The 40,670-nt window shown below is 39.1% G+C and carries 51 protein-coding genes, 1 pseudogene and 2 riboswitches (1 of these 54 only partly in view); of the genes and pseudogenes, 37 read left to right on the forward strand and 15 right to left on the reverse strand.

Going from position 1 to position 40,670, the window contains the following annotated elements; translation table 11 throughout:
* On the forward strand, positions 1–184 hold the 3' end of the coding sequence (locus ACRPLY_RS10335) for a sigma-70 family RNA polymerase sigma factor (protein ID WP_325078128.1). 329 nt of this gene lie to the left of the window's left edge; only the last 184 of its 513 coding nucleotides appear in the window; its start codon lies off the left edge, out of view; it ends in the stop codon at positions 182–184.
* A gap of 19 nt (positions 185–203) precedes the next feature.
* The gene (locus tag ACRPLY_RS10340; protein WP_325078129.1) at positions 204–1,367 is read left to right on the forward strand and encodes a DUF4179 domain-containing protein; all 1,164 of its coding nucleotides are present in this window, start codon (positions 204–206) and stop codon (positions 1,365–1,367) included.
* Between the two features lie 46 nt (positions 1,368–1,413).
* Here the strand turns inward: ACRPLY_RS10340 and ACRPLY_RS10345 are convergent, their stop codons facing one another.
* The gene (locus ACRPLY_RS10345) at positions 1,414–1,833 is read right to left on the reverse strand and encodes a MarR family winged helix-turn-helix transcriptional regulator (protein ID WP_016765035.1); all 420 of its coding nucleotides are present in this window, start codon (positions 1,831–1,833) and stop codon (positions 1,414–1,416) included.
* Between the two features lie 143 nt (positions 1,834–1,976).
* On the opposite strand from ACRPLY_RS10345, the gene ACRPLY_RS10350 reads away from it, so the two are divergent.
* The 3 genes from ACRPLY_RS10350 (at position 1,977) to ACRPLY_RS10360 (ending at position 4,401) form a co-directional block, all read left to right on the forward strand.
* On the forward strand, positions 1,977–2,324 hold the full coding sequence (locus ACRPLY_RS10350; protein WP_394508717.1) for a DUF6054 family protein: 348 nt from the start codon (positions 1,977–1,979) through the stop codon (positions 2,322–2,324).
* Positions 2,325–2,530: 206 nt separating this feature from the next.
* Positions 2,531–2,914, forward strand: coding sequence for a FixH family protein (locus ACRPLY_RS10355; protein WP_153254163.1), 384 nt, complete (start codon positions 2,531–2,533; stop codon positions 2,912–2,914).
* 281 nt (positions 2,915–3,195) lie between these two features.
* Positions 3,196–4,401, forward strand: coding sequence for a hypothetical protein (locus ACRPLY_RS10360; RefSeq protein WP_325076478.1), 1,206 nt, complete (start codon positions 3,196–3,198; stop codon positions 4,399–4,401).
* A gap of 140 nt (positions 4,402–4,541) precedes the next feature.
* On the opposite strand, the gene ACRPLY_RS10365 is transcribed toward ACRPLY_RS10360, so the two are convergent.
* A complete protein-coding gene (locus ACRPLY_RS10365) occupies positions 4,542–4,922 on the reverse strand; it encodes a VOC family protein (protein ID WP_325076477.1) in 381 nt (126 codons plus the stop codon).
* A gap of 336 nt (positions 4,923–5,258) precedes the next feature.
* Between ACRPLY_RS10365 and ACRPLY_RS10370 the strand changes: the two genes are divergently transcribed.
* Positions 5,259–5,426, forward strand: a complete 168-nt coding sequence (locus tag ACRPLY_RS10370) for a hypothetical protein (protein ID WP_196246103.1) — start codon at positions 5,259–5,261, stop codon at positions 5,424–5,426.
* Between the two features lie 347 nt (positions 5,427–5,773).
* Here ACRPLY_RS10370 and ACRPLY_RS10375 read toward each other — a convergent pair whose 3' ends face one another.
* The 3 genes from ACRPLY_RS10375 to ACRPLY_RS10385 form a co-directional block, all read right to left on the reverse strand.
* A complete protein-coding gene (locus ACRPLY_RS10375) occupies positions 5,774–6,175 on the reverse strand; it encodes an RsiV family protein (RefSeq protein WP_325076475.1) in 402 nt (133 codons plus the stop codon).
* Entirely contained in the window at positions 6,099–6,446 is a 348-nt protein-coding gene (locus ACRPLY_RS10380; RefSeq protein WP_432231826.1) for a hypothetical protein, read from the reverse strand. Before ACRPLY_RS10380 ends, ACRPLY_RS10375 begins: the two co-directional genes overlap by 77 nt.
* Before the next feature lie 77 nt (positions 6,447–6,523).
* Complete coding sequence (locus ACRPLY_RS10385; RefSeq protein ID WP_208757084.1) at positions 6,524–7,210, reverse strand: helix-turn-helix domain-containing protein; 687 nt, start codon at positions 7,208–7,210, stop codon at positions 6,524–6,526.
* A gap of 336 nt (positions 7,211–7,546) precedes the next feature.
* Here ACRPLY_RS10385 and ACRPLY_RS10390 point away from each other — a divergent pair, with 336 nt between their 5' ends.
* The 4 genes from ACRPLY_RS10390 to ACRPLY_RS10405 all read left to right on the forward strand — a co-directional run bounded on the left by ACRPLY_RS10390 (position 7,547) and on the right by ACRPLY_RS10405 (position 10,483).
* Positions 7,547–7,804, forward strand: coding sequence for a FeoA family protein (locus tag ACRPLY_RS10390; protein ID WP_013058246.1), 258 nt, complete (start codon positions 7,547–7,549; stop codon positions 7,802–7,804).
* On the forward strand, positions 7,797–8,528 hold the full coding sequence (locus ACRPLY_RS10395) for a FeoB small GTPase domain-containing protein (protein ID WP_432231827.1): 732 nt from the start codon (positions 7,797–7,799) through the stop codon (positions 8,526–8,528). Before ACRPLY_RS10390 ends, ACRPLY_RS10395 begins: the two co-directional genes overlap by 8 nt.
* A 13-nt stretch (positions 8,529–8,541) precedes the next feature.
* Positions 8,542–9,909: a nucleoside recognition domain-containing protein gene (locus ACRPLY_RS10400; RefSeq protein WP_411736772.1), complete on the forward strand. Its 1,368-nt coding sequence runs from the start codon at positions 8,542–8,544 to the stop codon at positions 9,907–9,909.
* Between the two features lie 196 nt (positions 9,910–10,105).
* Positions 10,106–10,483 carry a hypothetical protein gene (locus ACRPLY_RS10405; protein ID WP_048019402.1) on the forward strand — a complete coding sequence of 126 codons (378 nt, stop codon included), beginning with the start codon at positions 10,106–10,108 and terminating at the stop codon, positions 10,481–10,483.
* 141 nt (positions 10,484–10,624) lie between these two features.
* Here ACRPLY_RS10405 and ACRPLY_RS10410 read toward each other — a convergent pair whose 3' ends face one another.
* The 3 genes and pseudogenes from ACRPLY_RS10410 to ACRPLY_RS10420 all read right to left on the reverse strand — a co-directional run bounded on the left by ACRPLY_RS10410 (position 10,625) and on the right by ACRPLY_RS10420 (position 13,151).
* Complete coding sequence (locus ACRPLY_RS10410) at positions 10,625–11,068, reverse strand: hypothetical protein (protein WP_325076469.1); 444 nt, start codon at positions 11,066–11,068, stop codon at positions 10,625–10,627.
* 291 nt (positions 11,069–11,359) lie between these two features.
* Positions 11,360–11,740 carry a FixH family protein gene (locus ACRPLY_RS10415; protein WP_165636335.1) on the reverse strand — a complete coding sequence of 127 codons (381 nt, stop codon included), beginning with the start codon at positions 11,738–11,740 and terminating at the stop codon, positions 11,360–11,362.
* 47 nt (positions 11,741–11,787) lie between these two features.
* Positions 11,788–13,151: pseudogene (locus ACRPLY_RS10420) on the reverse strand (PepSY-associated TM helix domain-containing protein).
* 427 nt (positions 13,152–13,578) lie between these two features.
* Between ACRPLY_RS10420 and ACRPLY_RS10425 the strand changes: the two are divergent.
* The 7 genes from ACRPLY_RS10425 (at position 13,579) to ACRPLY_RS10455 (ending at position 19,352) form a co-directional block, all read left to right on the forward strand.
* Positions 13,579–14,859: a right-handed parallel beta-helix repeat-containing protein gene (locus ACRPLY_RS10425; RefSeq protein ID WP_165636337.1), complete on the forward strand. Its 1,281-nt coding sequence runs from the start codon at positions 13,579–13,581 to the stop codon at positions 14,857–14,859.
* On the forward strand, positions 14,856–15,392 hold the full coding sequence (locus ACRPLY_RS10430) for a nitrous oxide reductase accessory protein NosL (RefSeq protein ID WP_165636338.1): 537 nt from the start codon (positions 14,856–14,858) through the stop codon (positions 15,390–15,392). The genes ACRPLY_RS10425 and ACRPLY_RS10430 overlap by 4 nt, the downstream gene beginning before the upstream one ends.
* Positions 15,393–15,470: 78 nt before the next feature.
* Positions 15,471–16,289 carry an ABC transporter permease gene (locus tag ACRPLY_RS10435; RefSeq protein WP_165636339.1) on the forward strand — a complete coding sequence of 273 codons (819 nt, stop codon included), beginning with the start codon at positions 15,471–15,473 and terminating at the stop codon, positions 16,287–16,289.
* Positions 16,289–16,996 carry an ABC transporter ATP-binding protein gene (locus ACRPLY_RS10440; protein ID WP_165636340.1) on the forward strand — a complete coding sequence of 236 codons (708 nt, stop codon included), beginning with the start codon at positions 16,289–16,291 and terminating at the stop codon, positions 16,994–16,996. The genes ACRPLY_RS10435 and ACRPLY_RS10440 overlap by 1 nt, the downstream gene beginning before the upstream one ends.
* A gap of 76 nt (positions 16,997–17,072) precedes the next feature.
* Positions 17,073–17,345: a hypothetical protein gene (locus ACRPLY_RS10445; RefSeq protein WP_165636341.1), complete on the forward strand. Its 273-nt coding sequence runs from the start codon at positions 17,073–17,075 to the stop codon at positions 17,343–17,345.
* A gap of 232 nt (positions 17,346–17,577) precedes the next feature.
* On the forward strand, positions 17,578–18,159 hold the full coding sequence (locus ACRPLY_RS10450; protein WP_165636342.1) for an SCO family protein: 582 nt from the start codon (positions 17,578–17,580) through the stop codon (positions 18,157–18,159).
* Positions 18,160–18,368: 209 nt separating this feature from the next.
* Positions 18,369–19,352: an HD domain-containing protein gene (locus tag ACRPLY_RS10455; RefSeq protein ID WP_325076461.1), complete on the forward strand. Its 984-nt coding sequence runs from the start codon at positions 18,369–18,371 to the stop codon at positions 19,350–19,352.
* 88 nt (positions 19,353–19,440) lie between these two features.
* Here the strand turns inward: ACRPLY_RS10455 and ACRPLY_RS10460 are convergent, their stop codons facing one another.
* Positions 19,441–20,547: a GntR family transcriptional regulator gene (locus ACRPLY_RS10460; protein ID WP_325076460.1), complete on the reverse strand. Its 1,107-nt coding sequence runs from the start codon at positions 20,545–20,547 to the stop codon at positions 19,441–19,443.
* 338 nt (positions 20,548–20,885) lie between these two features.
* Here ACRPLY_RS10460 and ACRPLY_RS10465 point away from each other — a divergent pair, with 338 nt between their 5' ends.
* The 16 genes from ACRPLY_RS10465 (at position 20,886) to ACRPLY_RS10540 (ending at position 34,584) form a co-directional block, all read left to right on the forward strand.
* A complete protein-coding gene (locus ACRPLY_RS10465; protein ID WP_432231828.1) occupies positions 20,886–22,517 on the forward strand; it encodes a xylulokinase in 1,632 nt (543 codons plus the stop codon).
* Positions 22,511–23,209 carry an L-ribulose-5-phosphate 4-epimerase gene (locus ACRPLY_RS10470; protein WP_014458965.1) on the forward strand — a complete coding sequence of 233 codons (699 nt, stop codon included), beginning with the start codon at positions 22,511–22,513 and terminating at the stop codon, positions 23,207–23,209. The genes ACRPLY_RS10465 and ACRPLY_RS10470 overlap by 7 nt, the downstream gene beginning before the upstream one ends.
* A 29-nt stretch (positions 23,210–23,238) precedes the next feature.
* A complete protein-coding gene (gene araA / locus ACRPLY_RS10475) occupies positions 23,239–24,663 on the forward strand; it encodes an L-arabinose isomerase (RefSeq protein ID WP_432231829.1) in 1,425 nt (474 codons plus the stop codon).
* Between the two features lie 145 nt (positions 24,664–24,808).
* Entirely contained in the window at positions 24,809–26,188 is a 1,380-nt protein-coding gene (locus tag ACRPLY_RS10480; RefSeq protein ID WP_033580154.1) for a sugar porter family MFS transporter, read from the forward strand.
* Positions 26,189–26,325: 137 nt separating this feature from the next.
* A complete protein-coding gene (locus ACRPLY_RS10485) occupies positions 26,326–26,514 on the forward strand; it encodes a hypothetical protein (RefSeq protein WP_432231830.1) in 189 nt (62 codons plus the stop codon).
* Between the two features lie 242 nt (positions 26,515–26,756).
* Positions 26,757–27,632, forward strand: a complete 876-nt coding sequence (locus tag ACRPLY_RS10490) for a metallophosphoesterase family protein (protein WP_432231842.1) — start codon at positions 26,757–26,759, stop codon at positions 27,630–27,632.
* 157 nt (positions 27,633–27,789) lie between these two features.
* Positions 27,790–27,960 (forward strand): hypothetical protein, encoded by a 171-nt coding sequence (locus tag ACRPLY_RS10495; protein ID WP_167387328.1) that lies wholly within the window; start codon positions 27,790–27,792, stop codon positions 27,958–27,960.
* A gap of 258 nt (positions 27,961–28,218) precedes the next feature.
* Positions 28,219–28,470, forward strand: a complete 252-nt coding sequence (locus ACRPLY_RS10500) for a hypothetical protein (RefSeq protein WP_028414722.1) — start codon at positions 28,219–28,221, stop codon at positions 28,468–28,470.
* A gap of 80 nt (positions 28,471–28,550) precedes the next feature.
* Positions 28,551–28,661, forward strand: a riboswitch (SAM riboswitch).
* Positions 28,662–28,740: 79 nt separating this feature from the next.
* Positions 28,741–28,929: riboswitch (cobalamin riboswitch) on the forward strand.
* A gap of 150 nt (positions 28,930–29,079) precedes the next feature.
* Entirely contained in the window at positions 29,080–31,374 is a 2,295-nt protein-coding gene (gene metE, locus ACRPLY_RS10505; protein ID WP_165636347.1) for a 5-methyltetrahydropteroyltriglutamate--homocysteine S-methyltransferase, read from the forward strand.
* Between the two features lie 142 nt (positions 31,375–31,516).
* Positions 31,517–32,134 (forward strand): acetate uptake transporter, encoded by a 618-nt coding sequence (locus ACRPLY_RS10510; protein ID WP_048019411.1) that lies wholly within the window; start codon positions 31,517–31,519, stop codon positions 32,132–32,134.
* A gap of 119 nt (positions 32,135–32,253) precedes the next feature.
* The gene (locus tag ACRPLY_RS10515) at positions 32,254–32,754 is read left to right on the forward strand and encodes a GNAT family N-acetyltransferase (RefSeq protein ID WP_430055998.1); all 501 of its coding nucleotides are present in this window, start codon (positions 32,254–32,256) and stop codon (positions 32,752–32,754) included.
* A 118-nt stretch (positions 32,755–32,872) separates the two neighbouring features.
* Entirely contained in the window at positions 32,873–33,118 is a 246-nt protein-coding gene (locus ACRPLY_RS10520; RefSeq protein ID WP_028414718.1) for a hypothetical protein, read from the forward strand.
* A gap of 189 nt (positions 33,119–33,307) precedes the next feature.
* A complete protein-coding gene (locus ACRPLY_RS10525; protein WP_432231831.1) occupies positions 33,308–33,487 on the forward strand; it encodes a hypothetical protein in 180 nt (59 codons plus the stop codon).
* Positions 33,488–33,619: 132 nt separating this feature from the next.
* Positions 33,620–33,820, forward strand: a complete 201-nt coding sequence (locus ACRPLY_RS10530) for a helix-turn-helix transcriptional regulator (protein ID WP_432231832.1) — start codon at positions 33,620–33,622, stop codon at positions 33,818–33,820.
* 154 nt (positions 33,821–33,974) lie between these two features.
* Entirely contained in the window at positions 33,975–34,139 is a 165-nt protein-coding gene (locus ACRPLY_RS10535; RefSeq protein ID WP_432231833.1) for a hypothetical protein, read from the forward strand.
* A 31-nt stretch (positions 34,140–34,170) separates the two neighbouring features.
* Positions 34,171–34,584, forward strand: a complete 414-nt coding sequence (locus ACRPLY_RS10540) for a DUF5301 domain-containing protein (protein WP_432231834.1) — start codon at positions 34,171–34,173, stop codon at positions 34,582–34,584.
* A gap of 81 nt (positions 34,585–34,665) precedes the next feature.
* Here the strand turns inward: ACRPLY_RS10540 and ACRPLY_RS10545 are convergent, their stop codons facing one another.
* From ACRPLY_RS10545 to ACRPLY_RS10565, 5 genes are all read right to left on the reverse strand, one after another.
* Positions 34,666–34,806: a hypothetical protein gene (locus ACRPLY_RS10545; protein ID WP_013058226.1), complete on the reverse strand. Its 141-nt coding sequence runs from the start codon at positions 34,804–34,806 to the stop codon at positions 34,666–34,668.
* Positions 34,807–34,972: 166 nt separating this feature from the next.
* Positions 34,973–35,605, reverse strand: a complete 633-nt coding sequence (locus ACRPLY_RS10550) for a LysE family transporter (protein ID WP_047751809.1) — start codon at positions 35,603–35,605, stop codon at positions 34,973–34,975.
* Positions 35,606–35,801: 196 nt separating this feature from the next.
* Positions 35,802–36,242, reverse strand: coding sequence for a DUF5391 family protein (locus tag ACRPLY_RS10555; RefSeq protein WP_416225649.1), 441 nt, complete (start codon positions 36,240–36,242; stop codon positions 35,802–35,804).
* A 77-nt stretch (positions 36,243–36,319) separates the two neighbouring features.
* Complete coding sequence (locus tag ACRPLY_RS10560; protein WP_165636353.1) at positions 36,320–36,517, reverse strand: hypothetical protein; 198 nt, start codon at positions 36,515–36,517, stop codon at positions 36,320–36,322.
* Between the two features lie 153 nt (positions 36,518–36,670).
* Positions 36,671–37,153 (reverse strand): DUF2500 domain-containing protein, encoded by a 483-nt coding sequence (locus ACRPLY_RS10565; RefSeq protein ID WP_432231835.1) that lies wholly within the window; start codon positions 37,151–37,153, stop codon positions 36,671–36,673.
* A 126-nt stretch (positions 37,154–37,279) separates the two neighbouring features.
* Between ACRPLY_RS10565 and ACRPLY_RS10570 the strand changes: the two genes are divergently transcribed.
* On the forward strand, positions 37,280–38,245 hold the full coding sequence (locus tag ACRPLY_RS10570) for a 2-hydroxyacid dehydrogenase (protein ID WP_028414711.1): 966 nt from the start codon (positions 37,280–37,282) through the stop codon (positions 38,243–38,245).
* A gap of 11 nt (positions 38,246–38,256) precedes the next feature.
* Positions 38,257–38,487, forward strand: a complete 231-nt coding sequence (locus ACRPLY_RS10575; protein WP_028414710.1) for a DUF3953 domain-containing protein — start codon at positions 38,257–38,259, stop codon at positions 38,485–38,487.
* A gap of 28 nt (positions 38,488–38,515) precedes the next feature.
* On the opposite strand, the gene ACRPLY_RS10580 is transcribed toward ACRPLY_RS10575, so the two are convergent.
* Positions 38,516–39,391, reverse strand: coding sequence for a Cof-type HAD-IIB family hydrolase (locus tag ACRPLY_RS10580; RefSeq protein WP_165636356.1), 876 nt, complete (start codon positions 39,389–39,391; stop codon positions 38,516–38,518).
* Between the two features lie 164 nt (positions 39,392–39,555).
* On the opposite strand from ACRPLY_RS10580, the gene ACRPLY_RS10585 reads away from it, so the two are divergent.
* On the forward strand, positions 39,556–40,314 hold the full coding sequence (locus tag ACRPLY_RS10585; RefSeq protein WP_432231836.1) for a DeoR/GlpR family DNA-binding transcription regulator: 759 nt from the start codon (positions 39,556–39,558) through the stop codon (positions 40,312–40,314).
* 52 nt (positions 40,315–40,366) lie between these two features.
* Positions 40,367–40,576: a hypothetical protein gene (locus tag ACRPLY_RS10590; RefSeq protein WP_176343665.1), complete on the forward strand. Its 210-nt coding sequence runs from the start codon at positions 40,367–40,369 to the stop codon at positions 40,574–40,576.
* Positions 40,577–40,670 lie beyond the last annotated feature (94 nt).

A 40,670-nucleotide genomic window follows, 5' to 3' on the forward strand; every position in this document is an offset into this window, starting at 1 on the left:
TCAAAGGGACGACGTGGAAGAACTTTTAGGTCACTTAAGTGAAGGAGACCGCGAGCTGTTTAAAGCGTATTACTTACAGGAAATTGAGCTGAAGCAAATTGCGAAAAAACAAGAGACCACCATCAGCAATTTATACAACCGGCTGTCGCGCGGACGAAAAAAGTTAAAAGCTATTTTTAAATAAGAAATAAGGAGGGACAAAGATGAAAAATGAGTACGACTTTTTAAATGGATCTTCTATAGACTTTGATGAATATGAAGAAATCGAGCTAACGGCAAGCGAGAAAAAACGAATGAAAAAGCGCTTAAAACGTGAAATAAAGCCGGCGCGGAAAAAAGCGCGTCCGCTGATTGCCGCTGCGGTGCTGCTGCTTGCTGTAACGCCTGTGATGATGCAAAACGAAACGGTATGGGCATCGGCTGTGCGAATCAGTCAGCAGCTTGGTCAGCAAATCGAGCTGCTTATGAACAAGTCTGAAGGCAGTTTGAGCAGCTATAAAAAAGCGGTAAATGAAACGGCAACGGACCAAGGTATTGAAGTAAAAGTAAATGAACTAATGCTTGATGACGGACAGGTGCTGCTTGGGCTGACGATTAGCGCAGATGAATTTAGAAGAACCGCACTAGGACTTAACCGAGACGCGCCAATTCGACCGGGAGAGCTGCGCGTGAAAATTGGCAATATGTCGTTTTTTGATTCCGCTTCAAGCATTAGAGAGGAACCAATCAAAAACAAAGACGGAAGCTGGGACTATCTGTACGCTTTAAAACTAACGCAAGCGGACACGGACGGAGACGGGGAAATTGATGTTGAAGGCTACAGCGTGCTAGATCACATTGATCCAAGCAAAAACTATCAAATCAGCGCGCAGTTCACAAGCCTTGAATTTGAAAAGAATCCTGGTCAGACGAAAAGCGGGAACTACCGGGATTCGTACGGAGAAATTAAAGGGAATTGGACCGTACACACTAGCGTAAATGGCTCGAAAATCATCGCTGATACTAAAGTGTATCCGTTAAACAAGGAAATTCCGATTAACGAAAAGGGAATAGAAGGCGTATTGTCTATTAAAGAAGTTCGCGTATCGCCTGTTTCGATTAAAATGCACTATACGTTTACATCATCAAACGGAAGCATCCGAGGCGGAACGGATGTTGGTGTAGACATAAAAGATCAAAATGGAAGAAATCTTTCTGAAAGCGGCAGTGGAGGAGGAACAGACACAGTGATAGAGATGGACGGAGAGTACCGAAATGATAAGGACGTCACTATGCTTCGATTTATTCCGTATGTAAGTGATCACGAAAAAGACTGGTCAAAAGACTTAACTTCAGACGCATTTAATTTGAAGGTAAACAACAACTAACCAAAATAAAAACCAGAGACCTGCTTAGCGGGCATCTGGTTTTTTATTAAATATCCATTTTATTTAACAAGCGAAGAAACGTTTGTAATTCTTCATCCGTAAAATGACTAAGCTTTTCACCGTATTCTTTAGTGAGCACTTTTTCCATTTCTTCTGCAAACGCTTTTCCTTTATCCGTAATCGATAAGTAGACAACGCGGCGGTCTTTTTGACTGCGTACGCGCGTGACAAATTCTCTTTCCATGAGACGGTCGCTGACGCACGTCATGCTGCTGTTTGAGATGTGCATATGCTCGGCAATCTCAGAAACGATATGATTGCCTTCTTTATACAGCAGGCGAAGCGCTAAAAATTCATTTAAAGGAATATATGATTTTAAAGTGGGGATAACCGACAGCTGCATTTTTTTCGTTTGGTTTCGCATCGTGGAAACCACATTTTGGATAAGTTGATCTCGTGTATTCATAGAGGTTGTATGCTCCTTTTTCCGTTCAAACAATTCTTTTTCTTTTCTATTGTACCATATTGTACATAAAGAGAAGCGGCAGGTTTTTTAGAGGGAAAAAGAGAAGTAGTAGGTATCTGTTGCGATAGAAAGGGGCTTGAGTGATGGGAAAGGTAATTGAATTTAAAACGACGCTGCTTCCTTTTGATGGAGCAAAAAAGCTTGTGAACGCAAATAATTCGGAAAGTGACTTACTATACAAAGAATATTATGACCTTGGAGACGGCAAGCAGCTGTGTACGCTTGTGTTTGAACGCTATTTTTTCCGCACCGGCGGCAGAGGATCACTAACCATTATTCTAGAAAATGTGTCGGGTCCAAACAAAGTTAAGTGTATTCCTTCAGGAAGCGCAGAAGGGATATTAAATATTGATTGGGGAGCAAGCAAAGATTTTGTACGATGGGTAGAAAACGCACTGTCTGCTTATACGCTAGAAGAACCACAGAGATAAAGGGGCAAAGCTGGAGAAGGCAATACGCTTCTTCAGCTTTTTTGTGAAGGAAATGACGATTAGAGAAATGAAAAGATGTAAAAGCTACTGTAGAAATAAGAACTTTATGTGGACAATAAGCGATTTTTCTCTTTTTACCGGATAAATGAGTATAATATGAAATTGCAGGAAGACTTCACATTTACATAACAAAGGAGAACAACATAATGAAAAAACTCAGCATCGTATTATTCGTTTTAATGATAGCTATAGTAGGCTGTTCAAAGGCAAATGATTCACGTTCAAAAGAAGTAAAAGGAACGATTGAAGTACCGGAATCCATTCAAGCAAATGAACAAGTCAAGCTTAAAGTCCTTGTGACGCAAGGAGATAAAAAAGTAGAAAACGCGGACGACGTACAGTTCCAAGTTGAAAAAGAAGGCTACATCAATCAAGAAATGACAAAAGCACCGCACGAAGGAAAAGGCGTCTACAGCACGGACTATACGTTTAAAGAAGACGGCGAATATATGATTACCGCTCATGTTACGGTAGATGGTGACATGAAAATGTTTACGAAAAAAGTAGAGATAGGTAAGTCTAAAGAGTAGTACCTTATATAGCCATTTAAAAAGAGAATGCCTTGTGCATTCTCTTTTTTTTCATAAGGTCGCTTCTTCAATGTCTTTTACCGCCAGCACAAAATGGTTTAATTTTTTAATCATTTCGTTTCTTCCTAGACAGTAAACCAAACGTTAGGAAACTTATGTTAAAATTAGGATAATAATAGTGATCTTGTTTAACTAACGAGGAGGTAAAGTTGAACAAGCCCTTTTTTTCTAAAAAAGAATATTCTCTTTCCTTAGGGAATTAACAATTGGGGATGAAAAGAATGAACCATTTTCTGAATCAAATTGCCAAGGACTTAACTAGTACGAACGTAGAAAGGTATTGGCCAAATTTTGAACTTGTTGCCTATGCATTGTACGACCAAAACAGTGTATTCCTGTTCAATCATCCTAGGTATAATGACATTCCTCCTAAATCATATGAAATTTTAAAACGGGACGAGCAGTTTGTGGGAAATACGCTTATTCTATTTGATGGCTATCCTACGGCTATTGCTGATATGGAACTGTACGATGACTATGAAGGACTTTTTTCGATATTGGTTCACGAATTATTCCACGGAAATCAATATGTAAAAGGGGAAAAACGCTTTCCTGATGAAATGCTGGGAATAACCTATCCCTTAACAAAAGAGAATGTAGAAATTCGAAATCGCGAAAGGAAAAGTCTTTATAATGCATTGATAGAAACTAGTATCAGTAACAAGAAGCAGTATTTGAACGAATTTATCAGCCTAAGGGAAAAAAGGACAGAAGGAATAAAAGAGCATTTAACATATGAAAACTTAATTGAATCTGTTGAAGGACCAGCCTGGTACGTTGAACTAAAGGCTTTTTCAGAAAAATCTTCGCTTCCTAATGATTTGGTTTTAAAAAAATATGGAAAAAATCTAATAGACGTGGTTGAATCCACTTCTAATATAAGGCGCAGCTGTTATAGTTCAGGCTTATTTATGTGTTTGCTGCTGGATGAATTGTTACCTGATTGGAAGGAAAGTTTTTTTGAGGCTAAAACAACACTATTTGAGTTAATTAAACTTCTTGATATTACCCCTCGAAAACAGGCAATTGAAGAGGTTCAAATAAGCCCAGAAACAGAAGCAGCAGTAAATGTTGCGGTTGAATCAAGGAAGAAAGAACTTGATGAGTTTAAAGCACAGATAGGAACCCATCTTTTTATTGAAGGAGAAATCATTGCTGTATCCTTTGATCCAATGAATATCATCCCTTTGGAAGGCAGGTTATTACATAGAAATTATATAAAAGTAAGGATAAATAACCAAGAATATCTTATTCAACAACCATCCCTTGCCTATTGTGCGGTTGGATTGAAAAATATAAATAAATTACTTATCGTATTACAGGATAAACCATTGGAAACGGGTGATTCACTTTTTATCACTGGTATTGGAGAAATAAAGGGTCAGTATGAAATAAAAAAAGATACGATCAAGTTGGTTGTTAAATAGATTGTAAGGACGCATTTTATAGGAAGCAAGGTCTCTTACACAATAAAGAAAACTCGCAAATTGCTATTGTGAGTTTTCTTTTGAGCCTCTATAACATAGCAATAATATTTATGAAAACAGCCTTTTTTAAGAAGGTCGCCTTAATCTACGTAGTTCGACAGCTCAATCAAATTGTAATCAGGATCTCTTATGTAGACAGAAACGATCGGACCTAAAGCACCTGTTCGTTTGACCGGTCCTTCTTCAATTTCTACATTATGTTTTTGTAAATGATGGATTATGCTTTCGATCTTTTCTTCTGTAATAAAACATAAATCAGCGGAACCCGGAAGAGGGTGATTTGCTTTAGGCTCAAATTCATGCCCTGCTTGATGTAAGTTTATTTTTTGTTCATCAAAACGAAGCGCTACTCTTCCTTCTCCGAACGTTTCTTTTTGCATGCCTAAGATAACCGTATAAAAGTGAATGGTTTTTTCAATGTCTTTTACTGTTAACACAAAATGGTCTAATTTTTTAATCATTTCGTTTCCTCCTAACAATGTACACTTTCTTCCTCTGAGGGTAGGGTAAGTACTGGGTGAGATCTGAGAGGTTTTTCTATAAATAAGTATATCATTTGTAAAGTGGAGAATAGTCAGCGACAGCTTTATATTCATTTTTAGTTCAAATGAGCGTTTTATAAATAGCTTATTTTCTAAAATGCTGCGGTTTTTACATCACACATTAAAAAATTATGGAATTTTATGTTAATATTAAGTGGAGAGTAACATTTATTTTCGCAACTCGGTCGGGAAAGTTTGTTGATTAGATATGTTAAAAAATTTAAATACATATAATATAAGAATGGAGAGGCTCGTATGTCTATGGGGATACTTTCTTTCATCACTTTTGTTATCTGGTTTGTAGCCATTCAAGAGTTTTTGAAGCCTGAAAAGAATCAGAGTAACCGAAAAATAATGATGTTAACATCCGCAGGCTCCTTGCTGACGTTAGCTCTGACCATTTCACTTTTTCAAACGCTATAAAAATACCTTGAAAAGCGGTTTTTCGTCGGCTGCAAGAAGCGTAATGCATGCGGCCCTGAGTTCTTTCGTGGTTGTATTGTATGATTTGGTTTTCGGAAAATGATGGGGAAGGGGAGAGTAGAGATTGTGAAGAGGAACTACACATTACTGTTTTATTTTCTGTTTGTATTGTCAATGATAGGCGGCCTAGCGTTAAGAGATACGTTTTCCTATTCAATGATAGTTGGAGGCGGAATAGGGCTCACCTTTCTTTTTTACTCCGCTTATTCTGCAGATAAAAAGAAAAAGAAGCATGTGAACTGATGGTTCGCATGCTTCTTTTTTTTATGTTTTTTTGTACGACTATCTTATTTATAAATGGTGGACGGAACTTTAAACGTATGAATGCCGTTAGAATACGGGCCGTACTCATACTCACCAAATATAATGGCAATGCCGCTACTTGTATAGTAAAACTGATCGTCTTTTAAATTTACAGACTTAAATTCATTAACCCAGAACTGAGCACCTTTTTTATTACGCGCAATCATTTCATTCCGGATATAGTTATTAACCTTGTTTAACTTAGTGTTGGTGTTAATAATATCTTTTAAGCTAATTTGTCGAGCTTTTAACAAATCGTAATTGTAAGTATCAATCCAAGCGTTGCCGTGAACGCCGCCAGCGTACGCATCATTTACTCTTCGTGTGAGCTTTTTCCATTTCTCTTTGCTTCTCGTGCCACTTCTTATAACCGGTAAGGTGTTCATCCAGAAGTTGGTCATAGTGAAACCAAGTGTGTGATTCAACCTTTGATGTGAAGTCAGTTAAGTTTTCCCAGTTATTTATTAATTCAACGGCAGGTTCTACATATTTGTCATTTTTCGCTGCTATTTTTATTAAATTTGTACAAACATCCCTTGTCCAATTTTTTCTATCATATTTATCAGGAGATTCCTCATCAGGAATTCCCATTAAATCAAAAGCGTGATCAATCATCTCTAACATTTCATTATCAAACACTTCAATAGCTTTTGACATTACCGGTTCATTTAAGAAAATACGTATAAACGATTTTTGTTTTTTATAGTAATTTGACAGCGTTCTAATTATATTTTTCAATATCCTCGTATGTTCCATAATGCACTCCCTTCCTGTTCTTTGTTTATTAACCGATAAAAGTCAGAGTCTGAAGGTTGCTTTTCTGTTTCTCCTCGCTCATAGGCAAATGTCGATTTGCAAAACTCTTTCTGCTCTTCTGATAATTTACGCCAAATATAATTTTCATAAATGTGGTGCATATATGTGCTATCTACACCTCTACCTGAAAGCAACGTATCGACTATTCTGTTACAAATATCTTGCTTAACTCTTGACGAGAAAAATTCCATACACAATCCCGCTTCCACTAAATTACGAATATTAGCACGCCCCTTTGAATGTGGATTAAATAGTTTACTTTCTTTTTGAGATTTGTTGATAGCGTCAGAAATTGTATTACACTCTTCATTACACTCAAGGTTATAATGTTGAATCCTTTGATAACCCTCTATATCGCCCCTGAACACCAATATTTCGTCATAACGTACTCCTAAAATCCTAGCGAGCACTATTAAATCTTTTTTATCAGGAAGTGACTTTCCACAGTAATAATTAGAAATAGTTTTCGCATCTCTTCCTAATATTTTTGCTAATTGTGATTGAGAAAGACCTTGGCTCTGTACCAAAAATTTTATTCTTCGACCAGTTTCCTCAACAACTATCTCATCAAGTTCTGAAAAATCTTTAACGTGTTCTGCTGACATTCTAAATCCCTCCAAAACGACTAAGTTACTTGTATTATAGGTTTATTAAGCGAATATATGAAGTGGAAAGATTCTTTCTATAATGACTATAAATCCCGCCTTTGCTATTAAAAAACACAGTATTTTACCCTAGACTAAAAAAGTTTCCTGTGGTAAACTTTCGGTATCATGACACGTACAAACTGAAAATTTCAAATAAATGATGCTGACATGTTCATTTTTCTGCACCAGCAGAATACCCTATTAAAAATCAACGAGCATATTTTTTTACTCTAAAAGTTGGTCTAACGAAAAAAATATAACCATAGGTAAAAAAAAAGAAGGGATGAAAAATAGATGGCTAGTGTAAATAATTATCCATTGTCTACATTTACGACAGGTGAAACAGTACAGTTAGAGCGAATTGAAATCGAAGGTGCCTTAAAGCGCCGCTTGTTAGATTTAGGATTTATTCCAGGAGCCATCATTAAAGTGCTTCAAAAAAGCCCGTTGGGAGATCCTGTTGCTTATCAAGTCAGTCATACAACGATTGGTCTGAGAAAAGAAGAAAGCTCAAAAATTTATGTGAAAAAAGTAGGTGACGACGGTGAGTAAATATCGCATTGCACTAGCAGGAAATCCGAACACAGGAAAAAGTACGTTATTTAACGGATTAACCGGTCTTAAGCAGCACACGGGAAACTGGACGGGAAAAACCGTGGCCAAAGCAGAAGGGATGTTTGAACATCACGAGCAGCTCTACACAATCGTCGATCTGCCTGGAACGTATTCACTTTATTCAAACTCGGCGGACGAAGAAGTAGCGCGCGATTATATTTTATTTGAAAGACCTGACGTGACGGTTGTTGTGGTCGATGCAACGGCGATGGAACGAAATCTTAATTTAGCGCTGCAGGTAATGGAAATGACGGAAAACGTCGTGATTTGCGTGAACTTAATGGACGAAGCAAAGAAAAAAGGAATTGTGATTAACGAAAAAAAGCTCGCTGAATCGTTAGGCGTACCGGTTGTGCCTATATCAGCTCGCAATAAAAAAGGCATTACGAATTTGCTGGATGCGATTGAAGGAGTCGTGCGCGGGGAAGTAAAGCTTACTCCTTATCAGGTGCAGTACACAAAAGAAATTGAAGCTTCGCTAAAGGAGCTAGAGCCTCAAGTTGCTTCTATTGTGGGAAATCAATTTCCTCTCCGCTGGATTGCTTTACGAGTTCTTGATGGAGACACGTCGTTTTTAGAAACGATTCAGCAGCATCAGCAGCAAGATATCAGCCACACAGAAAGGAGGAACAGCGCATATGGGAAATCCGTTAACTCCTGAAAACTCATTAGCGATGGAACAGCTAACGCGCTATGCGCAGCAGGCAAAAGAAAAAGATCATCGTTCAAATATGGTCGCAAGCATTTATCAGTCGTCACAGCAAATATGTAAAAAAGCCGTGGTATACGAAGACCGCTCAAAGCTTCAGCGCACGGAGAAATTGGATAAAGTCTTCACTTCGCCAATCTGGGGCTTTCCGATTATGCTTGGTATTTTATCGGTCATCTTTTATATCACTATAGCAGGGGCAAACGTTCCTTCCGGATTAATCGCACAAGGTTTTGGCTGGGCGGAAGGATATTTAACAGCTTTCTTTCAAGCGATGCATGCACCAGAATGGCTGCACGGAATTCTTGTACTAGGACTGTTTCGCGGCACGGGATGGGTCATTAGCGTCATGCTGCCTCCGATGGCTATCTTTTTTCCGGTGTTTGCCCTTTTAGAAAACTATGGCTACTTGCCTCGCGTCGCGTTTAATATGGATCGTTTGTTCAAACGAGCAGGCGCACACGGCAAGCAGTCACTGACGATGGCGATGGGATTTGGATGTAACGCCGCAGCGATTATGTCGACTCGTATTATTGAATCGCCGCGTGAACGTATGATGGCGATTTTAACAAATAACTTTGTTCCGTGTAACGGCAGATGGCCTACGCTGATTTTGTTAGCTTCTTTATTTATGGCAACAGGCTTTACAGGAAGCGCTAAAACATTCGTAACGGCACTTGTGGTAGTGGGAACCGTGTTATTTGGAATTGTGGTGACGCTGTTTGTATCGTGGGCACTGTCTAAAACAGCTCTGCGCGGAGTACCAACCCACTATACGCTAGAGCTCCCGCCTTACCGCAAGCCAAAATTTGTAGATACAATTGTGCGTGCGACGCTGGATAAATCGCTGTTCGTGTTAAAACGCGCGATTATTGTTGCAGCACCCGCAGCGGTGTTAACGTGGGTATTGGCTAATATCTATATTGGCGATACGAGTATTTTAATGCACTTCGTTCAGTTTCTTGATCCGTTTGCCAAGACGCTAGGGCTAGACGGGTATATACTAGCTGCATTTATTATTGGCTTGCCGGCTAATGAAATTGTTGTACCGGTTTTACTGATGGCGTATTTATCAACGGGATCATTAATTGAAATTGAAGATGCAACAAGACTGAAACAAATTTTCCTTGATCACCACTGGACGTGGCTAACGGCTCTTAATATGATGCTGTTTTCGCTTCTGCATTTTCCGTGCGGAACAACGCTTGTGAACATTTATAAAGAAACCAAAAATGTTAAGTGGACGTTTCTTGCTTTTGCGATTCCAACAGTGATTGCGATTGGTGTTACGTTTGCGGTTGCTCAAGTGGTAAAAGCGTTTAACCTTATTTAAATATGAAATAAACGTGCAGGGCTTTGCGAAAAGTCCTGTATTTTTTATGAGTAGTCAATGAGATAAAGAGTATGATAGGGTGAACTTGATTGCTATTTGTTAGGTTAAATGGTAATTTGTATGATATAGATTTGCTTAATGCACAAAAGAGATTAATAGAAAAAAGCGCCAATAAAATGTTAAAAGGAGGCTGACATTGGGGATATTTTTTAATAAAATAGATTCAAACAAGAGAAGTAAGTATCAAACAAGGCTGTATTCTTGCTTCACTGTTCTCATCATAATCAATGTGATTAACAGCTGGTTTCTCGAGTGGCTGTGGCTTTATATCACCACAAGTAGCGTTCTTGTTATACTAGTGGTATTCCTGCTCAAAACACCTAAACGTGATTTAGAGAAAGAGTGGAAGCAGCTAGAAATAGAGAAAGACGAGGCTTTTGAAAACAGAGTCAATTTGATGATGATGAATGGCCGAAGTGACGTTCAGGCTATTAAATACATACGAAAAGAAAAAAATCTCGGTTTGCTTCATGCGAAGCAGTATCTTGACCGTATTAAAGAATCCAAGGAATAATAAAAACGACTTCTAGAAAGGATAGAGGGCTCGGTTTTGAAGTGAAAAGTAACAAATAGCATATCACAAAAACAGATTTTTTCGCAGGCTTTTCGGTATTAAAATAACCAAAAAGGACTATCAAATGATGGTCCTTTTCGCTTAAATGCCTAATATCGAAATGTACTCGTTATTTTTACACTTTTCAGTTATCCAAGTTTGGAATTCGCTGATAACTTGAACTAAATCACTAACATTTTGGTTGAGGTTTTCTTTGAATTTTTTCTCCGTGCTGTCCAGATAGAAAAAACCGATATGCTTTTTTAATTCATCAGCTTTTGGATTATCCATTAAAAATAATTTAAGGTTTTCTAGTTCCTCTACAATCAACTTCCAAGTCACTCGGCTTATCTCACTCATTCCCCAAAGAGAATATATTTTGTAGTGTTTTTCAATCGCACTGGAAAAGTAAGTGAATGTTTTATCTGTGAAAAATATTGATTCTTTAGTCCGGTGTTCACCTGTGTATTTTCCAGGTTTTATTTCCACATAACAAGTCCCCTGTAAGAAGTCTAAATCACGAATAATTTTAATAGGTTCTGTCAAATTCGTTCCTCCCAATAGTAATTATCTAAGTTAAATAATATTTTTATCACATCAATAGTAGTAACAATTCAGAAGCTTATTCTAGCATGATTTTCAAGTGCATGACATTAGTCCTTTCCAACTTATTAGTATGCTGATTTATAGACTAATTACCGATATATCCTGCAAAATCAGCAAAACTAAAAGGTTCAAACCACATGTAGTTTGAACCTGAAATTATGACGATATTTAAGTTTTTTACTCTTAATCCAATCCTTTATAAGAAGCAGAGGTCGTTTTTTAATAGGCGGTTTACTTTTTCTCGCCAACCGTCACTTTTTTCGTAAACATCTTCATGTCGCCGTCTACCGTCACGTGAGCAGTAATCGTATAGTCACCGTCTTCTTTAAACGTATAGTCCGTGCTGTAGGCGCCGTTACCTTCGTGTTTTGCATCAATCATTTCTTGATTAATATAGCCTTCTTTTTCAACTTGGATTTGTACAGCGTCTGCGTTTTCTATCTTTTGGTCTCCTTGTGTAACGAGCACTTCGATAGAAACTGGTTTATTGGAGTGAATGGTTTGGAGCACTTGAATTTCCCCTTTAACTTCCTTTGACCTTTGATCATTTCCTTTTGAACAGCCGACCACGGCAATGACTAAAATGATCAGCAGCATGCTAAGCTTTTTCATAACTGTCTCCTTTTATATAGCCTAAACAATAGGGTGGATAACCAGCCTCAACTGTTAATAGTACCTTTTTTTGGTTTCTGAATCATGTATAAAATCATTTCAATGATAGCGACTATCACTAAAGAAATACCGAATAGAGGCATCATTATACCTAAAACGACCATAAGCACAATAAATCCAATTGAAACCTGATGGGATGTTTTAGGCGGTGGTGAAAAACTCTTTTTTCTCTGACGCGATAGCCACGTTTTTATTCCCCAAAAAATAACGAATAAAAGGCTAGACATACGGTTAAATTGATTACTTTATTTGGCCAGCCGAATAAATGTCCTTCGTGCAAAGGGATTCCCCATGTGAACCATTTTGCTAGAATTCCATAATCATCGTAGCTTACTTTTGAAAGCAGCTTTCCGCTATATTGATCAAAATAGGTTGTCATTTCATCATAAGGGCTTACATCTAAACCTGTTACGCCCGTATTGCTTCCTTTTGAAACTGTATAAACACCATCTTGACTCGTTGGGTAGACAATCGAATAAGGTTTTGAAATATGTGCTTTCTCCACTTTGCTCATTAATTGATCAACGCTTAGCATATGTTCATGATCTAGCATTCCCGCCATATTTCCCATATTTTCATGGTGGGCATGAGAATGCTCGGATGCAGGGGCTTCGTTTTTTCGTGTCGCCCAAGGAATTTCACTCATATCAGAAGTTGGTGGCTGCTGCTTTAGAGTCGGAATTCCAATAGAAGGATGATTTTGTGCAGCCGAATAAATAAAGTTCCCCATAAATGCTGACCAAGGCAAGCCTGTAAAGATGATAATAATCATTGGAATAGTGATGATAGTGCCAACTAGTGCATGCAACTTTCTATTTTTCTGCCGCTTACTATCTGCTTTGTTCTTCTTTAATAATTTTCCTTTAAATGTCATATAAATCCCTGAAACCATCAAGAAAATAGCCCAGCATGCAGCTAGTTCTACTAAATAGTTTACAACGGTTCCTCCGACAAACAGGGAGCTGTGTACATTTCGCATAACATTTGAAAAGGTATAGGATGCATTTTGGCTGCCGACGATTTCGTTGTGCTTGTCCAAGAATACATACTTTTGGTCGCCTTCTTTATTGGTCATAGTCAGGCGTTTATTGTAGGGATCATCTAGTACAATGACTTTGGAAACTGAGTAATCCGGGAATTTTTCAGCTGCTTTTTGAATTCCTTCATCGATAGTCAGCTGCACTGCTTTTTCGCCATTTCCAAAGAATAAATGATCGTACGCTTTGTTTTCGACGTTTGTATAAAACAAATAACCAATTCCGCTTAGTGTTAACGTAATCAATAATGGCATAATAAAAAGCGATGCATAGAAGTGCCATCGCCAGAAGCGATTATAGTTGTTCTTCTTCAAAGTATACCCTCCAGTAAACGTATAAATATAGAAAAGGCTGTTCCACATGCTGGTCAATCAGCTTTTCTATAAAACTCTATCACTGAAATACTAAAATAAAATCATCCGAATGAGTGATTTTTCAGCAGTGCCCGCTAAGAAGAATTGAACATTTTGTTACAAAGCGGTTTTTTTATAAAAATGCAGCGATTATTTCTATAAATTGTAAAATTAGGGGCGCGAGTATTTCAGGTGTTTTATTTGCTTTTTGATAAAGCGGATGGAAGACGGTGTTCACAAAATATCCCTTTTATTGACAAAAATCACTCGAAGGGGTGATGTAATCAAACGAAAACTATTTCTATACTAAAATTAACTAGACAAAGAAGGTAGCTGAACAATGAATTCTTTGTAGAAGAAAATACTAGATTGCAAAGGAGAAGGAGGAATGAAAAAGCTATACGCAGGTGTTCTTTTTTTTACAGCAGTGCTGTTTTTTAATTCACATCATATTTTCGCACAGGAAAATTTACAGTCTCTTATTGACGAAGCTAAACCGGGTGAAACTATTCATTTAAAGAATAAGGTTTATGAAGGGCCTATTACTCTCACAAAGCCCATCACTCTTACGGGAAGTGAAAAAACGGTGCTTCAATCTAAAGGGAAGAGCCCTGTGGTGACTGTAAAAGGGAAGGAAATTCACCTTAAGGGATTTAACATTAAGCAGCTTACCTCACAAAAAAAAGTTCCGGCTCTTGAAGTGAAAGGCAGAAAAAATTCAGCTACAAAATTAAAAATACAAACTACTTCACTAGGAATAAACTTAGATAATGTACATGATTCGATGTTCTCTCATTTGATTGTTAAAGGAAATCAGCAAGAAAACGGTGTGAATGTTTTAAACTCCACTAAAAACAAAATTGGTAATTTGCGTGTGTCTGAGGTGCTAGACGGTATTTACATTGAAAATAGCGATAGCAATACTTTTGTACAAAACACTGTTCAACATTCTAGATATGGCTTTCATTTGATGTTCTCAAATCATTTGTTTCTGTATCAAAATAGCTCAAAGCAAAATTATATTGGAGCTATGGTTATGGAAACAAGTAGAAGTATTATTAAAGAAAACGCTTTTACTCAAAATGCTCAAAACGTCAATTCATACGGTCTTCTGCTTTTTGATACAACGGATACAAAGGTCGTCAAAAACGATTTATCCAGTAACCGAATTGGAATAAAACTGCAGAGTTCAGCACGCAACAGCCTTACACAAAACAGCATAAAGACGAACTTCATTGGGATTCAGTTTGATGACGCATCTTCTAATATTGCCTCGACTAATATGTTTTTAGGCAATGTAAATGATGTACAGGCTATTGCAAGTAAAAATAATAACATGGATAAGAACTACTGGGACAGCTCTTGGAAGGTAGATGCTAAAAATAATGGTACCAGCATTATTCCATATAAAGCAGATCCTTTCTTTCTTAGCTTAACGAAAGAAACGCCAGAATATCAGATTTTCTTTCAATCTCCTGGAATGGTTCTTTTACAAAAGATGTTAAAAAGCCCGGACCAATTGATTTTATCCGATCGCTTACCGCTAGTGAACATTCCACACAAGCAATTAACACAAAATTTAAATTCAGCTAGAGGACTTCTGCTAATGGGGATTGGCATGATTTTATTGAGTGCTCTATGTATCCAAATGGGGAGGAAAACGAAATGAAAAAAATAAGCTTACTTATGGTATTAGCAACAATCTTTCTAATAAGTGCCTGCGGACAAAAAATAGAGCCGCGAGCAATTAACGAAAAAACAGACACGTGTGCGGTATGTAACATGGCTGTAATGGATAATCAGTTTGCGACTCAGGTTGTGTTAGATAGCGGAAAGTCAATGATGTTTGATGATATTGGCTGCATGTACACGTGGATGAAAGAAAATAAAGATCAAAAAATTAAAGCGCAGTTTGTACGAGACTACCGTACGAAGGAATGGGTACCGTCTGAGGAAGCCAACTATGTATATGATAAATCTATTAAAACGCCAATGGCTTATAACGTTGTCTCGTTCGAAAGTGAAAAAGAAGCGGATAAATTTGCTGAAAAGTACGACACAAGTACCCTAACTTATGAGAAGTTAAAATCTCATAAGTGGGAAATGAACAAGAAGCAGATGAGCGATATGGATGGGGAAATGAAGCATTCTCACGATGAAAGCGGAGAAATGACAGAGATGGATGGCCACAGTCATCAATAAACAGTAGCTAGATAAAAGACAACTACCGAAGTTGTCTTTTATCAATTAGACAGCCGGGATTAAAAGGAGTGAGAAGTAGTGTGGAATATTTGGCGTTCTGAGCTGGCAGTATCTTTTCGGCAACGAACATATTTTTCTTTCGTGGTTTTATGGGTGGTTGTGCTCTCATTTTTGTTTTTACTTCAAAGCACTTCACCCGCATTTAGTGGTTATACGAATATCACTGGAACAATTATGAATTTACTGCTCTACATCATTCCGTTATTTATGCTTATTAATGGATCATTTTCGATTGCCAGCGAAATGGAAAACGGGCAGTTCAGGCTGCTTTCTACATACCCGTTATCAACCGTTTCTTATGTAATAGGGAAAATACTAGGGCAGATTACGTCTCAGTGCTTAATGTTTACCTTAAGCTACGGAATTAGTTTGCTCATTGGACTGTTGTTTGGCGTTTCATTTTCAGCCAAATGGGCAATTGCTCTCTACTTTTTTGCGATCAGCCTGCTATTCTTCTTTTTAATAATGGGGGTTGTCATTGGCTCGTTTAGTTCGACTCGGTGGCAAGCACTGTCTATTTCGGTATTTATCTGGTTTTTTTTAATTATGCTATGGCCAACGGCTTTAATTAGCACGTTGAATTTACTGCCTTATCCTATGGTTGGGGCTGCTTTAAAGACGTTGCTTTATATAAACCCAGCAGAACTACTCAGGATTGTATTTGTCATCAAATTAAACGGTGGAGCCGTTTTTGGACAAGCCTATGACGGACTCACCTCTTATTATAATTACGATCAATGGATATCGTGGCTTGGACTATGTTATTACACGCTAGTTGTGATGGTAATAAGCATATTAATCTCTGACAAAAACCTGACTCGAAAAAGGAGGAAATAATGTACGTTTTAAAGGATATTTCAAAACGCTATAAGCAGCATGTGGCATTGGCTCCTTTAAGCTTTCAGGTAAGTAAAGGGGAGTGCCTGGTTTTGTGCGGTGGTAACGGCGCGGGCAAGAGTACCCTTATTGATATACTGGCGGGCATCTCTATGCCTTCAAGCGGTGCTGTCACTCTTGAAGAAGACTCTTTAATAGATCATCGAAAGCAGTATTTAACAAACATTTCTTATATGCCCGATGACTTTCACGCTCAGCGCTATTTAACTGTTAGAGAATTTCTTTTATTCTATGGATCACTAAGAAGCGTTTCAAAGGATAAAGTAAATAAAGTGCTGGACACGATAGGTCTTCAAGAAAAACAGTATGCAAAGGTTAAAGAGCTATCTAAAGGAATGAGGCAGCGTCTTTTGCTTGGTCAAGCACTGCTGCCAGAGGCAAAGGTTATTTTATTAGATGAACCAACTAACGGACTCGATCCCTATTGGATCAATCAGTTTATTCAAATCATAAAAGAAGCAAAAAAAAATGGAACGATCATTATCTTTTCTACTCACATGATGGACGTAGCAGCTGAGTTAGGGGATGAAATCATGTTTTTAGACAATGGCCATGTTGTAAAACAGCTAAAAAATTATTATTTAAATATTCCTGAATTTACGCTGAAGCTTCTGTCTTTACACAGACAATTAAAAAGAAGTGACTAAGGTCAGCTGGTCTACCATCTCTTAAATTTTGATGATTCAGTACGCAAAACAACTTAGATAAAAAGGGGTTATTTGCATGTCTTTAACCAAAATTATCACCTATGACCTTTTACATTCGGACGAGCAGGATTCACCTTTTTTGGAGGTCATTCAAAGGTATAATAATGTCAAAATTACATCGTCCTGTTATGTAGTGGAAACGGCTGACTCACCCCAGGAAATACGGAATAAGCTGTTTCAATATATGAACATAAACGATAGGATATTTGTTAGTAATTTAAAAACGGGAAGTGTAGGGACGAACATTATTGGTAATCCGCAAAAATTTATTGATATGAAAAAAGAATAGACAGAAGTTCACTGTTAAAAACGTGCTGCTATAGAAAAAAGCTTTTCTTTTGTTAAAGGAAAAGCTTTTTTCTATAGCAGCGTCCTTTACATCTATAAAATATGCTATAAATACCTCCTTTGAGTGATTTACCATATTTTTATAAATGATAGGATAAGGAAGAAAGGGTTTTTCATTAGGTTTGTTGTTAGTTATTATAAAAGCGTTTTCAATTAAGGGGAGAGATACATATATGAAGCAGAAAAAATGGCTGGTCTTTATTGGTACGATCCTTCTTTTGGCTTTATCCGCCTGTGATAAGGATGTCAAAGATCCACTCAATTACAAGATGAATACTTTTTCGTATCAAGATCAAAATCAGCAAGAATATGGGCTGAATGAGTTAAAAGGAAAAGTATGGGTAGCAGATTTTATCTTCACTAGTTGTACAACCGTTTGTCCTCCTATGACAGCTCACATGACTAAGCTTCAAGAAGAGGTGAAGAAGAGCGGAATAAAAAATATAGAATTCGTTTCCTTCAGCGTTGATCCGCAAAATGACAGTCCGCAGGCTCTTAAACAATATGTAAAGAAGTTTAATGGTAATCTAGAAAACTGGCATTTGTTAACAGGTTATTCTCAAAAACAAATTAAATCCTTCGCCATGAACAATTTTAAAGTTTTTGTTCAAAAGCCTAAAGATACGGACCAAATTATACATGGAACAAGCTTTTATTTAATTAATCAAGAGGGGATTGTAAAGAAAGACTATAACGGAGTAAGCGATGTGCCGTATGCACAAATCATTGAAGATATTAAAATTTTGCAGCACTGAGAAAGAATTACTATAGGAATATGGATAAAATGAATATATTGTCAGTCTTCGTAAAAAGCTGCTTGTTTTTCAGGCAGCTTTTTTATACGAAAACACCTAATAAACTATACTGAGAGTTTACGATTGATAAGAAGGTGAGAGCTGCTTTACAACATTGTGCCATACGTTTAGGATTAAACATAATAAGTTAGTAAAAGGGGAGAAGGATATTGCCTATACTTAATGATAAGCTGTACGGAAACTTTGAAATAGACGGTGTTCTTTTAAAACTGATTCAAAGTGACCCCGTACAGCGTTTAAAAGGAATTTACCAAGGCGGAGCGAGCCGGTTTGTAAATGAAAAATGGAATACTACTCGATACGATCACTCCGTTGGTGCGATGATGCTTGTACATAGGCTAGGAGGCTCTTTGGAAGAGCAAATAGCAGCTTTATTACATGACGTTTCACATACGGCATTTTCTCATGTGATTGACTATGTTTTGGAACAAAAAGAAGAAAATTATCATGAAATGATTTACGAACAAATTGTGACCGGGTCGTCTATTCCTTCTATTTTAACGAGCGCCGGTTTAAACTGGCGAGATATCTTACTTGATGAAAGCCAGTGGACGCTGCTCGAACAGAACGCTCCGCGCTTATGCGCTGACCGCGTGGATTATACGCTGCGGGATTTGTACGTATGCGGCGAGATTACTTTACAAGAAGTGCATGCGTTTTTGGATCAGCTTGTCGGATTTAAGGGACAAATGGCGTGCTGTAATTTATCAGCGGCAGAGTGGTTTGTGGATGCTTACTACAAAGAAGTCATTGGCTTTTTTATGAATCCGCTTAATATGTTTGGGAATTATCAGCTGACGGAAATTATCAAGCTTGCTTTGCAGAAAGATATAGTGTCTATGGAAGATTTTTTAAAGCAGGATGACGATGTGGTTCGGTTGCTGAAAAACGCTGGAGATAGTAGCATTGAAGGGATGCTATCTGCTCTTTTTAACAGCAAAGCAGAAACAGGAACGGCGTCTTGTTATGATGTTTACCAAACGACAAAAATGCGCTGGGTTGATCCTCTCGTCATTGGTTCAGATGGGGCGGCTCCTGTATCTCAGTTATCACTTACCGCTAAAAGAGCAATAGAGCAAGCGAAACAAAGGATAGAAAAAGGAGTATATATCATCGTTCAGGCTCCGTTATAAAATGAATCGTTACATAAAAAAGGGGATGCAATAATGTGCATCCCCTTATCTTATAAGAAGTTTTATAGACCTCTAAAGAAGCCTTCTCTTAACGAACTTCATCACGCTTTGCAGTTAGTTCTTTAATCGTTTCGCCTTCAACTAACACCGGCTGATAGTAAGTTTCGTTTGGTAACTCTTTTTTGCCCTGCAGCTTTTTAATGATCCAATCAGCCGCGTCGTGTCCCATTTGTTCCTGCGGATGGGTTAACGTTGTTAAATTAATCGTCGCATTTTTAGCGATGTACGAATTATCTTGACCAATAATTGACAACTTGTCCGGAATGGAAATGCCAAGCTGTCTGCATACATTTACAACTTCTAATCCGACTTCGTCGTTATAGCAGACAAGAGCGGTCATTTCGTCTTGATTTTCAGTGAGAAACTCTTTTAAATTAGCGTACAAATCGAGCTTTGTTTCGGTGTTAAAAGACAAAATATGCTCAGGCTGAAAGCGTAGTTTTGCATCACCGAGCGCTTTTATGTAGCCTTTCATTCGGTATTTTCCTTGCAGGTCATCCATTTTGGCAATAAGTCCAATTTGTGTATGTCCTTTTGAAATTAATTCATTTGTGGCAAGGTAGCTTGACTGAACGTCATCTAAACAAAAAAACGGAACCTCTAATTCTTCGTAGTAGGCGTTAATCATCGTAAACGGAACGTCTTGTTCTTTGAATGATAAATAATAAGAGATGTTTGGATTGTACAAATTACTTTTTGTAGGTTCAACAATTAAGCCGTCTACTCCGTAGGAAAGCATCATTTCCAGGGCTTTTTTTTCTTGTTCTACATCATTATTCGTGCTCGCCAGCAGCAGGGAATAATTATCTTTATTTAACCTGCTTTCAATTCCGCGAATGATCGAAGGGAAAATATAGTCGGAAATATAGGTAGTAATTACGCCGATCGTTTTGTTGGAAGAAGCCCCGCTCGCTTTGGATTGATACTGGTTGCTTACATAGGTGCCAGACCCTTTTTCGCTTCTTAAAAATCCTTCATTCGACAGCTCTAAAATCGCTTTTCGAACCGTATGTCTGCTGACACCATACGTTTCTTGCATGACCGATTCAGTCGGGATTTGCTCGCCAATGCTGTAATCGCCTGAAAGAATTTTGCTTTTTATATCTTCAATAATCACCTGATATTTTGGCTTCATGTTTTCACTTCTTTCGTAGTTGTATACATTCAACTTTTTTTATGTATAAAATTTGTATGGACATATTTTATCATGAACGTGAATAAATGAAAAGATTTCCGTAATTTTTAATCAAAAGGAAAATGATTTAAGGGTTGAATACCGATTTTTTAAAAGTTTAAGAAGAGAATAGTAGGGTGTTTTGAGTATTTGTGTGCATATATAATTTTATTGTTGACAAATGTACGTACAAATAAATATACTTAAGTTGTTAACAAATTCAAACAGCGTTACATAAAATGGAAAGCGCTTCCTTACTGCTATAGGTATCTTTATAGCTATCAGAAAGGAGATTAAACGTGAAAACAACTCAAGAAACCATAAAACAAGCAATTGCTAAAGGAAAAACGTCCCTTGGAATTGAACTTGGATCTACTCGTATTAAAGCGGTGCTGATTGACGAAAATTTTGAAACGATCGCATCAGGCAGTTATGAATGGGAAAATCTCTTGGAAGACGGTTTTTGGACGTACAACTTACTTGATATTATTACAGGTTTGCAAAGTGCTTACCGTGAAATGAAGCAAGAAGTGGAACGAAGCTACGGAATCACCATTCGAACAGTTGGCTCTATCGGCGTTTCAGCTATGATGCACGGATATATGGCGTTTGATAAAACGGGTGAGCTGCTTGTTCCGTTTCGAACGTGGCGTAATGCAACAACAAGCGAAGCAGCAAAAGAATTAACTGAACATTTTAACTTTAATATTCCTGAACGATGGAGCATTGCGCATCTGTATCAGGCAATCATCAATCAAGAAAAACATCTGCCGCGTATCCATTACATGACAACACTAGCCGGCTATATTCACTGGCTGCTAACAGGCAGTAAGGCGCTTGGCATTGGAGATGCTTCAGGAGTGTTTCCAATTGATGAACGCACGCAAAATTACAGCGAAGCGATGATGAAGCAGTTTGACGAGCTCATTTCTTACAAAGGATATTCGTGGCAACTATCAGGTATTCTGCCTGCAGTCCATACTTCAGGTGAGCAAGCAGGCACGTTAACAGCGATAGGAGCTAGTATTTTAGATCAATCAAAAAATTTGCAGCCGGGCATTCCGTTTTGTCCTCCAGAAGGAGATGCAGGAACGGGAATGGTGGCGACAAACAGCGTAAGAAAACGCACGGGAAATGTTTCAGTAGGAACGTCCGTTTTTGCGATGATTGTACTAGATAAAAAGCTTTCAAAAGTCTATCCGGAAATTGATTTGGTTACCACGCCAAACGGCAGCCCAGTTGCCATGGTTCATGCGAATAACTGTTCAAGCGACTTGAATGCTTGGCTCGGATTGTTTCGTGAATTTTCGGAGGCGATGGGGCAAAAAGTAGAGTCGGATAAATTGTTCCAAGTGATGTTAAATAAAGCGTTAGAAGCTGATCCAGATGCAGGGGGCTTGCTTAGCTACGGCTATTTCTCAGGTGAAAATATTACCGGATTAGAAAGTGGACGTCCGCTATTTGTCCGGTCAGCAAAAAGCAATTTTAATCTAGCAAACTTTATGCGAACGCATCTTTTTACAGCTTTTGGCGCTCTAAAAATAGGAATGGATCTTTTAGTCAAAGAAGAAAACGTAAAGATTCACAGTATTTTAGCGCACGGAGGATTATTTAAAACGCCGGTAGTGGGTCAAAAAATGATGGCAGCGGCAATTAATACCCCGGTTTCCGTCATGGACACAGCGGGAGAAGGCGGCGCGTGGGGAATGGCTATTCTTTCTTCTTATATGCTCAATAAAAGTGAGAATGAAAGTTTAGAAGATTTCTTGGATGATAAAGTCTTTAAAGAAGTGACCGCACAAGAAATTTATCCTGATGAGCTCGATGTAAAAGGGTTTGAAGCATTTATTAAAAGATATAAAAAAGGGCTAGTCATTGAAAAAGCAGCTGCCGAGCATCACAGCGAAGAACGGGAGGAGTTACTGTGCTAGATAAATTAAAAGAAGAAGTATTTCAAGCAAACCTCGATTTGCCAAAACACGGACTGGTCAAGTACACGTGGGGAAATGTAAGTGCAGTTGATCGAGACAGCGGTTTGTTTGTGATTAAACCAAGCGGGGTGACGTATGAAAAAATGACGGCCAAAGATATGGTAGTCGTAGACCTAGATGGCCGCGTGGTAGAAGGTGAGCTTAATCCGTCCTCTGATACACTGACACACGCCGTACTATATAAACACTATCCCGAAATTGGCGGTATTGCTCATACGCATTCAACGTGGGCGACCATTTGGGCTCAAGCAGGACTTGATGTGCAGGCAATGGGAACGACTCATGCCGATACCTTTTATGGTTCCGTACCGTGCGCGCGCTTTTTGACAGAAAAAGAAGTAAATGACGGATATGAAGTGGAAACGGGCAAGGTGATTATTGAAACGTTTGAAAAGCGCGGTTTAGATGTGCTAGCGGTTCCTGGAATTTTACTTCAAGGACACGGGCCGTTTACGTGGGGAAAAGATGCCAAAACGGCGGTAATGAACAGCGTCGTATTAGACGAAGTATCAAAAATGAACTTCTTTACACAAAAATTAAACGGACTGGCTGAAGAGCTGCCGCAGCGTATATTAGACAAACATTATTTACGAAAACACGGACAAAATGCGTATTACGGGCAAGGACAGTAAAAGACTTACATACAGAAAAGGGGATTATCATGTTAAAAACGACTCAAAAAGAATTTTGGTTTATTGTTGGTTCACAGCATCTTTACGGAAAAGAAGCGCTAGCAGAAGTAAAAGCACACGCGCAAAGTATGACTAATGCTTTAAATGAAAGCGGTGTCTTACCTTATCCGCTTGTGCTGCAAGATTTAGCTGTGAACGCTGATACGATTACAAGCATGATGAAAGAAGTGAATTACCGAGATGAAGTTGCCGGTGTAATCACATGGATGCATACGTTCTCGCCTGCAAAAATGTGGATTCGCGGTACCAAACTGCTGCAAAAACCGCTGCTTCATTTGGCAACACAATTTAACGAAAGTATTCCTTGGGAAACGATTGATATGGACTTTATGAACTTGAACCAGTCCGCTCACGGTGATCGTGAATACGGCTTTATCAACGCGCGTTTAAACAAGCAAAATAAAATCGTAGTGGGCTACTGGGAGCGCCCCGACGTACAGCAGCAAATTGCACAGTGGATGGACGTAGCCGCTGCTTATAACGAAAGCTTCAACATTAAAGTTGCGCGTTTCGGTGACAATATGCGCAACGTGGGGGTAACAGAAGGAGATAAAATCGAAGCGCAAATTCAATTTGGATGGACGGTTGACTACTTTGGAATCGGTGACCTTGTTCAATATGTCAATGCCGTTACGGAAGAAGAAATCAATGATTTGTTTGCTGAATACGCAGACGCGTATGAGTTTGTCTACGGTGATTATTCTGCAGAAGACTGGGAATCTAGCGTAAAAGTACAGGCAAGCTATGAAATTGCGATTAAACGTTTTCTAGACGAAGGCGGCTACAGCGCTTTTACGACTAACTTTGAAGATTTGTACGGCATGAAACAGCTTCCTGGTCTAGCGGTACAGCGCTTGATGGCACAGGGATACGGCTTTGCTGGTGAAGGAGACTGGAAAACAGCGGCGCTTGACCGCTTGCTTAAAGTGATGAGCCATAATCAGTCAACGGGCTTTATGGAAGACTACACGTATGAATTGGCTCCCGGACGTGAGTCAGTGCTTCAATCACACATGCTTGAAGTAGACCCAACGCTAGCGGTAAACAAGCCAAAACTAATCGTTTCTCCGCTAGGAATTGGCAACCGCGAAGACCCGGCCCGCTTAGTGTTTGACGGTAAACAAGGAGAAGGCGTAGTCGTTTCCATGGCTGACTTCGGCACGCATTACAAGCTGTTAATTAACGAAGTATCGGCATTTGAGCCGGAAGTTCCAGCTCCACATCTTCCGGTAGCGCGCGTGCTTTGGAACATTAAGCCGAACTTCCAAGACGGCGTTAAAGCGTGGATTGAAAACGGAGGAGGACATCATACAGTTCTTTCATTAAATTTAACGACGGATCAAATTGTGAGCTATGCAAAGCTTGTGAATTTAGAGTACGTCATTATTAAGTAAGCATCATTACTTCCAAGGGAGCGCTGCTTCCTTGGAAGTGAAAATATAGCGTCAGTAAAAGAACGCCGTTTTTAGAAATAAATGAAAGCGTTTTAAATAAGTGTGATAGGAAGAAAAACTAAGACAATACAAAGGGGATATAATCATGAGTAAAGTATCAAGTAAGTTTATCTTCTTCTTCGGCTCATTTGCCGGTATTTTATTCGGTTATGATATTGGGATTATTGCTGGTGCAGAAGGTCATATCCGTGAAGCGTTTCATTTAAGTCCGCTCTGGCTGGGGATTGTGGTTTCATCGCTAATGGGCGGAGCCATTATCGGTTCTATTTTAAGCGGATTATTAGGTGATAAGTTTGGACGAAGAAAGTTAATTTTAATTTCCTCTATCATTTTTCTGTTAGGCTCCATCGGTTCAGCGATTGCACCAGAGGAAATTACGTTAACGATTGCGCGCGTCTTTTTAGGTACAGCAGTGGGAACGGCTTCTTCTTTAGTTCCTGCTTATATGTCAGAAATCGCACCTGCTCATATTCGCGGGAAGCTTTCAGGTTTAAATCAGCTAATGATTGTAATTGGATTATTATTAAGCTATATCGTAGCCTTTATTTTTGAGCCGGTTCCAAACAGCTGGCGATTAATGCTTGGAAGCGCCGGTATTTTTGCGATTGTTTTATGCATCGGGATGATCAAGCTTCCGGAGTCACCTCGCTACTTAATTAAAAACGGAATGGCAGATAAAGCGCGTGAAGTGCTGCGCACGCTTCGTTCCTCAGCAGCGGAAGTCGAAGCTGAAGTATCTGAAATTCAAAGCGTAGCTGTGCATGAACAATCAGGCATTAAACAGCTGTTTCAGAAAAAGTTTCGTTTAGCTTTAATTATCGGTGTCGGAATGGCAACTTTTCAGCAGATTCAAGGCTCCAACTCAATTGTTTATTATGCAACAAGCATTGCCCGTCAAGTTGGTTTAGCGCCGCAGGTAGCTGCTGGTTTTACGGTTATTGTTGGGGTAATCTTCGTTGTGACAACACTTATTTTTCTGCAGTTTGTTGATAAATTCAACCGCCGTACCATTCTTACGGTTGGCGGTGCGGGTATGGCTCTTTCCTTTTTCACACCGGCTATTCTAGGAGCAGTAGGCGTTAATGAATCCGTCGTTAACTGGGTTACGTTAATTGCACTTTGCTGCTTTATCCTTTGCTATGCGTTTTCTTGGGCGCCGCTTACGTGGATCATTGTAGGAGAAATTTTCCCGCTTTCTGTACGCGGAATCGGTGCTGGAATTTCATCTGCCTTTAACTGGACAGGATCGCTGGCAGTAGGGCTTGTGTTTCCTATTTTAGCCGATCAGTTTAGCTTAGGCGTGATCTTTTCAACATTTGGGATCATTTGTGTTCTCGGATTATTCTTCATACGCTTTGTAGTTGTTGAAACAAAAGGACGTAGCCTAGAGCAAATTGAAACGGACATGGCAGCTCGCTCTGAAAGAAATTCTTTAAGTCCAGTTGAGCGTAATAAATACGTCTAATTGTTGTTTAAATGTAAGAGGCTGCGATAAAAGTATGTTAGCCGAAGTGAAAAACGAACCACTGATCAAAGTGTTTGATTAGTGGTTCGTTTTTTTATGGTGACTGCAGGTTTCATCTGTTGAGTTTCTTTTAGCAGTTGATTGGAGGGAAAGACGCAGACTCCTGCGGGAAAAGCGGAACAGGTGAGACCCCGCAGGCGCACAAGCGACGAGGAGGCTCATCGGCCGCCCGCGGAAAGCGAAGCCTTGCACGGAAATCAACTGCGGGGCAACAAGCGGTTCAGCTCATGTCGGCCTTTGTTCGTTCCCAGCCTCTTTCTTATTAGTAGATACAGAGATTTCAGCTTTTACCCTGTCATATTAGTGCCTAATAAAATGGAAAGATAGGTTAGCTTATCATAGCGTGGACTTTAATAGATATTTATAACTAGCAATTTCTAAAACGAAAGCTAAATGTGCGTTCTTCTTACAAGAAGATAGTGACCTTCATCAGCAAATTTCCATATAAATAAGTAAGCATGTTTACTTTTAACTAAATTTATTTAGTAATAGGGGGATTAACTAGTTGATGAATTTGACGCTTCATGAACGTTCTGAAAAGTTATTAAAGCAAAGAATTAAACAATTAAATCCGAGAGATCCATTCAACTTTGTTTTTATGGGCGACAGCAGAGGTGACGGACCAAACGATAATTGTTACACGATGAGCGGTGAATTTGAGCTTGTGTTAAAAAAGGCGGTGGAATTGAATCCGCTGTTCATTATTCATGGGGGAGACACCGTGTATACAGGAGAAAAGAGGTATTTGGAGCACTTTGTTAAAGTTGTCGAAAAAATAGCACCAAACATTCCCGTGTTTGTATGCGTAGGGAATCATGATGAATTAAACCTTGAAGAAAGCAACCTCGAAAACTTCAGAGCCACTATCGGAAAAGTGCACTGGGTCATTGATATTCCTGTCTTTAACTTCCGGTGCATCGCATTAAATAATATCATCAGTCCCAAGAATAAAATATATGGATTTACAGATAGAGAGCTGAATTATTTAGAGCAGCAGCTAGAGGATGCTCCTCGTAATACCGTTGTAGCCATGCATGCGCAGCCAAATATTGGCCGGTGGTCAGACCTGGGAGGTTTTCCTGTAACGACTCCTCAAAGTCAAGAATTTTTTGATTTAATTCAAGAACATCGCGTGAAAAAAGTGTTAGTCAGCCACGTGCATGCGTATGACGAGCAGTTTATTAGAAAAAACAGAAACGGGTCGTTTACGCTTGGAAGAGGTACTGATTTTGTATTATCAGGAGGCGCGGGTGCTCCCCTTGATTTTGAACCGCCTTTAATTTTAAATAATTATAATCTTACGGAGTTTTTTGTTAGCCGGTACGACATTTTAGGACCTCTTCTTTGGAAGGATTTTGGACGACCTCGAAGAAGTTGTTTGTAAAAACATGAAAGTAGAAAGCTAGGTTCAAAAAAAAGAGGCTGGGAAAAAAGGGTTTTAGGCGAAATGAAAAATGAACCACTAATCAAGCATCTTGATTAGTGGTTCATTTTTTTATTAGGGTAAACGTAGATTTCATGTGTATAGGTCTTTCTAGCAGGTGATTGGAGCACAAGACGAAGACTCCTGCGGGAAAAGCGGAACACGTGAGACCCCACAGGAGCTTATGCGACGAGGAGGCTCAGCGACCGCCCGCGGAAAGCGAAGTCTTGTACGGAAATCAACTGCGGTGTCACAAGCGATTCAGCTCATGTATCCCATTTGCCTTTAGATTGGATTCACTTGGTTATGTCTCAACCTCTTTTGGAAAACCGTACGAAACCTTGTAGCAGAAGGCCCAGTCAAGCGTTATAATAGATAGTGAATGATGATATATTCTCTATATTTGTCATATATTTGTATTACATATGTAATTGAAGAAAAATATTCACTTGATATACTGTTTAATGACTTAACTTTATCTTAACATTCACAGTGAAATGCCTGTTTATAGAAACTTAGAACATACACAGCAAATGGAGGAGCTATCATGGCAAACGAAAAGATGCAAGAAGGACTCAATCGTTTTATTAAGGAAGATTTAAATGACCTTTTAGGTAGACTGTTCCCCCTAATGGACCGAGAATGTGCGGAAGAAAAGAGAATGCTTATCGAAACGGCGGTAGAGTACATCTATTCTTCAGGGTATCATCAAGGAGCAAAAGACTTGATCGAAACACATCGAAAAGATGATTACAAATTATTAAGGCAAAAATTAGCGTCAACGCCTCCTGAAAACTAATTTTTTTGAAATTTCTTTTGACAACATAAATGTAAGGTGTTAAGATGACTCTACATTCAAAATATTATAAACAATTAAAACTCTTATTGAGAGAGGCGGAGGGACTGGCCCTGTGAAGCCCGGCAACCATTTAACAATCTTGTTAAAAAGGTGCTACATCCTGCAAAGCGTACAGCTTTGAAAAATAAGAGAGGATTTCATAGATACTATGCCTCTCTATTCATGATAGAGAGGCTTTTTATTTTATGTAAAGGTGTTTTGAATGAACAATTTCATAGAAATGCATCAGGTGCTGTGTAACGAATGTACGCAGCTTAAAAGGGAAGACCGGTGAAAAGCCGGCGCGGTCCCGCCACTGTAATGGGGAGCAACTTATTAACCACTGTTTCATGTTGAAATGGGAAGGGATAGGAAGCGATGAACCTAAGTCAGGAGACCTGCCTGTTGTATGCACTTAAGCTCTACGGGATATAGAGAGGAGTGAGGAATACGTGTTGAGAAAAACAGGCTATCTCAACTTTAGTTAAGTATGCGTATCATCTCTCTTTTCATTTCGAAAAGGGAGATTTTTTAGTTTAGCGATAAAAAAATATATAGGGAGTGGAAAAAATGAGCAGTGTAAAAAGTTCAAATGTAGGTTATCCAAGAATTGGTGAAAAACGAGAATGGAAAAAAGCGCTTGAGCAGTTTTGGGCAGGAAAGCTAGAGAAAGATATCTTTCTTCAGGAAATTGAAGCTCTTCGTCTTGGGCATCTGAAAAAACAGCGTGACGCAGGAATTGAATTAATTCCAGTCGGCGATTTTAGCTTATACGATCACGTGTTAGATACAGCCGCTATGTTTGGTTTGGTGCCAAAGCGCTTTGAATATAGCGGAGGCCCGGTATCCCTTGAAACGTATTTTGACATCGCCCGAGGAACAAAAGGTGCGGTAGCCTCTACGATGACAAAATGGTTTAACACAAATTATCACTACATTGTACCCGAGCTTGAGGAATGTACGCCAGCACTTGTAGAAAATCGCCCGCTTCAATTTTACAAAGAAGCAAAACAAAAGCTGAATATCAAAGGCAAACCCGTTATTTTAGGTCCAGTAACATTTGTGAAGCTGTCAAAAGGATATAAAAAAAGTGAGTTTAAAAAAGTAGTTGAACAATTTGTTCCTCTTTATGCAACAATCTTAGCGGAGCTGCAGGCAGAAGGCGTGGAGTGGGTACAAATAGATGAGCCGGTTTTAGCTACAACGCTATCAAAAGAAGACCTGGCACTGTATAAAGAAGTCTATGAAGCTTTGAAAAAAGCGGCACCGAATGTAAAAGTCATTTTGCAGACGTATTTTGACAGCGTAGATTACTATAAAGAAGTAGTTGCTCTTCCTGTTCACGGAATTGGATTGGATTTTGTACATGACCGAGGCGAAAATCTCACGGCGCTTAATAAATATGGTTTTCCAACTGATAAAGTGCTGGCAGCAGGAGTGATTGACGGACGAAACATTTGGCGTGAAAACTTGGACGAACAGCTTTTAACAATCAGTGAAATTGAAGAAGCCGTATCAAAAGACCGTTTGATTCTGCAGCCTTCATCAAGTTTATTACATGTTCCTGTCACGGTGAAAAGCGAAAAAACCATTGAGCCAATTCTAAAAAACGCGCTGTCTTTTGCAGATGAAAAGCTAAAGGAAATCACGCTTTTAACAAAAGCGGTGCAGCAAGGAAAAGAAGCAATAGAAAAAGAAATAAGTGAAAGTAAACAGGCGATTCAAGCATTAAATGGATCATCTTTTCGAAACCATCAAGACGTGCAAAAAGAGCTGAAGCAGCTGCACAGCTATAAAGCACAGCGCCAAGCGTCGTTTGACGTACGTCAACGCGTTCAGCAAGAAGCGTTTCAACTGCCGCTTCTTCCAACGACAACAATTGGAAGCTTTCCGCAAACAAAAGAAGTGCGAAAAGAGCGTCTGAAGTGGCGTAAAGGAGAGTTAAGCGATGAAGCATATGAAGCGTACATTAACGCTGAAATCAAAAAATGGATTGAAATTCAAGAAGACATCGGCTTAGATGTCCTTGTGCACGGAGAGTTTGAGCGCACGGACATGGTTGAATACTTCGGTGAAAAATTAGGAGGTTTTCAGTTTACGAAGTTTGGCTGGGTGCAATCATACGGTTCTCGCTGCGTGAAGCCGCCGCTTATTTACGGAGATGTCTCGTACGAGCAGGCGATGACGATCAAAGAAACGGTCTACGCACAGTCTCTAACCAATAAGCCTGTTAAAGGAATGCTGACGGGGCCGATTACGATTTTAAACTGGTCATTTGTGCGTGATGATATCCCGCGCTACGACGTGGCAAATCAAATTGCGCTTGCTCTTAGAAAAGAAGTGGAAGCACTTGAAAGTCAGGGCATCTCAATGATTCAAGTAGATGAACCGGCGCTGCGTGAAGGACTGCCGTTAAAACGAGAAAACTGGGAAAGCTACTTGAACGCCGCGGTGTACGCGTTCAAATTAGCCACAGTATCGGTGCAAAACGAGACGCAAATTCACACGCATATGTGCTATTCGGAATTCGAAGAGATTATTGATGCGATCAAAGCGCTTGATGCCGACGTGATTTCCATTGAAACGTCCAAAAGCCATGGTGAATTAATTTATGCGTTTGAAAAACATACGTATAACCAGGGAATTGGACTTGGCGTATATGATATCCACAGCCCGCGCGTACCGAAGCTTGAAGAGCTGACACGAAACATTGACCGCGCTCTAAAAGTGCTTGATCCTGCATTGTTTTGGATTAATCCCGACTGCGGTCTTAAAACAAGAGGAATCAGCGAGACGGTGGAAGCTTTAAAAGTGATGGTTGAGTCTGCAAAACAAACAAGAAAAAATTTATTACAAAACGCTTAATAACAAGAAAGTAAAGGCCAAGCAGTGTAAACGCTACATTGCTTGGTCTTATGGGTTTTTTAAAGGCCAAAAATATCCATTGACACTTCCCTTAGATTTTTGTATCTTTTTAAAGGTGTTTTTAAAATCAGGGAGGTACAACATGAGTAACAACAGCACGCAGCACGTTAAAATTGTAACAGCTGATCCATCAGCGCTAGGCCTATTCGGACTTGCCATGGTGACACTTGTTGCATCGTTTCAAAAGCTTGGGGTAACCGATGGTGTTTCATTGGTATTGCCATGGGCGATTTTTTTAGGCGGAATAGGGCAGCTAATCGCGTCTATGCAAGATTTCAAACATAATAATACCTTCGGCGCAACGGCTTTTGGTGCCTTCGGTTTATTTTGGCTAGGTGTAGCTATGACATGGCTTATTCAGCTTGGAGCATTTGGAGAAGCGCTCGCAAAAGAAGCGGATCCGAAGCAGCTAGCATTTGCTTTTGTCGGCTACTTAATTTTCAGCGTTTTTATGACGATTGGAGCAATGGGCACTCATAAAGTATTATTTATTATTTTTGTGTTAATTGATTTTTTATTTATTGGATTATCGCTAAGTACATTTGGTGTGGCATATGAATACACGCACTTACTAGCAGCAGTCTCAGAGCTATTAATTGCTCTGTTTTCATTCTATGGATCTGCAGCGGCTGTATTAAATACTCACTATGGTCGAGTTGTGCTTCCAGTGGGCAAGCCATTTGGTGCATTTATTAAATAATCAAGACGTTCATTAAACAGCGAAGTAGGGTTGAATTCTGTATGATGCAGAGGTCAATCCTTTTTTGTTTGTGCGTTTTTATATATAGTAGAAAGAGAGAAAGAGAATAGTAGCTTTTAATGAAAGGAAACGTTTCAATGATTATAAGACAAGTGGATGAAAAAGATTTAAACCAATTAATTACGTTAGAAAACAAAGGGTTTACACCTGATGAAGCTGCCTCAAAAGAAGCATTTATCACGCGAATTAAAACCATTCCTGATACGTTTATCATCGCTGAAGAAAATGACGAAATAATTGGATATGTGAACGGACCCGTCATTTCAGCTCCGTTTATTACGGATGATTTGTTTGAAAAAACGATTTCGAACCCTGAGACAGGTGGTCATCAAAGTATTTTAGGTATCGTTGTAAATCCCAAGCATCATCACAAAGGAATTGCCAGTATGCTGCTAAAAGAGTTTGAAAAACAAGCACGGAACAAACAGCGCGTAACGGTGACTTTAACGTGTAAAGAAGAATTGATTCCTTTTTATGAAAAAAACGGATATGTGAATCAAGGAGTTGCGCAGTCCCAGCATGCAGGCGTGCAGTGGTTTAATATGAGTAAGGAGCTTTAATTTTTACGAAAAATAAAATGATATAAAAAAAGCACAAGTTCTCTTTTAATGAATTTGTGCTTTTTTTACTCTTTATTATGTATAATTATTGTAAATATGTAAAAGTGAGGGTGTTTACATGAATAAGTACGGCGTGCTTTCTTTTATACTAGTAATCATCAGCTTTTCATTTTTTATGGTAAGAAGAGGTCCTGGTGTGAATATGTATGTCGATATTGCAGTGCTGGGGATTCTTTCGCTGGTGGGCATTGTTTTTGCGTCTGTGTCGAAAAAATGGTATTCAATTATTGGCGGAGTTGTTTTAAACTTTTGGATGCTTTCATTAGCAGTGTTTTTGTTCGTTGTAGGCATTATAGAAAAGTAAGAAGTGAGGGGTTTTTAACTAATTTTAATAAATGTATAACAATAAGGGGAAAATGGACAGGACAAAAGTATTTTAGTTGAAGGAAGATCCGAACGATGAATTGAGATTCTTAATGAAGAATCAAATTTGTTCGGGTTTTTTTATTGTGATGGTGAACATGTGCTTAATCTATTTCGTTGCTTCTAGCGGTTGGTTGGAGGTCAAGGCGAAGACTCCTGTGGGAAAAGCGGACTAGGTGAGACCCCGCAGGAGCGTAAGCGACGAGGAGGCTCACCAGCCGCCTGCGGAAAGCGAAGTCTTGTACGGAAAGCAACAGCGGGATTCATCCTCAATCATTTATCCCATTTGCTCGTCTTTAAATTGAATTAATTTTGTTATATCTCAATCTCGTTTTCAGGTAGGTAAAAGACTCTACTTTGTCAAACATATTTGACAGTAACAAAGGAAATAATATAAGATATGGGTGTAAAAAGTTTTTTACATTTTAGAGATGAGTGATGAATGGTGGAAAACCGAATTAAAGAACTGCGTAAAATCAAAAAAATGTCTCAGGATGAACTGGCAAAAGTATGCGGCGTCTCGAGACAAACGATTAATGCAATTGAAAACAATAAGTATGATCCAAGCTTAGCGCTAGCTTTTCAACTCGCCGAAGAGCTGGGAGCAACAGTAGATGAGCTGTTTTTATTTCATAAATCATAAGTTAGTTAAAAAAAGGTAATGTGAAGCAACGATCTTCCTAGTAGGCGTGTTGACGATTCTGACCTATAAGCGAACAATACATAAGTAGGTAGAAGATTAATACTATTTCTATTGCTTCATATAAAAAATTCACCAAGAGATGGCGGTGAAATGAATGGAAAATCGAGCTGCAGGAGTAGCTCTTACAAGCATGGGCATGTTACTGTTGATGATAACGTTAATACTTCCTGTTCCGGGATTAATCTATAGTTTACTTGTAGGAAGCAGCATTGTACTAAAAGGATGCGGAACAGGAGGAATAAAAAGGTGTATCACCTGAATGCAGCGTGATGCGGAACAGGAGGTTCCTTTTGAAAAAAAGAACGATTATTATAGCTGCACTTTTATTTATCATCGTATTTTATTTTACATATACCGGGAAAGCCTATCAGTTAAAAGACGTCATAAAAGTAGAGGAAGCAAACGTTACGCGTATTGAAATAGATACGGACGAAGGAAAACGTGTAGTAGATGAAAAAAAAGAGATAAAGCAAATCGTACATTCTTTAGCAAAAGTAGAAGTGAAAAAAAGCAAGGAGCTGGACCCAAAGTTTGACCAGGCGTACTGGGTAAAAATCGTCGAAAGCGGAAAAGATGCGTACGGCTTAACGATTTACGATAATGACTACATAAAAGCATTTAATTTTAAAGATAAAAAGCAGGCCACGTATACGATTGTTAAAGATCAAAAAGTAGATGTGAAAAAGCTATTTTCAACTAAATAAAAAACCTACTAAAAAAGACAGCCTGCGCTGTCTTTTTTTATAAAAATAATAGATTGAAAATTTTGACTATTTTAAGCAGGATTAATCCTTGCCTATATAATTAATAAATGATTGAATTAGGTCAATATCGGGGTTAACTAATAGTGCTGGAAGAAGGCCAAATGTTAATAATACAAGAACGTTTGATCCAATAAAGATGCGAAGTGCTTTTTTGATTTTCATGATATTTCCTCCCTTTTTTATATTTTCGTATAAAAAGAGAAAAAAATCAATAGAAATGTGACGAAATTGTGAACTTTTTGTCTGATAGTCCCTGATAGATTATAAAAATTCCCTCTCTATACTAGATAAAGAGGGGATATAGTAAATCATAAAATATGTAGAAACATTAAAAGTACATGCGCAGATTCCCGATAAATCGGTAGAGAAAATAGCATGAAAAGCCAATTAAGATACATCCAGCTGCAATAGAAACCCATTTGATATAAAGCTGATTCAGCACTTTTCTAGTTCCAGAGACAATTGTCATTAAGCCCAGGTCATGAATTAAAATTCCCGTTAATATTCCGGCAGCAATCACTAGGAAATGAAACGAGTGAGAGGCTTGAAGCGAATTTGTCAGCACCGTCCCAAACACGCTCAGCCAAAAAATGAGATTGCTCGGAGAAATCGCAACAAAGATTCCGTTCACATAAGAAGAGGCAAACGACTTTTTTACGTGTTCTCCAGGAGCCGCTATATCATGATCCGCGTGTCTAATGCTGTCATAGCCAATATAAAGTAAAAAAAGTGCCCCTACAAGCCACATAACAAGCTGGATAAAAGGAGCAGACAAAAAAGAAGCCAGTCCAGAGTAAAGAAGCACAATTAGCAACAAATCAACCGTCATGCCTCCAAGTCCCACAACCCATCCGTGAAGAAACCCGTTTTTTAAACCTTGTTTTGTCATTTCAATCGTCACCGTGCCAACCGGAAGGGCAATCGAAAGACCGAGCAGCACATTTGTTAAAAATAACGTCACCAAAAACAAAACCTCTTTCAATCTCGTATCTACTATCGTTTTCCGTTTAAGTGGTCTTTCATTATATAAAAATATGTAGTGAAATTTGATGTTATGTATAAAAAACAGTAAGCACAAAGGCTGCTTCGATATATATTTGAACTTTTTACCTACCAAGCTATAAAAAGAGGAGCAGTAGCTGCTCCTCTTCACCATTTTAAACGCTTTCCTGCACGGTAGTTGACGGTCTTTTAAACGCAGCAACAAACCACACAATATTCGTAATCAGTAAGCCTAAGCAAGAAATCATTACACCTATGATGGAAGCTAAGTTTCCTGAGAAATCTTCCAGTCCAAATAAAAACAGAGCCGGCATTAGTAATAGAGTACTAGCAGCGATTAAAAGTCCAATGCTGCAAAAAGCAGCCATCACAAATTTTAAGAAATGCATTCCTAGCAGATAAAATGCTAAAGGCAATAGATATAAAAATAGAATCATGCCAAGAGATAACCACATCCCAACTGAACCGAACGTGTTAACATTGGGACCAGAATCTGCTAGAGGAGAAAGCGAAGCAAGAACTATGATAGAGCAGAAAAATAGGGCGGAAAGCAAAGTGGTGATCGCCACACTATTTTTTGCTGTAGAATTACGCACTGTTTGTTAACCTCCTTTCCAAATTAAAAGTATATGGATTAATTTTACAATATAAAAGTCTGGAAATCACCAATTTTTTACAAAAATGTTCGATAAGCTGAATAATAATGAAGAGAAGATGGGTTGAGATAATACACGTGAACATATTTTTTGTGTGGGCCTGGATAGTGTGTTTCGTGCCAGTATTGCGTCAGTATTGTTTGAATAGGGTGCGAATGAGGGGCCTCTCCGTAATGTCCGTAGTAGATACCGCTGCCTGAATAAGGAGAATACATAAAATCACCTGCCTGCTTAAATGAATGTGTTACACGGTATGTTTTTATACGGATTAACGTTCTTCTAAAGTGTAAAAAGGGCACAAAAAGTTCGTTTGCTGTATAAATGCCTCACTCCAGTAAAAAAGACCTCTAAAAGCACGAGGTCATAAGCTAAGCATCTGTATGTTCTTTACTTGGATTCCTTTGAAAATCCAAAAAACGAGTTCCTTGAAACGTCAGTATTCCTTCATCACCTTCTGCAAGCTTGCCGTATTCGCTGCCTGAAACAGTAAATTCAGAGCGGTCGGTGCTTTCAAATTGAAAGGTTACGTAGTAAGTTGTAGACGTATGAGAGTGGTGATGTTCGTGAGCATGGCTGTTATGGTGCTGGACGTTTGTCCGTTTGCCCGTAATTTTTGCTTTTACAGATAGACGGGGAGACTGCTCATTTTTTCTCCACGTGCTGATTCCTTTAAAAATAGAAAATAAGAAAATACCAATAACAATAACAAAAAATAGCATAACAAACGTAGGCATTCCGTTAAATAACGCATCGTCTGGAAAAAAAGCGCCTCCGCTTAGGTCAGCATCACCTTCAAAAACAATGTCATCTCCGGACGGGTCATCTTCAAATATCATTTCATCTTCAAACATTCGTATTCCCCCTTACTATAAATACGGTTCCTGAATGGAAAAAGTTTCATCTTTATAGTAGTCTTATGATAGGATAGCTAGTTACTATTCATACATATGAGTGAACAAGGAAAAGGAGAGATCAACATGGGGAAATACAAAGTTGTTATGTCTGGAAAGACGTGGCCAAACGCTTACGAAAAGCTAGCGGAACACTGCGATATTCAAATGTGGGAAGGAGAAGGGAAGATTCCACAAGAAACGCTGCGCGACTGGCTTCGTGATGCTGACGGCTTTTTTAATATCGGCCACATTACAGTAGATGAAGAACTGTTAGAAGCAGCACCGAATCTGCGCGTTATTTCTCAATCAGGCGTCGGGTATGACAGTGTAGATGTCGAAGCGTGTACCAAAAAAGGGGTGCCGTTTAGCAATACGCCAGGAGTGCTAGTAGAAGCAACGGCAGACTTAACGTTTGGTCTCTTATTGTCAGCAGCTCGCCGCATTCATGAAGGCTATGAAAAAGTGAAACAAGGAAACTGGGAAACGGTATTTGGCGTTGATTTATTTGGAAAAACGCTTGGTATTGTTGGAATGGGCGATATCGGAAGCGCCGTTGCCAGACGAGCAAAGGCATCGGGGATGAACATCGTTTACCACAACCGAAGCCGCAAGCATGAAGCCGAAAAAGAGCTTGATGCCGTATACCTCTCATTTGAAGAGCTGCTTCACACAGCTGACTGTATCGTATGCTTAGTGCCGCTTTCAAATGAAAGCAAAGGCATGTTTGGAGAAGCGGAATTTAAAGCTATGAAAAACAGTGCGTATTTTGTGAACGCAGCGCGCGGGGGATTAGTGGATACGGAAGCACTGTACGAAGCGCTGAAACATGAAGAAATTGCGTATGCCGCACTGGACGTAACAGATCCAGAGCCGCTTCCGGCAGATCACAAGCTGCTGCAGCTTTCAAATGTGCTAGTAACGCCGCATATTGGAAGCGCTACGTACGAAACGCGCAATCGCATGGCAGATCTAGCCGTACAGAACCTGCTTTTAGGTCTTGAGAAAAAGCCTTTAGTGACGTGCGTGAATGAAGAAGTGAACTACAAGTAAGAAGAGATTTTTTGTTAAAAGCATTACAGCTTATTTTTTCAATTATTACGGTTGGACTGGCTCTTTATATGATGCTCACTCACAATGACCAGTTCCTTTCGCTTTTAAATATACTCCTAGGCTTAACGATGCTAGTTTTAGGAGCAATTGAGTGGCAAAAAAGAAAGAAAACCAGCGCGTGGCTGCTGTTTTTCGTTGCGCTATTCAGCTGGTTTGCCGGTCTTTATCGCATGACGATTTAAAAACGCTTGGCATTTGCCAAGCGTTTTTTTAATGTGCTTTTAGCTGCGTTTCTAACACGTTTTCAATAACGGAAGCTACTCCGTTTTCATCGTTTGTTAATGTAACGTCATCAGCTAGTGCTTTAATTTCTGCGTGCGCATTTGCCATAGCGATTCCTTTTCCAGCTCTTTGCAGCATCGATACGTCGTTAAAGCTGTCTCCAATGGCAATGGTATCGTGAAGAGAAGCGCCAAGCTCTTTTACAACGTAGTTTAATGCGTTTCCTTTTGACGCATCTTTGTGTTCGAGTTCAAAGTTATGATCAGCGGAAGAGACAAGGGTCATGTCGTGCTGCTTGCTAAAGTGATCCCAGCCTTTTTTTCGTTTTTCATCATCAAATGAAAAAGCTAATACGTTATAAAGCTCAGCGCTTGTATTTAAAATATCTTCATACGATGCAACAAAGGCAAATCCCGTTTGGCTGTACTGCTTAGCCGCCGCGTGATGAAGTCTTTGTTCGTCCACGTTTTTGTTGGCGCTTTTTACCCGGTCAATTTCAATGGCGAGCAGCTCACGGCCTGAGTTTGGTGTATAAATCGCATGTTCAGCAAACACTTCATAATAAAATTCGTTTGCATCCAGCCACTGAAGCGCTTCTTTTACGTGCTGGTCATCAATTGGAACAGAATGTCTGAGCTGTCCGTCCGGGTCATGAATAGTCGCTCCGTTTGCGGCAATCACCCAAAGGTTGGAAAGCTCAGCTTTTTTTAAAATTTCCTGCACGTCGAAATAAGCGCGCCCTGTAGCAACCACGACTTCAACTCCGTGTTTTTGCGCTTTTTTAATTGCTTCTGCATTAATTGTGCTAATTTCACTGCTGCTATTTAAAAGAGTTCCATCTAAGTCTGTAAAAATCATCTTCATAAACTATCTCTCCCTTTGACTATTATTACTTGTTTTTGCATGTTTTATCTTGTTTATCCTACAATAAACGAAAAAACACTGATAATCAAGCGTTTTTACATTGTTTTTACAAAAGAAACAAGTATAATAAAGTAAAAAGCAGAAAGAAAACAGGTGAACAAGCAATGTTAAAACAAGAAAGACGCAAACAAATTATGAATTTGCTTGAAAAAGAAGGGCGCATTGTAGCTACGACGCTTAGCCAAACGCTGAACGTTTCAGAAGATACAATCCGCAGAGACCTTCGGGAAATGGACGCGCTCGGTTTGCTGCAGCGCGTACACGGAGGAGCACTTTCGCGTTCCACGTCTGCGGTTGATTACAAAGAGCGTAAACGTGAATTGATGGATGTTAAGCATTCACTTGCCGTTGCGGCGCTTCCGTTAATTAAAGACGGGCAGGTGCTCTTGATGGACGGAAGTACAACAAATATTCAGCTCGTCAAAGCTTTTCCAAAGAATTTAAACGTTACGGTTATTACAAACAGTCCGTTAATTACCGTTGCACTAGCGGAACATGACTTTGTAGAAGTTGTTTCTCTTGGAGGAACGTTTCGAAAAGAATCGATGGTCACGGTAGGACAAAGCGTGGTTGATACGCTTAAGCAAATTCGAGCGGATCTTTGTTTTTTAGGCGTATACGCAATCGATCCTAAAATCGGTATGAGCATTCCTTTGCTTGAAGAAATGCACATCAAAAGTCAAATGATAAAAAGCGCGAGTGAAGTAGCGGCTATTGTAACAGCTAAAAAACTCAATACGTCTTCAACGTACACGTTCAGCTCAGCCAACTCACTAGATTGGCTCATTACAGAAGAACATGTGAACGAAACCGTGTTAAATGCTTATCGCGAAATCGGCATTGAAGTGATCACAAATAAATAGTAGTTTTGGTAAGGAAGTATATGGTAATGTAGAGTAAAAAGGAGCTTGAGCGATGAGCGAACAAATAGATGTTACGCAGGAATTAGCGAAGCTTCAGCAAAGAGTCGAACACCTAGAGAAAAGAGTGAAAGAAGCAGAGTCTAAGCAAGGCCCTTTATGGTTTCTATGGGAAGCTATACGATCGATTTTAATTGGACTATTTATTGTAGGACCTGTGGTCGCCATTATTTTTGGCGTGTTAGCGGCACTATCCGGAAAATAAAAGACCCGTTTCTTTATGGGACTGACCCCTGTTTTTGAGACAGGGATCAAAACACCTTTTAAACGACCAGTTGCCGATATTGTACCGGTGACTG

Origin of the sequence: Priestia sp. TGN 0903 (assembly GCF_050846855.1) — a bacterium.
GTDB lineage: Bacteria > Bacillota > Bacilli > Bacillales > Bacillaceae_H > Priestia > Priestia zanthoxyli.

What these genes read in the sequence shown, in the direction of transcription:
- ACRPLY_RS10340 (WP_325078129.1), top strand. Translation starts at nt 204, where the DNA reads ATGAAAAATGAGTACGACTTTTTAAATGGATCTTCTATAGACTTTGAT.
- ACRPLY_RS10345 (WP_016765035.1), bottom strand. Translation starts at nt 1,833, where the DNA reads ATGAATACACGAGATCAACTTATCCAAAATGTGGTTTCCACGATGCGA.
- ACRPLY_RS10350 (WP_394508717.1), top strand. Translation starts at nt 1,977, where the DNA reads ATGGGAAAGGTAATTGAATTTAAAACGACGCTGCTTCCTTTTGATGGA.
- ACRPLY_RS10355 (WP_153254163.1), top strand. Translation starts at nt 2,531, where the DNA reads ATGAAAAAACTCAGCATCGTATTATTCGTTTTAATGATAGCTATAGTA.
- ACRPLY_RS10360 (WP_325076478.1), top strand. Translation starts at nt 3,196, where the DNA reads ATGAACCATTTTCTGAATCAAATTGCCAAGGACTTAACTAGTACGAAC.
- ACRPLY_RS10365 (WP_325076477.1), bottom strand. Translation starts at nt 4,922, where the DNA reads ATGATTAAAAAATTAGACCATTTTGTGTTAACAGTAAAAGACATTGAA.
- ACRPLY_RS10370 (WP_196246103.1), top strand. Translation starts at nt 5,259, where the DNA reads ATGTCTATGGGGATACTTTCTTTCATCACTTTTGTTATCTGGTTTGTA.
- ACRPLY_RS10375 (WP_325076475.1), bottom strand. Translation starts at nt 6,175, where the DNA reads ATGAACACCTTACCGGTTATAAGAAGTGGCACGAGAAGCAAAGAGAAA.
- ACRPLY_RS10380 (WP_432231826.1), bottom strand. Translation starts at nt 6,446, where the DNA reads ATGTCAAAAGCTATTGAAGTGTTTGATAATGAAATGTTAGAGATGATT.
- ACRPLY_RS10385 (WP_208757084.1), bottom strand. Translation starts at nt 7,210, where the DNA reads ATGTCAGCAGAACACGTTAAAGATTTTTCAGAACTTGATGAGATAGTT.
- ACRPLY_RS10390 (WP_013058246.1), top strand. Translation starts at nt 7,547, where the DNA reads ATGGCTAGTGTAAATAATTATCCATTGTCTACATTTACGACAGGTGAA.
- ACRPLY_RS10400 (WP_411736772.1), top strand. Translation starts at nt 8,542, where the DNA reads ATGGAACAGCTAACGCGCTATGCGCAGCAGGCAAAAGAAAAAGATCAT.
- ACRPLY_RS10415 (WP_165636335.1), bottom strand. Translation starts at nt 11,740, where the DNA reads ATGAAAAAGCTTAGCATGCTGCTGATCATTTTAGTCATTGCCGTGGTC.
- ACRPLY_RS10425 (WP_165636337.1), top strand. Translation starts at nt 13,579, where the DNA reads ATGAAAAAGCTATACGCAGGTGTTCTTTTTTTTACAGCAGTGCTGTTT.
- ACRPLY_RS10430 (WP_165636338.1), top strand. Translation starts at nt 14,856, where the DNA reads ATGAAAAAAATAAGCTTACTTATGGTATTAGCAACAATCTTTCTAATA.
- ACRPLY_RS10440 (WP_165636340.1), top strand. Translation starts at nt 16,289, where the DNA reads ATGTACGTTTTAAAGGATATTTCAAAACGCTATAAGCAGCATGTGGCA.
- ACRPLY_RS10445 (WP_165636341.1), top strand. Translation starts at nt 17,073, where the DNA reads ATGTCTTTAACCAAAATTATCACCTATGACCTTTTACATTCGGACGAG.
- ACRPLY_RS10450 (WP_165636342.1), top strand. Translation starts at nt 17,578, where the DNA reads ATGAAGCAGAAAAAATGGCTGGTCTTTATTGGTACGATCCTTCTTTTG.
- ACRPLY_RS10460 (WP_325076460.1), bottom strand. Translation starts at nt 20,547, where the DNA reads ATGAAGCCAAAATATCAGGTGATTATTGAAGATATAAAAAGCAAAATT.
- araA (WP_432231829.1), top strand. Translation starts at nt 23,239, where the DNA reads ATGTTAAAAACGACTCAAAAAGAATTTTGGTTTATTGTTGGTTCACAG.
- ACRPLY_RS10480 (WP_033580154.1), top strand. Translation starts at nt 24,809, where the DNA reads ATGAGTAAAGTATCAAGTAAGTTTATCTTCTTCTTCGGCTCATTTGCC.
- ACRPLY_RS10490 (WP_432231842.1), top strand. Translation starts at nt 26,757, where the DNA reads ATGAATTTGACGCTTCATGAACGTTCTGAAAAGTTATTAAAGCAAAGA.
- ACRPLY_RS10500 (WP_028414722.1), top strand. Translation starts at nt 28,219, where the DNA reads ATGGCAAACGAAAAGATGCAAGAAGGACTCAATCGTTTTATTAAGGAA.
- metE (WP_165636347.1), top strand. Translation starts at nt 29,080, where the DNA reads ATGAGCAGTGTAAAAAGTTCAAATGTAGGTTATCCAAGAATTGGTGAA.
- ACRPLY_RS10510 (WP_048019411.1), top strand. Translation starts at nt 31,517, where the DNA reads ATGAGTAACAACAGCACGCAGCACGTTAAAATTGTAACAGCTGATCCA.
- ACRPLY_RS10515 (WP_430055998.1), top strand. Translation starts at nt 32,254, where the DNA reads ATGAAAGGAAACGTTTCAATGATTATAAGACAAGTGGATGAAAAAGAT.
- ACRPLY_RS10520 (WP_028414718.1), top strand. Translation starts at nt 32,873, where the DNA reads ATGAATAAGTACGGCGTGCTTTCTTTTATACTAGTAATCATCAGCTTT.
- ACRPLY_RS10530 (WP_432231832.1), top strand. Translation starts at nt 33,620, where the DNA reads ATGGTGGAAAACCGAATTAAAGAACTGCGTAAAATCAAAAAAATGTCT.
- ACRPLY_RS10535 (WP_432231833.1), top strand. Translation starts at nt 33,975, where the DNA reads ATGGAAAATCGAGCTGCAGGAGTAGCTCTTACAAGCATGGGCATGTTA.
- ACRPLY_RS10545 (WP_013058226.1), bottom strand. Translation starts at nt 34,806, where the DNA reads ATGAAAATCAAAAAAGCACTTCGCATCTTTATTGGATCAAACGTTCTT.
- ACRPLY_RS10560 (WP_165636353.1), bottom strand. Translation starts at nt 36,517, where the DNA reads ATGTATTCTCCTTATTCAGGCAGCGGTATCTACTACGGACATTACGGA.
- ACRPLY_RS10565 (WP_432231835.1), bottom strand. Translation starts at nt 37,153, where the DNA reads ATGTTTGAAGATGAAATGATATTTGAAGATGACCCGTCCGGAGATGAC.
- ACRPLY_RS10570 (WP_028414711.1), top strand. Translation starts at nt 37,280, where the DNA reads ATGGGGAAATACAAAGTTGTTATGTCTGGAAAGACGTGGCCAAACGCT.
- ACRPLY_RS10580 (WP_165636356.1), bottom strand. Translation starts at nt 39,391, where the DNA reads ATGAAGATGATTTTTACAGACTTAGATGGAACTCTTTTAAATAGCAGC.
- ACRPLY_RS10585 (WP_432231836.1), top strand. Translation starts at nt 39,556, where the DNA reads ATGTTAAAACAAGAAAGACGCAAACAAATTATGAATTTGCTTGAAAAA.
- ACRPLY_RS10590 (WP_176343665.1), top strand. Translation starts at nt 40,367, where the DNA reads ATGAGCGAACAAATAGATGTTACGCAGGAATTAGCGAAGCTTCAGCAA.